Origin of the sequence: Alcaligenes faecalis, from assembly GCF_002443155.1 — a bacterium.
GTDB lineage: Bacteria > Pseudomonadota > Gammaproteobacteria > Burkholderiales > Burkholderiaceae_B > Alcaligenes > Alcaligenes faecalis.
In genome coordinates this window covers 1,207,479-1,264,553 of sequence record NZ_CP023667.1, presented here as the reverse complement: position 1 = coordinate 1,264,553, position 57,075 = coordinate 1,207,479, and the positions used below count along the sequence as shown (strand labels likewise).

The 57,075-nt window shown below is 57.2% G+C and carries 52 protein-coding genes and 1 tRNA gene (1 of these 53 cut by a window edge); 28 read left to right on the top strand and 25 right to left on the bottom strand.

Annotation, left to right across the window (positions count from 1 at the left end; all coding sequences use genetic code 11):
* Window positions 1–886, bottom strand: the 5' portion of a protein-coding gene (gene argG, locus CPY64_RS05820) for an argininosuccinate synthase (RefSeq protein ID WP_035268236.1). The gene continues 449 nt to the left of window position 1, outside the view; the window shows 886 of its 1,335 coding nt (coding positions 1–886); its start codon is at window positions 884–886; its stop codon lies beyond the left edge, outside the window.
* Window positions 887–1,063: 177 nt separating this feature from the next.
* On the opposite strand from argG, the gene CPY64_RS05815 reads away from it, so the two are divergent.
* The 4 genes from CPY64_RS05815 to CPY64_RS05800 all read left to right on the top strand — a co-directional run bounded on the left by CPY64_RS05815 (window position 1,064) and on the right by CPY64_RS05800 (window position 3,139).
* Window positions 1,064–1,654 carry a peroxidase-related enzyme gene (locus CPY64_RS05815; RefSeq protein ID WP_042487962.1) on the top strand — a complete coding sequence of 197 codons (591 nt, stop codon included), beginning with the start codon at window positions 1,064–1,066 and terminating at the stop codon, window positions 1,652–1,654.
* Between the two features lie 2 nt (window positions 1,655–1,656).
* Window positions 1,657–2,046, top strand: a complete 390-nt coding sequence (locus tag CPY64_RS05810) for a YbaN family protein (RefSeq protein WP_042487965.1) — start codon at window positions 1,657–1,659, stop codon at window positions 2,044–2,046.
* Window positions 2,047–2,093: 47 nt separating this feature from the next.
* Complete coding sequence (locus tag CPY64_RS05805; protein ID WP_042487968.1) at window positions 2,094–2,507, top strand: NUDIX hydrolase; 414 nt, start codon at window positions 2,094–2,096, stop codon at window positions 2,505–2,507.
* 158 nt (window positions 2,508–2,665) lie between these two features.
* The gene (locus CPY64_RS05800) at window positions 2,666–3,139 is read left to right on the top strand and encodes a hypothetical protein (protein ID WP_009455589.1); all 474 of its coding nucleotides are present in this window, start codon (window positions 2,666–2,668) and stop codon (window positions 3,137–3,139) included.
* On the opposite strand, the gene metC is transcribed toward CPY64_RS05800, so the two are convergent.
* Window positions 3,119–4,342, bottom strand: coding sequence for a cystathionine beta-lyase (metC, locus tag CPY64_RS05795; protein WP_042487971.1), 1,224 nt, complete (start codon window positions 4,340–4,342; stop codon window positions 3,119–3,121). The two genes, CPY64_RS05800 and metC, sit on opposite strands and share 21 nt — an antisense overlap.
* Window positions 4,343–4,488: 146 nt before the next feature.
* On the opposite strand from metC, the gene CPY64_RS05790 reads away from it, so the two are divergent.
* The gene (locus CPY64_RS05790) at window positions 4,489–4,950 is read left to right on the top strand and encodes an Lrp/AsnC family transcriptional regulator (protein ID WP_009455584.1); all 462 of its coding nucleotides are present in this window, start codon (window positions 4,489–4,491) and stop codon (window positions 4,948–4,950) included.
* A gap of 18 nt (window positions 4,951–4,968) precedes the next feature.
* On the opposite strand, the gene CPY64_RS05785 is transcribed toward CPY64_RS05790, so the two are convergent.
* Window positions 4,969–5,838 (bottom strand): MOSC domain-containing protein, encoded by an 870-nt coding sequence (locus CPY64_RS05785; protein ID WP_042487975.1) that lies wholly within the window; start codon window positions 5,836–5,838, stop codon window positions 4,969–4,971.
* Window positions 5,839–6,389: 551 nt separating this feature from the next.
* On the opposite strand from CPY64_RS05785, the gene CPY64_RS05780 reads away from it, so the two are divergent.
* From CPY64_RS05780 to CPY64_RS05765, 4 genes are all read left to right on the top strand, one after another.
* Entirely contained in the window at window positions 6,390–6,656 is a 267-nt protein-coding gene (locus CPY64_RS05780; protein WP_042487977.1) for a hypothetical protein, read from the top strand.
* 180 nt (window positions 6,657–6,836) lie between these two features.
* Window positions 6,837–8,285, top strand: coding sequence for a GGDEF domain-containing protein (locus CPY64_RS05775; protein WP_080723832.1), 1,449 nt, complete (start codon window positions 6,837–6,839; stop codon window positions 8,283–8,285).
* Between the two features lie 313 nt (window positions 8,286–8,598).
* Window positions 8,599–9,285: a 3'-5' exonuclease gene (locus tag CPY64_RS05770; protein ID WP_226791336.1), complete on the top strand. Its 687-nt coding sequence runs from the start codon at window positions 8,599–8,601 to the stop codon at window positions 9,283–9,285.
* Between the two features lie 87 nt (window positions 9,286–9,372).
* On the top strand, window positions 9,373–9,639 hold the full coding sequence (locus CPY64_RS05765; protein WP_223254016.1) for a DUF3892 domain-containing protein: 267 nt from the start codon (window positions 9,373–9,375) through the stop codon (window positions 9,637–9,639).
* Between the two features lie 87 nt (window positions 9,640–9,726).
* On the opposite strand, the gene CPY64_RS05760 is transcribed toward CPY64_RS05765, so the two are convergent.
* Window positions 9,727–10,878: an ABC transporter substrate-binding protein gene (locus tag CPY64_RS05760; protein ID WP_042487986.1), complete on the bottom strand. Its 1,152-nt coding sequence runs from the start codon at window positions 10,876–10,878 to the stop codon at window positions 9,727–9,729.
* Window positions 10,879–11,088: 210 nt separating this feature from the next.
* Here CPY64_RS05760 and CPY64_RS05755 point away from each other — a divergent pair, with 210 nt between their 5' ends.
* Both CPY64_RS05755 and CPY64_RS05750 read left to right on the top strand, forming a co-directional pair.
* Entirely contained in the window at window positions 11,089–11,796 is a 708-nt protein-coding gene (locus tag CPY64_RS05755) for a tellurite resistance TerB family protein (RefSeq protein ID WP_042487989.1), read from the top strand.
* A 108-nt stretch (window positions 11,797–11,904) separates the two neighbouring features.
* Complete coding sequence (locus tag CPY64_RS05750; RefSeq protein WP_042487993.1) at window positions 11,905–12,720, top strand: META and DUF4377 domain-containing protein; 816 nt, start codon at window positions 11,905–11,907, stop codon at window positions 12,718–12,720.
* A 440-nt stretch (window positions 12,721–13,160) separates the two neighbouring features.
* Here the strand turns inward: CPY64_RS05750 and CPY64_RS05745 are convergent, their stop codons facing one another.
* A complete protein-coding gene (locus CPY64_RS05745) occupies window positions 13,161–13,505 on the bottom strand; it encodes a DMT family protein (protein ID WP_021446759.1) in 345 nt (114 codons plus the stop codon).
* A gap of 118 nt (window positions 13,506–13,623) precedes the next feature.
* On the bottom strand, window positions 13,624–13,989 hold the full coding sequence (locus tag CPY64_RS05740; RefSeq protein WP_042487996.1) for a YgiW/YdeI family stress tolerance OB fold protein: 366 nt from the start codon (window positions 13,987–13,989) through the stop codon (window positions 13,624–13,626).
* A gap of 277 nt (window positions 13,990–14,266) precedes the next feature.
* Between CPY64_RS05740 and CPY64_RS05735 the strand changes: the two genes are divergently transcribed.
* Window positions 14,267–14,797, top strand: a complete 531-nt coding sequence (locus tag CPY64_RS05735) for a P-loop NTPase family protein (protein ID WP_042487999.1) — start codon at window positions 14,267–14,269, stop codon at window positions 14,795–14,797.
* 124 nt (window positions 14,798–14,921) lie between these two features.
* Here CPY64_RS05735 and CPY64_RS05730 read toward each other — a convergent pair whose 3' ends face one another.
* A complete protein-coding gene (locus CPY64_RS05730) occupies window positions 14,922–15,188 on the bottom strand; it encodes a hypothetical protein (RefSeq protein ID WP_042488002.1) in 267 nt (88 codons plus the stop codon).
* Between the two features lie 786 nt (window positions 15,189–15,974).
* Between CPY64_RS05730 and CPY64_RS05715 the strand changes: the two genes are divergently transcribed.
* Window positions 15,975–16,053, top strand: a tRNA-Ile gene (locus CPY64_RS05715).
* Between the two features lie 184 nt (window positions 16,054–16,237).
* On the opposite strand, the gene CPY64_RS05710 is transcribed toward CPY64_RS05715, so the two are convergent.
* The gene (locus tag CPY64_RS05710; protein WP_042489565.1) at window positions 16,238–17,428 is read right to left on the bottom strand and encodes an ISL3 family transposase; all 1,191 of its coding nucleotides are present in this window, start codon (window positions 17,426–17,428) and stop codon (window positions 16,238–16,240) included.
* Between the two features lie 312 nt (window positions 17,429–17,740).
* On the opposite strand from CPY64_RS05710, the gene CPY64_RS05705 reads away from it, so the two are divergent.
* From CPY64_RS05705 to nhaA, 8 genes are all read left to right on the top strand, one after another.
* Window positions 17,741–18,580 (top strand): MFS transporter, encoded by an 840-nt coding sequence (locus CPY64_RS05705; protein WP_232623233.1) that lies wholly within the window; start codon window positions 17,741–17,743, stop codon window positions 18,578–18,580.
* 175 nt (window positions 18,581–18,755) lie between these two features.
* Window positions 18,756–19,514, top strand: a complete 759-nt coding sequence (gene loiP / locus CPY64_RS05700) for a metalloprotease LoiP (protein WP_042488904.1) — start codon at window positions 18,756–18,758, stop codon at window positions 19,512–19,514.
* Window positions 19,515–19,850: 336 nt separating this feature from the next.
* On the top strand, window positions 19,851–20,252 hold the full coding sequence (locus tag CPY64_RS05695) for a YchJ family protein (RefSeq protein WP_042488906.1): 402 nt from the start codon (window positions 19,851–19,853) through the stop codon (window positions 20,250–20,252).
* Window positions 20,249–20,719: a GNAT family N-acetyltransferase gene (locus CPY64_RS05690; RefSeq protein WP_042488910.1), complete on the top strand. Its 471-nt coding sequence runs from the start codon at window positions 20,249–20,251 to the stop codon at window positions 20,717–20,719. Before CPY64_RS05695 ends, CPY64_RS05690 begins: the two co-directional genes overlap by 4 nt.
* Window positions 20,720–20,755: 36 nt before the next feature.
* Window positions 20,756–21,274, top strand: a complete 519-nt coding sequence (locus tag CPY64_RS05685) for a DedA family protein (RefSeq protein WP_042488913.1) — start codon at window positions 20,756–20,758, stop codon at window positions 21,272–21,274.
* Between the two features lie 6 nt (window positions 21,275–21,280).
* Window positions 21,281–21,625 carry a DMT family transporter gene (locus CPY64_RS05680; protein ID WP_042488916.1) on the top strand — a complete coding sequence of 115 codons (345 nt, stop codon included), beginning with the start codon at window positions 21,281–21,283 and terminating at the stop codon, window positions 21,623–21,625.
* A gap of 15 nt (window positions 21,626–21,640) precedes the next feature.
* Complete coding sequence (dtd, locus tag CPY64_RS05675; RefSeq protein ID WP_042488918.1) at window positions 21,641–22,099, top strand: D-aminoacyl-tRNA deacylase; 459 nt, start codon at window positions 21,641–21,643, stop codon at window positions 22,097–22,099.
* A 118-nt stretch (window positions 22,100–22,217) separates the two neighbouring features.
* A complete protein-coding gene (gene nhaA / locus CPY64_RS05670) occupies window positions 22,218–23,582 on the top strand; it encodes a Na+/H+ antiporter NhaA (RefSeq protein WP_042488921.1) in 1,365 nt (454 codons plus the stop codon).
* A gap of 64 nt (window positions 23,583–23,646) precedes the next feature.
* On the opposite strand, the gene cnbZ is transcribed toward nhaA, so the two are convergent.
* A complete protein-coding gene (cnbZ, locus tag CPY64_RS05665; RefSeq protein WP_042488924.1) occupies window positions 23,647–24,408 on the bottom strand; it encodes a 2-amino-5-chloromuconate deaminase CnbZ in 762 nt (253 codons plus the stop codon).
* A gap of 483 nt (window positions 24,409–24,891) precedes the next feature.
* On the opposite strand from cnbZ, the gene mgtE reads away from it, so the two are divergent.
* From mgtE to CPY64_RS05645, 4 genes are all read left to right on the top strand, one after another.
* Window positions 24,892–26,232, top strand: a complete 1,341-nt coding sequence (mgtE, locus tag CPY64_RS05660) for a magnesium transporter (protein WP_042488927.1) — start codon at window positions 24,892–24,894, stop codon at window positions 26,230–26,232.
* 162 nt (window positions 26,233–26,394) lie between these two features.
* A complete protein-coding gene (locus CPY64_RS05655; RefSeq protein WP_052363040.1) occupies window positions 26,395–29,361 on the top strand; it encodes an MHYT domain-containing protein in 2,967 nt (988 codons plus the stop codon).
* The gene (locus CPY64_RS05650; protein ID WP_042488930.1) at window positions 29,354–30,370 is read left to right on the top strand and encodes an HD-GYP domain-containing protein; all 1,017 of its coding nucleotides are present in this window, start codon (window positions 29,354–29,356) and stop codon (window positions 30,368–30,370) included. The genes CPY64_RS05655 and CPY64_RS05650 overlap by 8 nt, the downstream gene beginning before the upstream one ends.
* A gap of 74 nt (window positions 30,371–30,444) precedes the next feature.
* Entirely contained in the window at window positions 30,445–31,008 is a 564-nt protein-coding gene (locus tag CPY64_RS05645) for a helix-turn-helix domain-containing protein (RefSeq protein ID WP_223254014.1), read from the top strand.
* A 9-nt stretch (window positions 31,009–31,017) separates the two neighbouring features.
* Here the strand turns inward: CPY64_RS05645 and CPY64_RS05640 are convergent, their stop codons facing one another.
* The 11 genes from CPY64_RS05640 to CPY64_RS05590 all read right to left on the bottom strand — a co-directional run bounded on the left by CPY64_RS05640 (window position 31,018) and on the right by CPY64_RS05590 (window position 45,495).
* Complete coding sequence (locus CPY64_RS05640) at window positions 31,018–31,434, bottom strand: hypothetical protein (RefSeq protein ID WP_042488935.1); 417 nt, start codon at window positions 31,432–31,434, stop codon at window positions 31,018–31,020.
* Window positions 31,435–31,446: 12 nt separating this feature from the next.
* Complete coding sequence (locus CPY64_RS05635; protein WP_240513939.1) at window positions 31,447–32,562, bottom strand: aminotransferase class V-fold PLP-dependent enzyme; 1,116 nt, start codon at window positions 32,560–32,562, stop codon at window positions 31,447–31,449.
* A 15-nt stretch (window positions 32,563–32,577) separates the two neighbouring features.
* Entirely contained in the window at window positions 32,578–33,876 is a 1,299-nt protein-coding gene (locus CPY64_RS05630) for an MFS transporter (RefSeq protein WP_042488942.1), read from the bottom strand.
* 99 nt (window positions 33,877–33,975) lie between these two features.
* Window positions 33,976–36,375, bottom strand: a complete 2,400-nt coding sequence (locus CPY64_RS05625; RefSeq protein ID WP_080723851.1) for a mechanosensitive ion channel domain-containing protein — start codon at window positions 36,373–36,375, stop codon at window positions 33,976–33,978.
* A 43-nt stretch (window positions 36,376–36,418) separates the two neighbouring features.
* The gene (locus tag CPY64_RS05620; RefSeq protein ID WP_042488949.1) at window positions 36,419–38,860 is read right to left on the bottom strand and encodes a DUF3772 domain-containing protein; all 2,442 of its coding nucleotides are present in this window, start codon (window positions 38,858–38,860) and stop codon (window positions 36,419–36,421) included.
* Between the two features lie 310 nt (window positions 38,861–39,170).
* Window positions 39,171–40,763: a phytoene desaturase family protein gene (locus CPY64_RS05615; RefSeq protein WP_042488951.1), complete on the bottom strand. Its 1,593-nt coding sequence runs from the start codon at window positions 40,761–40,763 to the stop codon at window positions 39,171–39,173.
* A 104-nt stretch (window positions 40,764–40,867) separates the two neighbouring features.
* Window positions 40,868–41,695 carry an SDR family oxidoreductase gene (locus tag CPY64_RS05610; protein WP_042488955.1) on the bottom strand — a complete coding sequence of 276 codons (828 nt, stop codon included), beginning with the start codon at window positions 41,693–41,695 and terminating at the stop codon, window positions 40,868–40,870.
* Between the two features lie 9 nt (window positions 41,696–41,704).
* Window positions 41,705–42,313, bottom strand: a complete 609-nt coding sequence (locus CPY64_RS05605) for a cysteine hydrolase family protein (protein WP_042488957.1) — start codon at window positions 42,311–42,313, stop codon at window positions 41,705–41,707.
* Window positions 42,313–42,849 (bottom strand): aromatic-ring-hydroxylating dioxygenase subunit beta, encoded by a 537-nt coding sequence (locus CPY64_RS05600; RefSeq protein ID WP_042488959.1) that lies wholly within the window; start codon window positions 42,847–42,849, stop codon window positions 42,313–42,315. Before CPY64_RS05600 ends, CPY64_RS05605 begins: the two co-directional genes overlap by 1 nt.
* Before the next feature lie 32 nt (window positions 42,850–42,881).
* The gene (locus CPY64_RS05595) at window positions 42,882–44,273 is read right to left on the bottom strand and encodes an aromatic ring-hydroxylating dioxygenase subunit alpha (RefSeq protein ID WP_042488962.1); all 1,392 of its coding nucleotides are present in this window, start codon (window positions 44,271–44,273) and stop codon (window positions 42,882–42,884) included.
* A 40-nt stretch (window positions 44,274–44,313) separates the two neighbouring features.
* Entirely contained in the window at window positions 44,314–45,495 is a 1,182-nt protein-coding gene (locus CPY64_RS05590) for an ABC transporter substrate-binding protein (RefSeq protein ID WP_042488965.1), read from the bottom strand.
* A 303-nt stretch (window positions 45,496–45,798) separates the two neighbouring features.
* Here CPY64_RS05590 and CPY64_RS05585 point away from each other — a divergent pair, with 303 nt between their 5' ends.
* Entirely contained in the window at window positions 45,799–46,785 is a 987-nt protein-coding gene (locus CPY64_RS05585; protein ID WP_042488968.1) for an AraC-like ligand-binding domain-containing protein, read from the top strand.
* Here CPY64_RS05585 and CPY64_RS05580 read toward each other — a convergent pair.
* Complete coding sequence (locus CPY64_RS05580; protein ID WP_042488971.1) at window positions 46,782–47,942, bottom strand: 2-methylaconitate cis-trans isomerase PrpF family protein; 1,161 nt, start codon at window positions 47,940–47,942, stop codon at window positions 46,782–46,784. The genes CPY64_RS05585 and CPY64_RS05580 overlap by 4 nt on opposite strands.
* A gap of 4 nt (window positions 47,943–47,946) precedes the next feature.
* The gene (locus CPY64_RS05575; protein ID WP_042488974.1) at window positions 47,947–48,957 is read right to left on the bottom strand and encodes a GntR family transcriptional regulator; all 1,011 of its coding nucleotides are present in this window, start codon (window positions 48,955–48,957) and stop codon (window positions 47,947–47,949) included.
* A 169-nt stretch (window positions 48,958–49,126) separates the two neighbouring features.
* On the opposite strand from CPY64_RS05575, the gene acnA reads away from it, so the two are divergent.
* Window positions 49,127–51,781: an aconitate hydratase AcnA gene (acnA, locus tag CPY64_RS05570; protein ID WP_042488977.1), complete on the top strand. Its 2,655-nt coding sequence runs from the start codon at window positions 49,127–49,129 to the stop codon at window positions 51,779–51,781.
* Window positions 51,782–51,815: 34 nt separating this feature from the next.
* On the opposite strand, the gene CPY64_RS05565 is transcribed toward acnA, so the two are convergent.
* From CPY64_RS05565 to CPY64_RS05555, 3 genes are all read right to left on the bottom strand, one after another.
* Window positions 51,816–52,346 carry a CinA family protein gene (locus tag CPY64_RS05565; protein ID WP_042488980.1) on the bottom strand — a complete coding sequence of 177 codons (531 nt, stop codon included), beginning with the start codon at window positions 52,344–52,346 and terminating at the stop codon, window positions 51,816–51,818.
* A 127-nt stretch (window positions 52,347–52,473) separates the two neighbouring features.
* Window positions 52,474–52,938, bottom strand: coding sequence for a MarR family winged helix-turn-helix transcriptional regulator (locus CPY64_RS05560; protein ID WP_042488983.1), 465 nt, complete (start codon window positions 52,936–52,938; stop codon window positions 52,474–52,476).
* Window positions 52,938–54,851 (bottom strand): FUSC family protein, encoded by a 1,914-nt coding sequence (locus tag CPY64_RS05555; protein ID WP_042488986.1) that lies wholly within the window; start codon window positions 54,849–54,851, stop codon window positions 52,938–52,940. Before CPY64_RS05555 ends, CPY64_RS05560 begins: the two co-directional genes overlap by 1 nt.
* Before the next feature lie 373 nt (window positions 54,852–55,224).
* On the opposite strand from CPY64_RS05555, the gene CPY64_RS05550 reads away from it, so the two are divergent.
* Window positions 55,225–56,931 carry an FMN-binding glutamate synthase family protein gene (locus tag CPY64_RS05550; RefSeq protein ID WP_042488989.1) on the top strand — a complete coding sequence of 569 codons (1,707 nt, stop codon included), beginning with the start codon at window positions 55,225–55,227 and terminating at the stop codon, window positions 56,929–56,931.
* Window positions 56,932–57,075 lie beyond the last annotated feature (144 nt).

Below are 57,075 nucleotides of genomic sequence, written 5' to 3'. Positions count from 1 at the left end.
CAGGGGCTTCGTAAATGCCACGGCTCTTGGCTTCGATGATGCGGTTTTCGATCTGGTCGCTCATGCCCAGACCATGACGGCCACCGATGCGGTTGGCTTCCAGCATCAGTTCCACAGGGTCGGAAAATTCCACGCCGTTCAGGGCAACAGGCTGGCCTTCTTCAAAGCGCACACGCACTTCTTCAGCGGCCACGGCCACATCGTCACGCCAGAAAGCGACGCCCATGATGGGTTTGACGATATTGATACCAGCGTTCAGGTATTCCAGATCCTTGGCTTCGTGCGTGGCACCCAGCATGTTGGAGTCGGTGGAGTAGGCTTTTTCGGCCGACATCTTGTAGTCGAAGCCGTTTTCCTGCATGTACTCGGACATCTCGGCACGGCCACCCAGCTCATCAATGAAAGTCTGGTCCAGCCAAGGCTTGTAGATCTTCAGTTCGGGGTTGGTCAACAAACCGTAGCGGTAGAAACGCTCGATATCATTGCCCTTGTAGGTGCTACCGTCGCCCCAGATATGGACGTCGTCTTCTTTCATGGCAGCAACCAGCATGGTGCCGGTGACAGCGCGGCCAATAGGCGTGGTGTTGAAGTAAGTGACACCGCCGGTGGTGATGTGAAAGGCGTTGCACTGCAAAGCGGCAATCCCTTCAGCCACCAGTTGCTGACGGCAGTCCACCAGACGGGCCAGCGTGGCACCGTATTCCTTGGCCTTGCGGGGGATCGCATCGTAATCGGGTTCGTCAGGCTGACCCAGGTTCGCGGTGTATGCGTAAGGGATCGCGCCCTTGTTGCGCATCCACAAAAGTGCAGCGCTGGTGTCCAGGCCACCGGAAAAGGCAATGCCGACCTTCTGGCCGACTGGAAGAGATTCAAGGATGGTTGTCATTATCGCGTCAGTAGTGGTGTGCAAGTACAGTTCCGCCCGTAAGACTCTATAGCAGAGCCGTGCCCGCGGCAGGATCAATATGTCATTATATCGTCTTGACCGACCCTGGACACCTTTGCGTAGCTGGATTTAATTACCCGATGAACTAGAACGTCCATTTTTACCTGGAGACAAGCCATGCCCGAGACACAAGCTCAACCCGCTATCAGCCGTTATCCCGTCCCTACCCTGGCCGAAATACCCGAGGATATTCGCAGCCGTATTGAAGCCGTGCAGGAAAAATCCGGTTTTATTCCGAATGTGTTTCTGGCTCTGGCACACCGCCCTGACGAATTTCGCGCCTTTTTTGCCTATCACGACGCGCTGATGGAAAAGCCCAGTGGTTTGAGCCATGCAGACCGGGAAATGATTGTGGTGGCCACCTCTGCCGCCAACCAATGTCATTACTGCGTGATCGCCCACGGTGCCATCTTGCGCATCCGCGCCAAGAATCCGCTGGTGGCTGACCAGGTGGCTGTGAACTGGCGCAAGGCCGATATCCCAGCGCGACAGAAAGCCATGCTGACCTTCGCCATGAAAGTCTCGCAAAACGCCCAGGAGATTGAAGACGCGGACTTCCAGGCCCTGCACGAGCACGGCTTCAGCGACGAGGACGCCTGGGATATTGCCGGTATCAGTGCCTTTTTTGGTCTGAGCAACCGCATGGCCAACTTCATGTCCATGCGCTGCAATGACGAGTTCTACATGCTGGGACGCGTTCCCCGCTAAGCATGATGCGTTACGCCCTGATGTTTGCCGGGTGGATATGTGTAGCGCTGGCTGTTGCCGGCGCTATTTTGCCCTTGCTGCCTACCACGCCTTTTGTTCTGCTGGCCGCCTGGTGTTTCTCCCGCAGCTCTCCCCGCTTTCATCAATGGCTGCTGGATCAGCGCCATCTGGGTCCCTATTTACGCAACTGGGAAAACGGCCAGGGGCTGACCCGCCAGGCCAAACGCCGGGCGCTGATCATGCTGTGGTTGTCGCTGGCCGCCTCGGCCTGGCTGACCAGCCACTTGGGCTGGTACCGACTGGGCTTGTTAATTCCGGGCTTTTTCGCCACCCGATATTTGCTGCGCGCCAAAACCCTGGATGACACCCCATCAGAGCCTGTGCAAAAATAGCCTGCTTGAACCGATCCTGGCTTGACCCCTTTTAGCTTGAAAACCCCATGTCCCATCCTGTCATCTTGCTGGCTGCCGCCTACATCACCAACTCTGAAGGCCAGATTCTTCTGGTCCGCAAACGTGGCAGCGCCTATTACATGCAGGCAGGTGGCAAGCTGGAAGCAGGTGAAACGCCCCTGCAAGCCCTGCAGCGTGAACTGGACGAAGAACTGGGCCTGAAGGCGGAAGAAACGGCCCATGCGCACTACGAAGCGTATTTTGAAAGTCCGGCCGCCAATGAACCTGGCCACATGGTTCATGCCCATGTGTTTACCTTGACGGTCGATCGCGACATTCAGGCTGCCGCCGAGCTGGAAGAGGCACGCTGGGTCAGCCCACAGGAAATCCGTTCGCTGACGCTGGCCCCCTTGCTGGCCAATCACATTCTGCCGCGCCTGTGTACACAGGCCGCTACCTAAGGTTCAAGCTGCAGCAGACTTGCTGCTGTCTTGTGCCGCCCAAACCACGAACCGCCTATTTTTTGGCATAATGTCGCCCTTGAGTCCCCTCTTGCGGGGACGCAGCTATTTGCCCGACTAGCCCGCGATGGCGGGCTTTCTTTATTGAGCGCTAATTTATGTCCTCTTTGCCCTGTCAAGGCGCAATCGTCACCTTTACCCTGCAGCAGTTGCGTGCCGCCACGCAAGCCGGGGGGATTTTAGGTGTGTCCATCAAAGGACAAGGCAATCATTTTTTTGTGCAAGTGGCCACGCGTGCCGGTCAGGCCGTGCTGGTTACCGCCCGCAGCAAAGATCCGCGCAGTTTCAAAAGCCCCTTGCAGGCCATGGTTCTGCTCAAGCAAGTGGGCATCGTCACAGGCCAGTTTGATCTGACCCAGTACTCGCCCGACCAGCATGAAACAGCCCCGCGCAGCCGTCGTCGCCCGGCCAAACCCAGCAAACTGGGACTGCGCTGGAACCGGATTGCAGAAAGCATCTCCAGCCCCGCTCAACCTTCTTTGGATGATCCCAGCCTGGACATCAGTGAGGAACAGACGCGTCGCCTGATCGCCAGGCAGGAAAACCAGCAGTTAAGCCTGCTGGGCAACTAGGCGCAACCCACTTGTATTTCTGGACGTATTAAGCGCATAAGCCGCGTCCAGAGCCTGCGCCAGATCCTGCTGCAAGTGCTGGGGCTCCTCCAACCCCACATGCAGACGCAACAACTGCCCCTCCCCGAACAAGGTTCGCCCATTGCGCTTGGGCATATCCATGGGCAAAGCCAGGCTCTCGAACCCACCCCAGGACAGACCGATGCCAAACAGGCGCAAGGTCTTGAAAAAGCGGGATAACTGCGCTTCGCTCAACGGTTCCAGAACGACGCCGAACAAGCCGGTAGAGCCGGTGAAGTCCCGCTTCCAGATCACGTGACCCGGATGCGACTCCAAGGCTGGGTGCAAAACCTGCTGCACCTTCGGGTGTTTCTCCAGAAAACGGGCAATCTGCAAGGCGCTGGCTTGATGCTGACGCAAACGCACACCCAAGGTGCGCATGCCGCGCAGGGCCAGAAAGGCATCATCCGGCCCGGCAGTCTGACCAAAATCATGCGCAGCCCGGCGCAACAAAGGCCAGGCGCGCTCGTTCGCCGTGGCAACTCCCAGCAAGGCATCGGAATGCCCTGTCAAATACTTGGTGGCGGCCTGAATAGAGACATCCACCCCATGTTCAAACGGCTTAAAAAACAAGGGAGTAGCCCAGGTGTTGTCCAGGAGCACATACGCCCCCACCGCATGCGCGCAGCACGCTATCGCCGGAATATCCTGAATCTCGAAGGTGGCCGAGCCGGGCGACTCCACATACACCACCTTGGTATTAGGACGAATCAGGCTGGCTATGCCCTCACCCAAAGACGGCTCATAGAACTGCACCTGAATACCCATGCGGCTGGCCAACACCTGCTGGGCAAACGCGCGCACCGGCCCATAAACCGAATCCGGTATCAGCAAATGATCCCCGACCTCCAACATGCCCAACAAGGCATGGGTACACGCGGCCAATCCGGACGGAAACAGGCTGGCCTGAAACCCGCCTTCCAACTCGGCCACGGCCTGCGTCAGGGTTTGCAAGGTAGGGTTGGTGAAGCGGCCATAAGAGGCATAGGGATTGTCAGGCTCCTTGCGCTGCGCCCATTGCTCCAGATTGTCGGCCAGGATCGTGGAGCCACGACAAACGGGCACATTCACAAAGCCGGCGGACACGCTGGTGTCCCGGCCCAAATGTGTCAAACGGGTATTTTGGTAATCGCAGTCCTGCATGCTGTTTTCCTGATCATGATCGCTAGAGATGAATGGAAACAGTCTACGCAAGGGACCAGGGGCAATTATTGCGTTTTTACGCTATGGCAGGCAGAATCAAGAGAATAAAAAACCACAATCAACAAGATTATTGGGAAATTATTTCCATGCTGGATAAATTCGACAAACACATTCTGGAGATTCTCCAAAACGATGCCACCTTGGCCATCCAGGAAATTGCCGATCGGGTGGGTTTGTCCAGCACACCCTGCTGGCGACGCATACAGCGCCTGGAACAAGAAGGTTATATAGAGAAGCGGGTGGCGTTGCTCAGTTCGGAAAAGCTGAACGTCGGTGTGACGGTGTTTGTAGCCATCAAGACCAATCAGCATAACAAGCAGTGGTACAGCCAGTTTTCGGCCGTCGTGGAAGCGATTCCGCAAATTGTGGAGTTCTATCGCATGAGCGGCGATACCGATTACTTGCTGCGGGTGGTGGTGCCCGACATCAAGAGCTTTGACCGAGTCTACCAGCGCCTTATCTCGGAAATAGAGCTGACGGATGTCAGCTCCAGTTTCGCCATGGAGCAGATCAAGTTCACGACCCGCCTGCCTCTGGATTACGCCTGATACAAAGTTACTTAAGGCTTAAAAGCTGTATTCCACGTCCAGCGTCTGGCCGATGGTCAACATCTGGGGTTTGGATTCAACCAGCATGGCCTGCATGCCAAACAAGGTACCTTGCGGAAACTGGCGGCTTTGCGCCAAGGCCAGGCCAGGCTGCGTCCCCACATCTGCCGTTCGCTGATTCACGTTGGGCATGGGGCAACGGGTGCAGGCGCGGATGAAGGCAAAGCTCAAACCCTCGCTGCTCAGGCCCAGTACATAGTCTTCTTCATAAGCGGGCAAGCCCTCAAAGACCACGTTGGCACGGAACCGATCCATGGGCACGGCTTGTTCGCCAGACTGCTGCACCAGACGGTTCAGCTCCTCCAGAGACGCCTCGTTGGTAAACAGAAAAGGCAAGGCATCCGCAAAACCAAAACCATTGAGCTGGTCGCCAATCTGACGCCAGCCCTGAGACTTTTCTTCCCAGGGGCGCACACGTTCAGTCAGTACATACCGACGGGCACGACTATGGTTACGTAATACTCGGCAAGGCGTCTGTAAAAAGTCGCTGAACCATTGTGCGACCTGATCCCCCTCGTCCCGACCCAGGGTGTCCGAGCTCCAGATGCGCACAGACACGGCGACGTTATCGCCTGCCGGAGCATCCAGAGACCAGGACAAAGGCTCCATACCGGGCGCCTGAACCGTAATCTGCCCGTCCTGCACCAAGGGCTGGATCAGGGCCATGCGCGGCCAGCGGCGCTGCGTCATGAACACGCCCTGCTGATCAACCACGACCCACTCGCGGTCATAGGCCAGGCCCGCAACGCTGACCTCCACGCCCTGCGGGTGCGCCTGGGCGGCACAGGATTTGATGGGATGAGTGAACAGGCCGGTGATGGTAATCATGAGTCGCAATAGCAAAAGGCAAGATAAGGGATTTATTCTAAAACAGCCTGGCCGCCAGCCCGCCCCTGCTTTGGCGACAGATTGCAAACAAGTGGGTCAGAAACATCGGCCCTGGAAAATTATTCCATGGCAACGCTTGACAAGATCGCAAAACCATGAGTTAATAGTCGATTGATTGCACCAACACATCCATTACATTAAGCACGTGCGATCAACATTTTTTTGAATGCACCCATGTAAACAAGGCCCCTTTGGCCTTCTGGCATGTCCCCAAACATGCGGGTATTCATTCACCACGGCGACGACAGCCACATCCAGACTTATTTTTTGCATCGTAGCGGACTCGCTCCGTCCATGTGCTTGGCAAACGAATAAGGCGCTGTCCATGCTGCCACAGAGCGCGTGTGCCTGAGGTTTTTACCGTTCAGTCAGCGATGTTCTACATTGAAATAGCAATGGCCTGGGCTTCTGTGTGAAGTCCGGTCCATCATGGTGTCATCAAATCTCAATAAAAAAACGATGTAATGACGCCACACGATAAGGAAAAAAATATGAAAAATATCTATCCAACCGGTTTGATCTCGCGCCCTGAGCATATTGCCTTGAACAAAACCGATATTCGCATTGGCGATACTGTTTACCTGCAACCTAAAAACGGCCCTCGTATGGCCGGTACCGTGATCTTCAGCTCGCCTGTACACGGCTGCACCACCTATACTGCCGATGCTCAGAATCAGGACGCCAACGTGCGTTTCCGCTTCCGCCTGCAGGACGTGCATCATGTGGCCCCACGCCACGCCATGCCCGCGCTGAACTGAAGCTTTGCCACCTAATTGATACGGGGCGCGCAATGCAGCCCCCGTATTAATTTCATTTAATAATAGTTAATTACAATTTGTAATGGGCATTCCTGCTTTCATCCTAAAATAGTGGCGGCTTAAAACTTATCCGACGCTGTAAAGCGTCCACGTTGAGCGTGCGCTCCTATGGCAACGGATATGAAACCAAAGCAGGCTTTCTGCTTGCGCCCGCCGCGGCGCTCTTCCTATCTCTCCCGTTTTTTTCTGTTCAGCCTGGTCCTGCTTTTGACCCTGCTGGGTACCAAGCTGCGCCATTACGACGCGCTAACCATTTTCTGGCCTGCCGAAGCTGTGCTTCTAGGCCTGTTTATCCGCCGTCCTGACTGGGCCAGCCAAAAACTGAACTGGCTGATCATTACACTGGCCTACTTCTGTGCCGAGCTGCTGGCCCATAACCCGCTGTCCATTGCCCTGCTCCTGACCGTGGCCAACGTCAGCGGCGTCAGTCTGGCGTATTGGCTGATCACCCGCAATCCTTTGCTGGACCTGTCCCTGCGTCGCCCTCAAGCCATGCTGACGCTGGCAGCCTACTACGGACTGGCCTGTGTGTTATCGGCCTTGCTGGGCGGTTTTGCCCTTTATCTGCATACCAGTCAAGATCTGCCCCTGGCCATCCTGTCCTGGGTGCTGACCGGCTTGATCTCCTATACGGCCATCCTGCCCGTTATCCTGACCGCCCCCGCCCGCCCGTGGCGCCGCTTTCTGGAATACTGGAACGAGCCGCACCTGATGAGTCTGTCCCAGCTGGCGCCCGCGCTGTCCTTGTTCCTGACCAGCTTGCTGAGCCTGCTGATTGATGGGCCGGGCTCTCTGGCCTTCCCCGTCCTGCCTTTATTGTGGTGCGCCCTGAGCTACTCGCTCTTTTCCACCACCTTGTTGACTCTGTTCTACGTGCTCTGGACGCTGTTTGCCTTGAGCCAGCCCATGTACTTCCTGCCCAGCCAGCTCCATACCTCGCTGGATCTGCTGTCGCTGCGCATCGGCATTGCCTCCATTGCTCTGGCTTCAATCACCAGTGCCAGCCTGATGTCGGCCCGCAATCTGGCAGTTGAAAAGCTGCAGCGGCTTGCCCACCACGATGCCCTGACCGGCCTGCTCAACAAACAGGCTTTTTATCAGCAAAGCCAGGCCATACTGACTCAATGCCGTCTGAAACAAGTTCCCGTCAGTGTCATCGTTCTGGACATAGATCACTTCAAACCCATTAACGACACCCACGGCCACCATGTCGGTGACCTGGCCTTGAGTGCCATCACCCAGCGTATTTCACTGGCCTTGCGCGATACCGATGTATGTGGCCGACTGGGCGGCGAGGAATTTGGAATTTTATTGCCTGATTGCAGTGCGCAGCAGGCCCATGCTGTCGCTGAGCGAGTCCGTAAAAGCGTTTCCCTGCTGCCCTTTTCCCTGGACAACGAGCAGCAACTGACCATGACTGCCAGCTTGGGGGTTGCCACTCTGGAACCCTCCACCCTGGATCTGCACGCCTTGCTGCGCCAGGCCGATACGGCCTTGTACGAGGCAAAACGCGCGGGCCGGGACCAAAGTTATTCCTATCATTTCCCTACGCCCAAGACAGGGACTTGACGCTATCCGTAAGCAAACCGATACTGATGTTTCAATACGAAACAAAACATCAGGGAGTGCTGATATGGCGCCAGTTTATGGCTCGCCTTTGTGCCAGGCATGTTTGACCTTGCCACAGGGTATAAGTACTAGCCAAGCGCATGCCGATTTGCGTTTACTGGGACAACACCCGCCCTCTGCCGACGGCGCCCACGAAACCCAGTACCGCTGCCTGAGCTGCCAGACTCACTGGCTGCTGCGCACCAATCGCTGGGGCGTTCCCGAGGGGTTTCGCCTCAAGCCCGTATAGGCAAAGGCAGGCACATGCACTACCATGACAGCTTTGCCTGTTAGCGATTCCCGTATGTCTGCCCTGCTGTTTGATACTGAAACCACCGGCACTGCCAAACCTCAAGTCATCGAGGCGGCCTGGTTGCGTTTGAGCGACCCGGTCTTCTTGCTGGTCAATGAAGAATTTGAGCAACGCTACCGACCTGATGAAGCCAATACGCTGGGCGCCTTGGCCACGCATCACATCTATGACGAAGAGCTGCAGGACTGCCCCTCGCATACCGAATTCCAGTTGCCCGCCGATACCCAATACATCATTGGCCACAATGTGGACTATGACTGGGGCGTGGCCGGCTCGCCCAATATCAAGCGTATCTGCACCCTGGCCCTGTCACGCCACTTGATCCCAGGCCTGGACAGCTACAGCCAGTCCGCCCTGATTTATCACATTGACCGCGCCAACGCGCGCGAGCGCCTGCGCAATGCACACAGCGCGCTGGCCGACGTACGCAATTGCCTGTCACTGCTGCAGTATCTGCTGGGACTGAAGCAAAACATCAACACCTGGGAACAGCTGTGGCAGTTGTCCGAGCACGCCCGCATTCCCACCGTTTTGCATTTTGGCAAACACAAGGGCATGGCCATTGCCGATGTGCCACAGGACTACAAGAACTGGCTGCTGCGCCAGCCGGACCTGGACCCCTATCTGATCAAGGCTTTGAAGGTCTAAACCTCAAGGTTCGTAAAATCCCTAATGGCTGTCCGCCACCTTATGCTCAATGATGAAGGTCCCAACAAGAACTTCATGAGGTGGCAAATGATCGAGGTTGCATACGTCACGAAAGATATGCGTCGGGACCCTTACGAACGAATTACCCATCTTGGAGGTGCAGGCTGGCAACGCTCTCAACCGGATGTTGTCCAGCAAATTGAGCAGGGCCAGGAAGATTACTACATTCTTCTGGATGGCATTCCCGCCAAACTGATCGTGGCGCTCAGCCGTTTTGGTGCCAAGTACCTGAAAACTGAGCTTGAAGTTGAAGAGCCTCATATTTTGCTCAGCCTTCCCAGCCAGGCTGCCTGAACCGCCCGGCCTTCCCTCCACTCCCTGCCAGGGACCACAAAAAACGCGGCTTGAAGCCGCGTTTTTCATGCCTGCCTTAAAGCCCGCTTAGGGCTTGAGCAAGTGCCACTGGCCATTACGCACGGTAATCAATTCACGACCGCGCTCGTCAAAACCGCTATGGTCCTCGGGCGACATGGTGTAAACACCTTGGGTCGCCACCAGATCACGAGTTTGCTCCAGAGCGTCACGCAAAGCCGAACGGAACTCGGGTGTGCCCGGCTTGGCCTTGCTGGCCGCCTCAGGAATGGCCTTTTCCAGCAACAGGCCTGCGTCATAGACGTTGGCGCCAAAGGTGGCAGGAGCCTGGCCATAACGCTCGGTGTAGCGCTGGATGTAATCCTGAGCGATCGGCTTGGCAGGGTTGCTGTCTTCAATTTCCGGCAAAACCAGCATCAGGCTGGCGGCCAGAATAGTACCTTCAACCTGCTCGCCCCCCAGACTCAAGAAGGCGGGCAAGGCGGCACCGTGCGTTTGATAGATTTGCCCTTTGTAACCTTGCTTAACCAAAGTCACTTGCGGCAAGACGGCAGCAGCGCCTGTACCGGCCACCAGAACCACGTCCGGTTTGGCGGCGTAAATCTTCAGAGCCTGACCCGTTACCGATGTATCCGAACGCACATAGCGTTCCGTGGCCACAATCTTGATATTGTTCGCGTCCGCCAGCTCCTTGAACACGCTCAACCAGCTCTCGCCGTAGGCATCGTTAAAGCCCAGGAAACCGGCCGTTTTCACACCGTTGTCGACCATATGCTTGACCAGGGCCTGAGCAATAATGTCGTCGTTCTGGGTAGTTTTAAAGATCCATTTCTTTTGCTCGGTCATGGGCAGCACGACGGACGCCGCGCCCACCGGCGCCAGTACGGGTGTACCCGAGTCAGCCGCAAACTGGATCAAACTCATGGCGTTGGGCGAGCCGGTAGGCCCGATCAAGGCATCGATCTTGTCCTCGGAAATCATTTTCTTGAACAGCGTTACTGTCTGGTTCGGATCACTGGCGTCGTCCATGGAGACGTATTCAACCGTCAGATCTCCGACCTTGGTCGGCAAGAGGGGCACCGTATTGCGCTGTGGCAAGCCAACCACCGCGGTTGGCCCGGTGGCCGAGGCGATCACACCAATTTTGACTTGTGATTGGGCCGGTGTGGCCAAGGCAGCCAGAACAACGGACAAAGCAAAAGCAGTTCGAGTCAATTTCATAATATGCAGAGCTGATTAAGCCCTTCCCCCCTTGATATCAGCGCAGCCGCGCCTATATGGATTGATCTGGACATAAGATACCAAATTCCCCATGCCACACACGCCTTTTCAGGCGATTTTCTCCGGCAGGTCTGCTTACAATTGTACGCGGGCGCGCCCAATAAAGTAGTTTATAACGAAGCTACTGTTTACCCTTGATAGAGCGAATCCATGTCACTTCAGCAAATGTTGCAACAAATTCTGCAAAGCGGCCAAAGCGCACTGAAACAAGGCCAAGGTCAGTTGAACACTTCCGGCCTGGGTAAAAAAATCAGTGAACAAGCAGGCGGTTTTGGCGGCGGGGCCGTGGTAGGCGGCGTTCTGGGCGTTCTGCTGGGCAACAAGAAATTCCGCAAAATGGGAGGCTCCATGGCCGCCTATGGTGGAGCCGCTGCCCTGGGCGCCTTGGCCATCAAGGTCTACCAAAACTGGCAGGAACAAAATGCGGGCCAACAAGCGGCCCCCACTCCAGTGCAAGCCGTTCCACCCGCCCCATTGCCTTTGGCCGCCAGCAGCCAGGCCGACACTCACGCCATGGTCATCCTGGCCGCTCTGGTCTCTGCCGCCAAGGCTGATGGCCACATCGGCGATGCCGAACGTGAACTGATCGACGCCGAGATCAATAAAATGGCTGCCCCTGAACAGGCACGGCACTGGTTGTCCCAGGAGCTGCTCAAGCCTGTTGATCCACAAGCCGTCGCCCAACTGGCGCAAACACCCGAGATGGCCGCCGAAATCTACTTGACCAGCGTACTTGCCATTGACGAGCAAAGCTATATGGAACGTGCCTACCTGGATGAGCTGGCACGTTTACTATCCTTGCCAGATTCTTTGCGTAAAAGTCTGGATAATCAAGTACAGGCTTTACAGCAAGCGTAAATCTGCAGCGGGGCCATTCCACGAGAATGCCCTGGCTCTGATTGCTTTTCTTTTCACCTCTGGGCTAAACCCTCGAAACAGCCCTTTGACTCATCAAGGAAACCACCCATGAAAAACACCCTCAAGTTGACGATTGGTTCACTGGCCTTAATGGGTTTGGCCGCTTGTGCGGCTCCTGGCAACAACAGCAACACAACTTCCGAGCGCCAGATGGATAAAGAAATTTCCCTGCAGGCTTATCACTGGCGTCTGTTTGCCACGACCGGCAAAGACGGCCAGCCAGCCCCCGCCATTCCAGGCGCTGGCGGCGAGCAAGTCACCCTGAATTTCACCGATACCATGATGTCGGTCGACAATCTGTGTAACGTCCTGGGGAGTGGCTACACCGTCAAGGGCTCCAAAATCACCTTCACCTCGCCTGTCAGCACCATGAAAATGTGCTCGGACCCCGAGTTGATGCGCAACGAACAAGCCGTGGGCAAACTCTTGCCTACCGCAACGGACTGGAGCATGGCCAAGGCTGATTCCTCTCCGGACAATCCAGCTCCTGTCCTGACCCTGAACTTCAAGGATGGAAGTAAATGGCGCCTGAAGGGTGAGCCTACCGCCACTACCCGTTACGGCAGCGAACCAACGCGCGTATTCCTGGAAGTGGCTGCTCAGCGCGAAGCGTGTTCGCACCCGATGATGCCCAACTACCAGTGCCTGAAAGTACGTGAAATCCAGTACAACGACTCCGGCCTCAAAACCCACACGGGCGAATGGATGTACTACTACGGTGACATCGAGGGTTACACCCACACACCAGGGGTTCGTAACGTGCTGCGTATCAACCGCTACGAGCTGAAGAACGTGCCTGCAGACGCTTCGTCCAAGGCCGATGTACTGGACATGGTGGTGGAGTCTGAGCAAGTCGGCAACTAAGCCAGGCGACAAGCTCGTCTAAGCACTATCTATAATGACGGCCTGATCAAACGCCCCCAAGGCTGGTGTTCTTTCCGGCCTTGGGGGTATTTGTTTCAGGGATGTTTTTTATCTGATTCAGGCAGCAAGCCCCCCTGTTTCAGATAAGTAAAACTCCATAAGAAACAGCAGGTTCGAAGCCACAAATAGTTACTCACTGCTATGCTTTGAACCTAGTCAGCAGGCCTGCCCATCCGTAGTATGGAAATACCGGATAACATTTTTCACCTCCCTATTTATCCGGCTTCAGGCCTTGCGACATGCGAGGCTTTTTTTTTGTGCCTGCACATGCTCTCAAGACAAAAAATAGCCCGGCGGATCGCATTGACGTCACACCGGGCTTTTTAATTCCTGTCGCAGGCACTAGCGCTTGAACGAAAGAAACCGTGATGAGGCTGACCTTATTTCAGCGGCCCATAAAATATAAAAAATGCACCGGCCCCAATCAGCGTAAAGCCAAGCAGATGGTTAAGCGTAAAGCTCTCTTTCAGATACAGCACCGAGAACACCACAAACACCAGCAAGGTAATGACTTCCTGCATGGTCTTTAACTGTGCAGCACTGTAGACGGTATGCCCCAAACGATTGGCCGGCACCGCCAGACAATACTCCACCAGGGCGATCCCCCAGCTGATCAGCACGACTTTCAGCAAAGGGCTATTGGGATACTTCAGGTGCCCATACCAGGCAATGGTCATGAACACATTGGAGACGACCAACATCAAGATGGGGAGGATCTTAGCCATTCTGGACACGGGGATAAAAAGCGGCCTGCGCCGCGACCCGGCCAGTGTAGCGTCACATTGGATCAACGCCTATGGGGATAATCAGGCAGCAGAAAGGCGGGGTATCAAGCGAGTTGCCTCACTCCACAATCTTCAGGAAGTCCACCTCGATTTCGGGGGCCCGTTTAAGACTGGTATCCACCTCGCCAATCAGCTCCACCTTGGTTTTCTCATCCAAAGTCTGACCCGCAAAATGCTTGGCTTTGATCTCCGCCACGATCTCGCCGGTGCCATCAGAAAACAAAAACTTGTCGTGCGCGGTTTGACGCAGAAGATGTCCCTGAATCCGTACATCCTGATCATCGACCGGGTTCTTTAAAATCTCCGCGACTGTGATCTGAGCAATCTCTGAAGGCCCCGTATATTGGGCATGGGCGGGAAACGACAATACAGCCGAAGACAAAGCCAGCGCCACGGCCGAGCGCAACTTGAGGTAACTGGACATAAAGACTCCCTTTGTTCATGGCTTGAAGCTCCACCATAACAGCAGATATCATCAGTGTCCTTATGAAAGCCGCGCTGTGGGGCTCGCCTTGTTACCAGACGCGACATCGTGACGCGCGTTTACTATCCACGGCTGCCGCCATCACGATGAACCCATTGCGGCACCTCGCAGCCAAGATCTGGCCTGCCCGACCATGGTGAGGCAGTGATAGACTCACTTCGCCCCTGCCCCGTCTCCACCACCTGCTTCCTCAACAAACCAGCACTACACCTGCTCCATGCCCCTTCTTGAGAAACTAGGCCCTCGCATCTGCATTCTTGGCCCGTCCAATAGCGGGAAATCCACCCTGGCTGACGCTATCGAACACAAACTGGCCATCCCGGCCGTGCATCTGGATCAGCTCTACCACCTGCCCCACACTAACTGGGTTCCCCGCCCCGAAGCAGACTTTATCGCGCTGCATCAGGCCGCTATAGCACAGGAGCAATGGGTGATGGAAGGCAACTACACACGTCACTTGGCCCCACGCCTGGAGCGCGCTACCGGCTTTATCGTGCTAGAGGTCTCCACCGCTACCAGCCTGCTGCGCTACTTTCGACGCACCCTGTTTGAGCGCAACCGTCGGGGTGCCCTGGAAGGGGGTAAAGACAGCGTGAAATGGCAAATGATCCGCCACATTGCCATCGTCACTCCGCCCAACCGCCATAAGTACCTAAGCATTTTTGACGCAAGCACCTTGCCTAAAGTCAGACTAGGCAGCCCCCGCGAACTGAAGCAGTTTTATCAGTGTGAAGGCTTGGAACGATGAGAAATTAAAGGCACTCATCATAACTTCAAGGGAACACAGTGGTCTGTGCTCAACATAGTTACTACGCTATATCATCTATGCTTTGAGAATAAATCGGCTGCTTAAAACAATCTGCCCCCCTTCCTTAACGCTTATTCATTTCCTGATTGACCGTCTCCATCCAGGCCTGATCGCAAGGTACAGGCTGTACCGGGTGCTGACCATACAAACGGATATGGACCACGTTGCACCACTCCTGCGAGCCGTAGTCGGGACCGTGCCCTTGCCCATCAGAAACAGCCAACTGGCGATCCACCTTTTCCAGCCACGCTTCGCTGCCCACTGTCTCGGGGGGTGCCGTAGTTTGGCAAGCGGCTAGCAATAAGGCGGGAACAAGCATTAAGATTCGCATGACAACATCCAAAACAAAATTTCAGCTATAGCAGAGCATAAAAAACTATTATTTTTCAATGCTCTTTTTATGGCAAGACCATCAGGGGCTCCAGCTCATCCCTGACATGCGAGACAACAATGAAATGCTTGTTACTGTGCCTGATCATGGCATTGCTTCCTCTCAGTATTCAGGCAAGAAACACCCCCTGCTCAGGCAAGAAAGGCGGTATTTCCCATTGCGAGGGGGAGGTTTTTGTATGCCGTGACGGTTCTGCCAGTGGCAGCAAGCGATCTTGCCCCGCCTACACCGGCACAGCGGGACGAAGTTCGCAGCCTGCTCCCCAAGCGCTGCGCTCTGGTAGCGCTTGCTCCTGCTCCAGTGGCACCTATTGCACGGGCCCACGCGGAGGACGTTATTGTGAAACCAGCACAGGTAGCAAACGCTATCAACGCAAATAAGAATGCCGCCTGAAGGGCTTGCTTAGCAATTGCCCTTTTTAGCCTGTCCGGGTGGACAGTGACGCTGGCCATATCCACCGTGCCCGTCTGGATCCACAATGACCGAACCCCTGGGAGTATGGACGGCACAGGCGGACAGAACAGCCGTCATGGTCAAAGCCAAAATAAGTGTTTTCATCATTATTCTCTGGGTTTTAGACGCGCTTATTGTGCTCCAAGGACACACAACAAGGTGCTACCAATCGCGAGCAAATACGGTTCGCTTCCCGCAGGCCCCAATCTCTTGCTCCGAGCGCCGCGTCGCTAGGCATAAACACGGACTTTATGTAATAATTGCGGACTTGTTGCCCCTCTAGCTCATGCTTGGTTAGAGCAGCGGACTCATAATCCGTTGGTGCCGTGTTCGACTCACGGGGGGGGCACCATCCATTTCAAGCTGCACCTGTATCTCAAAGCCGCACAATCTGCGGCTTTTATTCATTCAGGGATAACCGAAGCTCTGCCTCGAAACCCGATCGCCTGGTTTAACCACGTCGGTGTGTTCTGGCGTGGTCATCACGTTCAGAGGAAAAAGAGGGCTCTACCCCATAAGCGGGGGATGCGCATTCACTAGACACGGTTGATCACACCGCTCCACCCGCACTGAGCCAAGACTCTCATGCGGTAATTCTCAAAGTTCCTGAACCCATACGCACGGCGTGAGAGCATTTCCATCTTGGTGTGGAAGCCTTCAGTAATGCCGTTGGACTTGGTGAATCGCCACATCCTGACGATGGGTTCGAGCCATGATTTTAATGTGGCGGCCAGCGCCCTGGCCGGGCTCTGCTCAAACTGCTCAATCAACGCCAGGAATTGGGGCATCATCTTTTGAGCCCTCTTTCTTTTCAAGCTCTTCATCACCAAGAATCCATTTAACTGCTGCTTGGCGAAGTACAGCGCCCGCAGCACCGGCTCCTGAGCCAAGTACTGATGCAGATTCTCCTTCTGCATGGCGGTCAGCTTCCAATGGTGACGGCGCATCAGGCTGAGCAACCCCCGGTTCTTGCGACCCTGGGGGTCATACTGCTGCCACAGCTTCAGGAAGTGCTGGTTCACCAGGCGCACGACATGGAAACGGTCAGCCACGATGATGGCATTGGGGAAGTACTGCTGAGCGATCCGGCGATACGTCTCGGACAGATCCATCACGATCACCCGCACATTCTCCTTACCCGGCAAGCGTTTCAAATAGCTGCGCAAACTCGCCTCTGAGCGGCCCAACACGACATCGAATACTTTGTGATTCTTCAGGTCGACCAGCGTGGTGGCGTAACCGCGTTTGCGAGTGAAGAAGTGTTCATCAATCCCAAGCACCTGCGGGCAGCTGCGCCCAGAGAGCTCCGACACGCGTCGCTTGATGAACGACTGATACCAGCGCTCCACCGTCGCACTACCGACGCGGTGCGTATGGGTCAGCTTGCGCTGACTCACGCCACCCTCGTGGGCCTCAAAGACCTCCAACCGATACGTCTCGGTCGAACGTAGCCGGGGCAGAATCCCGGCGAAACGGTGGCGAAAATACCGGTTGCAGTCGGTGCAGTGGTACTTGGGAACGCGCAGGTGCAGCACGACCAGCTTATTGCCCTGTCGCGTGTGCTTGAGCGTGCGTTGATGAGTCGCCTTGATGCGCACTTGGTTGCCTGCGCAATGCAAGCAGGCGGGCCGCTTACGCGGCCGCGCCCATACATGAATATCCTTTGTTCGTTTGACAGCCTGGACCACCAGCCCAGGGATCCCTAGGATAGAATCGATTGGGGACATCGGCATTGCTTCCGTTAGACAGGTTCTTCGCAAAAACAAGTCTAGCGAATGTCGATCGTCCCCCTTTTATGATGTAGAGCCATATCATTGTCGGCCTGGTACTCGAGGTGGCATCCGGCTTGCACGTCTCCGTGGCCCTCGCTGGCCAGTTAACAGCAGTTTTTTCCCTGAGCTTTGCCTTGATGGCCCCCTGCGTACCTTTATTGGGGCATCAGATACGCCCTCGTCCCCTGTACTTGAGTGCCTTGGCGCTGTTCGTCTTTGGCAATGTCCTGGCCGCCCTTCACGCTGTTGTTTCTGGCAAGAATGATCATGGCGTGCGCCAGTGCCGTGGTCTGTGTACTTGCCACTACCCTCATCACAAAACTGGTTCCCGCTTCGTTGCGAGGCCGTGCCATCGGCCTTATTTTTATGGGAATCAGCGGCTCACTCGTACTGGGGGTGCCAATAGGCATGATGCTGGGCCAATGGAGCGGCTGGCGCAGCGTATTTAGCATGCTGGCCGCTGTCGCAACTGTGGTTCTGCTGCTGTCCTGGCGCTATATCCCGACAAGCGAACCAGACACAAAGATGCAACTTTCATACCGTCGGCATTTGGCCAATAGGCGTTTGCTGGCCGCCCAAGGCGTATCTGTATTAATGATCGCGGGCCACTTTGCACTATTTGCGTACCTGCTGCCTTATTTACTGGATGTTGAAGCGCTAACGCCAGAAGGATCCGCCTACGCCTTCGGCATAATGGGCCTGGCGGGTGTCCTGGGGGGCTATGCAGGTGGGCGTCTAGCGGATCGTTTACCTGCAGCCCTCGCCTTGAAGCTTGTCCCGACTCTTTATCTCGGGGCCCTGCTCTCCTTGCCTTTCTTGCTGAATCATCTGCTTTGGCTGGGCAGCCTCATGTTGCTCCTCTGGTGCTGTATCAGCTGGATGATTTCTCCGGTTGTACAAAGCTTTTTGATACGTACTGACAGCGAGTCCTCCCAGGCCGGCATCAGTCTGAATTTCTCTGCCATGCATATTGGTGTAGGACTGGGAACCGCCTTTGGGGGATTCGTATTGAATCGGTTTTCTGTGGCGTCCCTGCCAGTCGCAGCGGCCTTTCTGGCAGCACTGTCCGTGCTGTTGGCCTTTATTGCTGCTCGTCCATCTCGCTGAATCCCACCCGCTCCCTGCCCTTAAAAGCAGCCAAAATCGCTTATCGTGCCGCCCAACGTCTTTTATATAACCGTAAGTACATAAACAACAATTGTTAAAGATTGTTTTATATGGGAATCCTTCGCTGCCTAGTCATTAAAATCGCTTCTCTTTTTATAAGTAGAAGGGGAAGTTCATGACTTTTCGTATGGGTGCATTGGCCGCTATGCTGGCCGTCGCTGGCCTGACGGCAGGCTGCCAGACAATGGATGTGGGTGGCATGGTGGGTGCGGGCAGCAAGGCTGTCCAGGCGTTCAATTTGTCCGATCAGGAAGTGATTGCCCTGTCTGATCAATCTTGCAAGCAGATGGACGCTGAAAACAAAGTGGCCAGCGCCAACAGCAAGTACAACAAGCGCCTGCAACGTGTCGTTAAACCTTTGACGAAACAGTTGAACGGTCAAACACCAAACTTCAAGGTTTACCAGACTCAGGAAGTGAACGCCTGGGCCATGGCCAACGGTTGTATCCGTGTTTACGCCGGTCTGATGGACAAGATGAACGACGACGAACTGCGCGGCGTGATCGGTCACGAAATGGGCCACGTTGAACTGGGCCACAGCAAGAAAGCCATGCAAACCGCCTACGGTCTGTCCGCTGCCCGTGACGCGGCTGCCGCTACCGGTAACGGCGTGGTTGCTCAACTGAACTCCAGCCAATTGGGCGAGCTGTCCGAAGCCTTCCTGAACGCTCAGTTCTCGCAGTCGCAAGAGTCCGACGCTGACGATTATTCCTTTGAACTGCTGACCGAGCGCAAACTCAAGACCCAAGGTCTGGTCTCTGCCTTTGAAAAACTGGCTGCCCTGGATGGTGGTGAAAGCAGCGTGATGAGCTCGCACCCCGGCTCCAAGGAACGCGCCCAGCGCATGCAACAGCGCATCGACGCGGCCAAATAAGCCCAGTCGACGTAGCAAGCAGCATGCCTGTAACCCGTCCGCTTTTGCGGGCGGGTTTTTTTATGATGCACGCCTGCCCAAACTGTCAGAGATGGCGAATCATGGAAGGAGCCGCTGACCTCACGACAAACATCGGTTCGGAACTTTTTGGTTCTCGGGAGAACCAATCACCCAGCATCCGTACCCGTACTAGCTCGAACGCCCCAAACTGAATCACAATCCAGGCACGGCAAGACATAGCCTGAAAGCAGTTACTTTTCGTCGCGGGGGGCGCCATAAACCAGTACCTGCTTTCAGGTATGCTTGTGCCATTCTTTGGTCTTGGCAGCTACGCTCTTGAAAAAGTCTTCCTCTTCAAAAAACTCCTGCCCCTGCGGCAGTTCCAATACCTACGAAGCCTGTTGTGGCCCTTGGCACCAAGGCCCTCACTACTTGCAAGCCCCCGATGCCGCCACCTTGATGCGTTCACGTTACAGTGCTTTTGTACGGGACGATCTGGACTACCTGCTGGCCACTTGGCATAGCTCCACTCGCCCCCATTCACTGGAACCTAATCCGCAGGGTTTGCAATGGCTGGGCCTGGACCTGCGGCGTCATGAGCGTGTTTCCGACACGGAAGCCATTGTGGAGTTTGTGGCTCGCAACCGCTTGAATGGCCGGGCAAATCGTCTGCATGAAGTCAGCCGTTTTGTCCTTGAGCAAGGCCAATGGTTTTATGTGGACGGGGATTTTTCATGAGCCAGCCCAGCAAGCCAGAACAAGTGGAGCAGATCCATGGCTCCAGCCTGCCCATGGCTTTGCTTCTGGAAGCAGACCCCAGCATTCGTCTGATTGAAGGCTACCGGGACACGCCTCACGCCTGGTGCATCAAGGATCAGGGTGAAATTGTGGCAGCGGCTATTTTGCAGCGCAGAAATGCTCGGGATTGGGAGCTGATGAACATTGCCGTTCAGCCCTCCCATCAAGGTCATGGGCTGGGTGCCACGCTGCTGTCTGCCGTGATTGATTATGTGCGCCAGCAAGGCGGGCAGACCTTGTACGTTGCTACCGGCACCATTGGCTACCCAATTTTTTTCTATCAACGCGCCGGCTTTCGGGTGGTCGCTGTTGAATCGGATTATTTCCTGCACCATTACGACGAGGCCCTGTTTGAGGACGGTTTGCAGCACAAGGACCGTCTGATTCTAAGCCTTGCCCTGAACTAAAGGACAGCGCATCGCTGTCCCTTCCTTCTGGTTGATATGCTGAGCACTTTAAGCAATTTTGCAGAACAAGCCACGGCGCTGATCAGCGCGCATCCTCAATGGGTCGCTCCCGCCGTGTTTGCGCTGTGCCTGGTTGAATCCCTGCCCTTTTTAGCCCTCATCATTCCCGGCACCGCCATCCTGCTGTCCGTTGGGGCCCTGGTGGGCGCCGGCGAAATGGATTTATTGCCTGTCTGGCTGGCCGTCACCTTGGGTGCTGGCATTGGCAATGCCATTTCCTTTTTTCTGGGCCAGCGCTACGGGGGCAACCTGTTCCACTTTGAGTGGGCGCGCAAGCGTTTGCACCTGTATGCGAAAGCACAGGCGTTTTTTGCGCGTTGGGGATGGTTTAGTATTGTGGCCTGTCGTTTTGTGGGGCCTTTGCGCTCGACAGTCCCCTTGATTGCCGGCACCTGTGCCATGTCGCCCCTCAGCTTTCATATATCATCCTGGGCTTCGGCCGCCTTATGGGCCAGCGTTCTGCTGCTTCCCGGCTGGTTCAGTTTTCAACCCTGATTTTCCATGACCCCTGTCAGCCTCGCCTACCTGCATTTATTCATCGCGATTATCTTCGAGATCATCGCCACCAGCCTGCTGCAGCGCTCTGAGCAGTTCACCCAAGTAGTACCCAGTGCGTTTACCGTGCTCTTTTATGCGGGCGCGTTTTATTTCCTGTCGCTTAGCCTGCGCGTCATGCCGGTCGGGGTGGCCTATGCCATCTGGAGTGGCGTGGGTATTGTGCTGATTTCGCTGATCGGCTGGGTCGTCTTCAAGCAGAAACTGGACTTGGCCGCCATGATTGGCATTGGCTTTATTGTGGTGGGCGTGCTGATTGTGAACCTGTTTTCCAAAGCCGTCGGCCATTAATTCGGATAAGTAAACATGATTGCCCTGATTCAACGCGTACGCCAGGCTCAAGTCGATATCGACAAGCAGACCGTTGCAAAAATTGGTGCTGGCATGGCCGTTCTGGTCTGTGCCGAACACGGCGATACCAGCGAGCAAGCCTCACGTTTGCTGGACAAATTATTGGCTCTGCGCATTTTCTCGGACGAGCAGGGCAAGATGAATCTGAACCTGTTGCAAGCCGGCGGCCAGCTCTTGCTGGTCAGCCAATTTACCTTGGCTGCCGACACACGCAAGGGTAACCGTCCCGGTTTTAGCCGTGCGGCGCCCCCTGCTATCAGCCAACCCTTGTTTGATGAACTGGTTTCCATGGCCCGTACCCGCCTGCCTGACACACAGTGCGGTGTGTTTGGCGCCGATATGCAATTGAGTCTGACCAACGATGGTCCAGTCACCATTCCCTTGCACATCGCTCCGGACACCAACCCAAGCTGACGTTTGCCTTAAAGAAACTCCATCCCTATAATTGCGCAGGGTGTTTTGCTGGCATGGTGCAGCAAGGCAGGTTAATTACATACGCAAGGTCGGGCCGCCTTGTGGAGATTTGCCGACCATGTCCCACCCTTCCCCCGGTGCGCCCTTGCCGCGTGCCCATGTTCTGACCCGCCAGCTTCAAGCTCAATTGCAGCGCCTTTTGCATATCGAAGCCTTGGGCGGGGTCGTTTTGCTGCTGGCTGCAGCCGTGGCCCTGATCTGGGCCAACTCTTCGTTTTCTGATAGCTACTCAGCCCTCTGGCATACCCAGGTCACCCTGGAGCTGGGCTCCTGGCGTTTCTCGCAAGATCTGCATTTTTGGGTCAACGACATTTTGATGACCCTGTTTTTCCTGGTTGTCGGCATGGAGATTCGCCGCGAGATTCACGATGGCGCCCTGTCCGACTGGCGCTCGGCCATGCTGCCTATCTGTGCAGCGCTGTCCGCCATTACCTTGCCTGCACTGATCTACGCGGCCATGAACCCAGACCCGAAAGTGCTGATGGGTTGGGCCATTCCTACCGCCACCGATATTGCCTTTGCCGTCGGCGTACTGGCTTTGCTGGGCCGCTCACTGCCTCCCAGCTTACGGGTATTCTTGCTGGCGCTGGCCATTATTGACGACCTGGTCGCCATCCTGATCATCGCCTTCTTTTACTCCGGCGGTCTGGACTACAGCGCTTTCCTGATTGCAGGTGTTGGGATTGTGGCGGTTCTGGGCCTGCAAAAAATGGGCATTGGCTCGGCCTGGGCCTATGTCGTTCCCGGCGCGATCTTGTGGTTTGGCCTGCTGAAAACAGGTGCCCACCCCACCCTGGCCGGTGTGGTCCTGGGCATGATGAGTCCTGTGCGCGCCCTGCCTCTGCCGCGCAAGGCCCGTCACCTGAATCTGGAACTGGCGACCAAGCTGGAAGGTCAGCACGACACCCAGGAAATCATGCACACCTTGCAGAAGATGCAGCTGGCCCAACGTGAAATCCTGCCGCCGGTTCAGCGTATTCCTGCACTGTTGCATCCTTGGGTGGCGTTCATCATCATGCCGGTGTTTGCCCTGGCCAATGCCGGGGTCAGCCTCAATGGCCTGGACCTGAATGCTGCTGGCGCACAAAGCGCACTGTTTGGCGTGGCCATTGCCCTGATTGTGGGCAAGCCCTTGGGCGTCCTGCTGGGCACCTGGTTGCCCGTGCGCCTGGGTCTGTGCACCCTGCCTGCCGGCATGGACTGGGCAGGCGTCACCCTGATTGGTTTGCTGGCCGGTATCGGCTTTACCATGTCCATCTTTGTGGCCAACCTGGCCTTTGCCGAGCCGGTTCTGCTGGACGCGGCCAAGCTGGGCGTTCTGTGCGGCTCGTTGGCGTCCGCGGTACTGGGCCTGGCATGGGGTCTGATGGTGCGTCGTCGCTATCAGCAGTCTGCCAGCCAGGCAGCGTATAGCCAGGCATAAGCAACCAGACATAAAAAAACAGGCCCACATTGATGTGGGCCTGTTTTTTTGGGGGACTGATCAATTAATCAATGGTCAGCACACGCTCGTTCAGGATGCGGCGGCAATCCATTTCATATTCCAGATCCTTGACCGGGGGACGCGCCAGGTGCCAGCCCAGGCCATGGCTGATCGCACCACGATTGGCCAGCTCGCTGGCCATGAAGGGGTGCAGATTGTGCACGGTGTAGGCATGGGTTGCGGTGGTATCAGCCCACTCGTGGCCCAGCACTTCCAGACGACGCTCCATTTCACCCAGAACCCACTGAGCTTTCTTCAGCAAGCCCTCAGGCGATACGTCCTGATAAGCCACAATGCTCTCTATATAGTCATCGGGCGTTTCGGGTACTTCGCAGCTGCCCGCAATCACAAAGGTCGCTTCCTCAATATCGGTTTCCACCGTGTAGCTGAAGGCGTAAAAGCTGGGCTCGGCAGGCGCGCCTACCAAAGGCGACACATTGCTGCGCGCGACCGGATTGTGTTTGCCTTTGATCAGGCCCCATTCTTTCAGCGTTTCCAGGTACAGCTCATTGAATTTGTTGAAATCGCTGTCGCTGACTGGCTCAGGGGAGCGCAGCTCGCAAGCGCACAAAGCCGTCAACGGACGCTCTTCCGCTTCCAGCACGGCCTGAATCAGGTCAAAGCCTTCTTTCAGTGGCACGGGGGCAGAAAACACGACCCGGCAGATCTCGTAACCGGGCTGAGCGGCCACCCCGCCCGAAAAGCGGTTCACGCCGGTCGGAATGAAGCGGTAGTTGCCTTTGTCAAAATTAATCGCATTGCTCATGGTTGTTCCTGATCGTGTAGTGGGCACTGGCCCGCCTGGGTCGAATCGCCGTTATGCGGCAAAGCGGGCACTATAGCACCCTCTGAACCGTCTCAAGTTCGATGCAAGGGCGCAACCCCCACCTTAACAGCACAAATCATTTGTTTGCGCATCATTGCAATCGCTTTGACTTCCCGTCCAGACCTCCCTACGATGGCGATATTCTTCATCATGCTGATTTTCAGCTTGGTATTGCACTGAGCGGTTCTATGGGCAAATCATGGATCGATTCACAGACATACTTAGACCACAGCATCAGCAATTTTCCAGACAAAATGCAGCGGCCTGGCGTTTCCTGCGCCCGGCCTGGGCAGCACGTATTCGCAAAGAAAGCTATCCTAGCGAGTTTCATGCGAACTGAGCCGGTTCGCTTTACGGTCTGTTGACCCGGAGCCAGCCTCCCGAATTCAAGACCCTGTACCTGCACGCCCACTGGAGTATTGCATGTCCACGCATCCATCAACTGAGCTACTTGGCCCCCAAACCCCGATTGCCGATATTGTTCTGGCCCTGAATCAGCTGGAGCAAGGCCCCGCGCTGCTCGCTGCCCAGGAACTGGATAACGAACGTTTGCAGGCCTTGCTGGAAGTACCGGAGCTGCGTTGGGCCAGTGCGCTGTTGACAGAGCTGACACGTCCCGAGCGCCTGCCAGTCCTGGAGCAACTGGCCGAAGACCGAATGGCCGACTTGCTGCAAGACCTGGACCATGAAGATCAGGAGCAGATTCTTGGCCGCCTGACCCAGCGCACCCGCACCTCCATCATGCGTCTGATGCACTATCCGGCAGACACAGCCGGCGGCATCATGACTACCGAGTTTCTGCAAGTGCCCATGAGCTGGAATGTGGCACAAACCTTGCAGCACATTCGGGAAGTGGAAAGTACCCGCGAAACGGTCTATGCCATCTATGTGGTCAACGACAAGCAACAACTGCAATTTGTGGTGCCTTTGCGCAAGCTGGTGTGCGCCGACCCGCAAGCGGCCCTGACCGAGTTGTGGAGTGGCGACAGCCCCATTGCCGTGCAGGCCCTGACGGACAAGGAGGCCGTGGCCCAACTGATACGCCGCCACGACTTTCTGGCCATTCCAGTGGTGGACGAGGCCAATGCCATCATCGGCATTGTGACGGTAGACGACGTGATCGACGCCCTGATGGACGAGGCCGCCGAAGACATGAACCGCTTCGGGGGTGCCGAACATATTGGCAAACCCTATCTGCAAGCGGGCTTTAGCACCATGATTCGCAAACGGGGAGGCTGGCTGGCCATTCTGTTCCTGGGTGAAATGCTGACCGCCAGTGCCATGCAGTACTACGAAATACAGCTGGAAAAGGCCGTCGTCCTGGCCATGTTCATTCCCTTGATCATGAGCTCCGGCGGTAACTCCGGCTCGCAGGCCACTTCCTTGCTGATTCGCGGTCTGGCCCTGGGTGAAGTCCGGGTGCGCGACTGGTGGCGTGTCCTGCTGCGCGAACTGCCTGTGGGCCTGGTGCTGGGCACCATGTTGGGGGCGATCGGCTTTGTCCGTATTGAAATCTGGCAGCACCTGGGCCTGTACGACTACGGCGAACATTCCTTGCTGATTGCCTTCACCATCTGGCTGGCCCTGGTCGGGATTGTGACCTTTGGTTCCTGCATCGGCTCCATGCTGCCCTTTATCTTGCAACGCGTCGGTTTCGACCCGGCCAGCGCCTCGGCGCCCTTGGTGGCGACTCTGGTGGACGTGCTCGGTTTGGTCATTTATTTCTCCGTCGCCGCGCTGCTCTTGACCGGAACGCTGCTCTAGCCATGAATATTTTTGTTCAATCCATACAAAAAACTGCACAGTAAGAGACAAACTCGGTAACCTATCCGAATTTCACCGTTACATTCCCTCTGGCAGGCAGGGGGAGCCTGACACATTTCGTCTAACTTGGCCCCCTATAGGCCGTTTCGGACATAAGCACCTATGCGGATACTCGACCAGTTCTTCATCAGTGCGGACCAGATGGCTCCCTTTTTGGTTGGCAGCTATAACAGTGGTCTGGTCATCCTGTCGCTACTGGTTGCCATCTTCTCCTCGGGCATGGCCCTGCACACGGCCCATATTGCCCGCATGGCGGACTTGCGCCTGCATCGCCAGATTGCTATCTGCACGGGTGCCATTGCTCTGGGCGGCGGCATCTGGACCATGCACTTTATTGGCATGCTGGCCTTTGAACTCTGTACCAGCGTCCACTACGACCCGGCCATCACCATGCTGTCGGTTCTGCCCAGCGTGGGCGCATCCTGGGTGGCGCTGCAAATCCTCTCGCAAGCTCGTGTCCAGCGCTCGCACCTGATTGTGGGCGGCATTTTGGTGGGCCTGGGCATAGGCACCATGCATTACAGCGGCATGGCGGCCATGCGGATGGCACCGATGCTGCGCTACGAGCCTTTTACCTTCTTCTTGTCGATTGTGCTGGCGGTGGTACTGGCAACCGTGGCCCTGTGGATACGCTTTCGCCTGCATCGCACTCGCCTGACCTTGCTGCAACGCGTGGTGATCAGCGGCATTGTGCTGGGCCTGACCATCTCCGGCATGCACTACACCGGCATGGCCGCCGCCCGTTTCATAGGCCAGACCACTCCGCCCGATGACATGATCGTCTTCAACAGCACCTTTGCGTCCATGGTGCTGTCTACCTTCACCATTACCGTAACGGTGCTGGTTACCGCTGCCAATGGTCTGCTGCGCTATCGCCAGCTGTTTCTGAAGATGGAAGAGAGCGAATCACATAACCGTGCCATTGTGGATACAGCGATTGACGGCATCATCACCATCAACAGCCACGGGACCATTCTGGACTTCAACCATTCGGCAGAACGCCTGTTTGGCTGGAAAGCCGGTGAAGTGCTGGGCCGCAATGTGAACATGCTGATGCCCGAGCCGGATCGCTCGCGCCACGACAGTTATCTGTCCAATTACCTGCGTAGCAATGACCCCAAGATTATTGGTGTAGGTCGGGACGTGACCGGACTGCGTAAAGATGGCAGTTTGATGCCGATGCGCTTGGCGGTTGGCAAGGTTCGCCAACCAGGCGACCCGCTATTTGTGGGTTTTGTCACCGATATGAGCCGCTACAACGCGCTGACCCAGTCCCTGCGTCAAAGCGCCGAAAAAGCGGAACAGGCGGCCCAGGCCAAAAGTGCCTTCCTGGCCAATATGAGCCACGAAATCCGCACCCCATTGAACGCGATTATCGGCTTTAGCGACTTGATGCTGAACGACCAGCTCAATGCGCAACAGAACAAGCACCTGGCCATCATCAACCAGTCCGCCCGCTCCTTGCTGGCCTTGCTGAACGATATTCTGGACACCACCAAGCTGGAACGAGGCTCGGTGGAGCTGGAACAGGTCGATTTTTCCTTGATTGAACTGTGCGAGCAGGTCATGGCCTCGCTGCGTTTGGCCGCCGACGCCAAGAACCTGGAATTCCGTCTGAATTATGCGCCCAATCTGCACCCCTTTTACAAAGGCGATCCGCTGCGTATTCAGCAAGTGCTGAACAATCTGATCGGCAATGCCATCAAATTCACACAAAGCGGTGCAGTGCGCGTAGAGGTGAACCCGGAACCCGGACGCAATGCCGTTTCCATCCGTGTCACCGATACCGGCATCGGCATGACGCCCGATCAGCTGCGCCATGTATTTACCCCCTTTACCCAGGCCGACGTGTCCATCAGCCGCCGTTTCGGTGGGACGGGGCTGGGCGTGTCCATTGCGCGCCAGCTGGTCGACTTGATGGGCGGTACGCTGGAAGTTCAAAGCACCCTGGGCGTAGGCAGTGTGTTCGAGGTCCGCATTCCACTGGAGCCCGGTAAAGAGCCCAGCCTGAACCCGGACGATCCTCATCTTCCGCAACTGCCTCCTTTGCGTATTCTGGTGGCTGATGACGTCAGCCTGAATCAGGAACTGTTGACCCTGGCACTGGAGCAGCACGGGCATTCGGTGATTGCTACCGATAATGGCCACAAAGTGTTGGAGCTGCTGTCCGAGGAAGACTTTGACGTGGCCTTGCTGGATGTGCATATGCCCGAGCTGGACGGCCTGGAAACCGCCCGCCGCTGGCGCGAGCAGGAACGCCGCGAAGCACGCCTTCCCTTGCCCCTGATTGCACTGACCGCCAGCGTCATGGAATCCGATCGCCGCGCCGCACAGGAAGCCGGCATGAACGGCTTTGCCACCAAACCGCTGGACCTGCCCTCTTTGCTGCAGGAAATTGCCCTGGTCATGGGGTTAAGCCCCGCTGACTCTACGGAGCACAACGTTGAGCCGCAAGAGAGCAGCCTGATCGATTGGGACATGGGCCTGAGTCTGTGGGGCTCGGAGGTCCGTCTGCGTCGCGCCCTGCTCAGTTTCCTGTCAGACCTGCATACCCGTTACCCGCTTGACGAAATCAAGCAGCCCTCACCGAACTGGGAAATTGTGCTGGGCAGCCTGCACGGTATTCGCGGCACCTCCGGCAATCTGGGCCTGCCACAAGTCTCTGCCCTGAGTGCCGAGCTGGAAGACAAAATTCGGCATGGTCAGACTCGCCAGATGCGTGGCCGTATTGAGCAGCTACAGGACATGTTCAGCCGCATTGCCCACGAGTTAAGCCATCATGGCGCCCCCACGCCCTATTCGAACCCGCAAAACATCGTGGTACACACCCCCGACGTGGCCTTGAACTACCTCCATATCCTGCATAACAGTGTCTTGCTCAACGAGCTTGATGAACCGGCCTTGCAGGTGGTTTGCCAGTACCTGGAAAGCACAGGGCAAACGGATACCCTGAATAATCTCAATAAAACTATAGACGTATTCGACTTTGCTCAGGCCAGTATCATCCTGTCCGCGCTGATCAAAGACCTGAATGCCAGCTTGGCCAAGGATACGCCACGTCATGAATGAATTTACCGCGCCACGCGCTACCCTCTTGCTCATCGATGACGAGCCGGCCAACCTTCAAATTCTGCGTCATACCCTGCAACAGGACTACCGCTTGCTCTTTGCCAAAGATGGCGTCAAGGCGCTGGAGCTGGCGCAACGGGATCTGCCCGACTTGATCCTGCTGGACATCATGATGCCGCAAATGTCGGGCTACGAAGTCTGTCGAGCCTTGAAGGCAGACATCAAGACCCGGCATATTCCTATCGTCTTTGTGACGGCGCTCTCGCAACCACATGACGAGCAAATGGGCCTGGACATGGGGGCGGTGGATTACATCTCCAAGCCCTTCAATCCGGCGATTCTGAAGGCGCGCATCCGCAACCATCTGTCTTTGGTGCAAATGCAGGAACTGCGCGATAGCCGCCTGCAAATTATTCGATGCCTGGGTACGGCCGCCGAATACAAGGACAACGAGGTTGGCCGCCACGTTATCCGTATGAGCCACTACACCCGCATTCTGGCGCACTGGCTGGGCTACTCCAGTGAAGCGGCCGACGAGTTGCTGCATGCTGCACCCATGCACGATATCGGCAAAATCGGTATCCCCGACTCCATCCTGCAAAAACCCGGCAAGCTGACAGCCCAAGAGTGGAAAATCATGCGTACGCACACCTTGATTGGCGCCCGCATTATTGGCCAGCACTCCCATGGCCTGCTGAAACTGGCGCGCACAATTGCACTGTATCACCACGAAAAATGGGATGGCAGCGGTTATCCCTACGGCTTGAAGGGCGAGGAAATCCCCCTGCCCGCCCGCATTGTGGCCGTGGCCGATGTCTTTGACGCCCTCGCCAGTGACCGGCCCTACAAGAAAGCCTGGAGTGTGGAACGCTGTATCAGCTATCTGCGCGAGCAATCCGGCCTGCACTTTGATCCGCAACTGGTGGCCCTGCTGGACAAATGCTTGCCCGAAATGCTGCATATCAAGGAAAAATGGGCGGACGATCCGCATACGCTGGCCAAGGCATAGACAGGCCCCAAGCTCATCCGCAACTCTGCTGTCAGACTGGCCGTTCGCCCTCAGCCCGGCAGGCCTGTCTTACAATGACGGCTTTATCATCTCCTGCCCGATCCTACATGGCCGCTTTGCGTATTCGCCAAGTCCGACTTCATAAAAAACTGTCTTTGCGCAAGCTCGCCGAGCTGGCCGAGGTCTCCCCGGGCCTGATCAGCCAGGTAGAGCGCGGCTTGACCCAGCCCAGTCTGGACACCTTGCGCCAGATCGCGCGTGCGCTGGATACGCCTTTGTTTTCCTTGCTGGATGACAATGTGGAACAAGTGGCGGTGGTGCGCCAGAACGAGCGCATGAGCATTCAATCCGCCTCGGGCGTGCAGTATCAGCGGGTATCGCCCGGCTTTGGCAGTATCGAAATGCTGGCGGGCTTTTTGCCGCCGGGCGGAAGCTCGGTCGGGCAGCGCTGGAGCCACCCTGCCGAGGAATGTGTGCTGGTGACCGAAGGCCAGCTACTGGTCGATGTGGGGGATGATCAGCACTGCTTGCAAACGGGCGACAGCTGTTATTTCAACTCCAGCCTGCCCCATGCCTATCGCAATCCTTACGACAAGGATGTGCGTTTTATTGTGGCGATCACCCCGCCCAGCTATTAAGCGCCAGAACTAGGCCGCGCTGTGCAGCTGGGCCTGGATCAGATCCAGCTCGGTTTCATGGCAACGCTGCAAACGCAGCCAGCGGTTTTCATCCATGTCTGCACCGCGTGTCGCCAGCATGATCAAAATGCAGGAATCCTGATCCAGCGGCTGCACCATGGCGCTGATGCGTGGCGTGCGTTGCGTGGCGCTGCCGACCCAGTAGCGAATCAGCCCTTGCTCGGCCAGAATCTCCACGCTGACATGGGTCTGGCCACCGTCAAACAAGGACGTGCCCACGACCAGGCCCGGCTCCACCGTTTGCGTATCAAAGCAGCCCAGGGACCAGCGTCCCAGAGCATCCAGATCCGCCATATAGTCCATCACGACCTTGGCCGGTCGTTCGATACGGCGGCTGGCTTGATGCGCCCAAGTTTGGCTATCCATCCCTGTTTCTCCTTACCAACCGGCTTGTAAGGTGTCGCACAGGCGCAGCACATCCTGCTCGGTGCAGACATTGCCGGGCGACAAGCGCAAAACGCCATCACGCTGGTCACAATACAGCTCCTGCTCGCGCAACTGATCCACCATGGCCTGCGCACGCTGGGCACTGCTGGCACGCAACATGATGCTGCCGCCGCGCTCATTCTCGGCCAAGGGCGTCAGCACGGGCCAATTGGCCTTGTCTGCACGATCCAGCAAGATAGCCGTCAATGCCCGGTTTTGTTCCAGCAATTTTTCCACGCCGGTTTCCAGCACAAAACGCATGCCAGGCAAGGACGCGATACTGCCCAAAATAGCCGGTGTGCCATGGTCAAAACGACGTGCGCCTTCGGCATAGCTGAACTGGTCCAGATTCCAGTTAAAGGGATCTTCCTGGCTGAACCAGCCACGGAACTCGGGTTCGCACTGCTCGATCAGATCCGCACGCACGTGCAAAAGGCTGGCTCCCGACACGCCGCAGGCCCACTTCAAGGACGCCGACAAGGTAAAGGCCACGCCTTCATGCACGGTAAACGGCACCAGACCGGCCGCTTGCGTCAAATCCAGCGCCATCAGGCTGCCATGCTCCGTCGCACACTGCGCCATACGATCGACATCCACCCGGTGCGAGGATGTCGAGCTGACCCAGGTCACCAGGGCCAGGCCCACGTTGTCGTCCCAGGCATTGATGAAATCGTCATCCGTCACATAGGACAGGCCCGCGCTCAAGGGCACGGTACGCAGGGTGAAACCCAGACGCAGGGCCAGCTTTTGCAGCAGAAAATGCAGGCTGGGGAAGCAATCAGCGGCGACCAGCAAGGTACGCCCTTTGAGCACATGCGCAGGCAAGGAACCCAGAATGCTGTAGAGGCCACCAGTGACGTTTTCGCTAAGCGCAATATCCTTGGAGTCCGCGCCAATCAGGCTGGCCCAGGCATCCATGAACGCCTGCTTCTGACCCAAGGCGTAGCCCCACTGGCCATCATCCTGAGCCGACCAGACCTGGCTGAACTGATCCAGTTCGGCACGCATGGCGGCTTCCTTGCCCTCGAACATGCCAATGGAGTGATAAAGAAAATATCCGGACATCATTCACTTCCTTGAAAATCAATCGGCCAACTGACGGCCAGAGGTTTCCTGCACCGTGCTCAGGGCGGCAATCCCGATCAGCGCCACGACCATCACATAGAAGGCGGGTGCCATGCTGGAACCGGTCAGGCCCGTCAGCCAGGACGCCACGAACGGCGCCGTCGCTCCACCCAGAATGGTGGCGATGTTAAAGCCCAGCGACACGCCGCTATAGCGCACTCGCGTAGGGAACAATTCGGCATACAAGGGATAGCCCACGGCCTGGACCACGATGAAGGGCAAAATGGACACGGCTACGGCAATGACCGCCAGCGGGAAACTGCCCCAGGAGGCAACCCACATGGTCAAGGGCACTAGCACCAGATAGCCCAGCAAGCCAATCGTCAACAAAGGCTTGCGACCGAAGCGGTCAGACAGGCCGCCGGCAAAAGGCATGATGAAGGCCGAGCACAAGGTGACCAGGGAAATCAGCCAGAACACCGCAGTGCCGTCGTATTTCAGGGTGTGGATCAAGTGGGTACTCAGGTAGACCACGCCCACGTAACCTGCCGCATTCTGGGCAAAACCAATGGCAATGACCTGCAAGAGGGGGCGGCGGTAATCACGCACAATCAAGGACAAGGGCGAATGCTCGGGGTGATGGCTTTTGAGCATTTCCTTGAAGCGCGGCGAATCCTCAATGCGCGAACGGGCCCAGACGCACAGAATGATCAAGGGAATGGACAGCAAAAAGGGAATGCGCCAGCCCCAATCCAGCATGGCTTCCTTGCCCACCAATGCCGTCACCAAACCAGCTACTCCCGTGGCCAGGGACAAGCCCAAAGTGGCCGCTGCCGGATTGAATGCACCAAAAAAACCGCGCTTGCCGGGGGGCGAGCATTCCGCCACATACGTGGCCGCGCCGGTAATTTCACCCCCGGCAAAAAAGCCCTGCAGCAAACGGCACAGCAAGAGCAAGGCCGGCGCAGCCAGGCCCAGGGTAGCGTAGGTGGGCAGCATGCCCATTAATGCACTGGCCACCCCGATGCCCACAATGGTGAACATCAAGGCAGCGGTACGACCATGCTTGTCACCGAACCAGCCAAAGAAGATCCCGCCCAAGGGCCGGGCCAGAAAGGCGCCGCCAAACACGGCCAGCGTGGACAGCAAGGCCGCATTTTCATTACCGGCGTGGAAAAACAGCACGCTCAGCGTGACCGCCAGGACGCCGTACAACTGAAAATCGTAGTACTCGATCATGGTGCCTAAACCAGCAGCACTGGCAGCACGCCAGGGCGATACGGGTGCTTCGCCCTGAGAGGACTGTTTCTTGCTCATGTCTCATCCATCCTGATGCGCATCACGCGCTTTTTCTGTTTAGTGTGGCTAAACAAATTATACGGATGAATATTTCAGCTTTCAATCACTGGGAAAACCCTAAAGGTCTTCGTCCTCGGCCCTGTCCTTGTCCATGGCTTCCTGCACCCAGCGTTGCGCCGGATGCAAGCTGATGCCCTGCTGACGCAGACGGCGCAAGATATCCAGCATCAGGTTGCTGCGCACCCGGCGGTGCACCCGCATGCTGTTGATGAAACAACGCGTACTGAACGCGACCCCATCACCAAAAATCCCGTCACACGACAGGATGGGGGCAGGCTCGTCCAGAATTTCCGGCTCGGACAGCACAGCGTCGCGCAGAATCTGCATGACTGCATCCGCGTCCACATCCAGCGGGAACAACAAGCGAGACTCAATCGCCCCCAGAGAGGTGGGCGTGTAGGTCAGGTTGCGTACCTGCCGCCCCATCATCTGGGCGTTGGGAACCATCACCATCGTGCGATCAAACCGCTCCACATACGTCGCCCGCAAACGGATCTGGCGCACATTGCCTTCGCTGCCCTCCACTTCCACCCAGTCCCCGACTTTGACGGGGCGCTCCACCATCAGCATCAGGCCAGAAGCAATGTTCTGCACAATACCCCGCAAACCAAAGCCCAGGCCCACCGTCAAAGCGGTAAAGATCCAGGTGACTGACTCAATCGGTACACCCAGCATGGACAGACAAATCACCAGCAGAACGAAGTAAGCGACATAGCCCACCATGCCCACGATGGCATTTTGCAGGCCGGGCTCCAGTGTGGTGTTGGGCATGTAGTTCTGACGCAGCCAGACACGCAAAAAGTGGATCAGCACGGCGCCTACCAGCATCACGCCCAAGGCAATCAACCACAAATCCAGGCGCCACTGCACCGCACCCAGACGCAAGGCCTCACGCGATACATCCAGCCCCGACTCCAGCAGCTGTTTCGGTTCACTTAACCAGTCGCCACTAATCAGCCAAACGGCCAAACCCAGCACCGTCATGCGGGCAATGGCAAAGAACACCACAATGAACTGGCTTTGCACTCGAATCGGTGCAGCCACGGGGTCCCGGCTGCGGTTTTGCAAATACGTCAGCAAGGAGTCCGACACATCCTGCAGCCAAACCATGCCCACATAGGTAAGCAGACCAAACACCAAAGGCATAGTTATGAAATGCGACATCAAATCATCGGACAAACCCTGCCAGCCGCCAACGAACAGTCCCAGCACCAGCATATAGATAAGGACAGCGCCCTTGAAAGCCAGTCGCGCCCAGCCCCGCGCCGTTTTGGCTCCCCCCTGCCCCACTGCATCAGTCTTGCCAAACAGCTCGCCCCGCAAGACCCACAAGCCATAGCCATACAGCAGCAAATACAGCACGCTGCTGACACCATCAATCAGAGACTGAAATGCATCCGACATGCCCAGTGAGGCCTGGAAAAAAACGTCGGTAATATCGGCAAACGCAATCAGAAAAAAGGCAGGCGCAAAGTAACGCAGCCCGCGCTGGGCCTGATCCGAGATGGGGATCAAGCGCCAGGTGGCCCGAGGCTGCATCACAATGCCTTTGATACAAGCGAACGCCACGGCGGCAATAACGGCCGATATTTTCAGATGGGCCAGCAAATCCAGCTGCAAGGCTTGCAGGTCTGGCCGGTCAAACAGCAACTCGACCACCAGGTCGGCCACGATCCAGCTGAGCACAAACCACAGCAGGAAATTGGCAATCGTCAGACTGGAGCGGCGCAGGCGTCCCGCCGGCAAATAACGACTGACCCACACCGGCATGACGCGGAACAAACAGCTCGTCAGAATCAGGACCGCCGCCGCCATCCACAATGAGGCGCTACTTTGCTGCCAACTGCTGGTTTGCCAGGTGTGACGCCACTGTTGCGCGAAGTCGGACAGCCTTTGCCGATCTGCCGGCCAGGCCTCTTTCAGTTCGGGCAGACTTTCAAACAACACCAAAGAGGAATTGCGTTGCCAGCGTTTGGCGTACTCGTAACGCTTGGTCGCCTCTCGCAATAACTGACGGGTCTGCTGCGTTTCCAGCTGCACCAGGCGCGCTACGCGCAAATCCGCACGCAAGGCAGCATCGGCTCGCCGCAACTGCATGCGCTCGTTATGAAGTGTGGCCTGGTCGGCCTCGTCCCCGGCGTCCTCGCCCAGTTCTTGCAAGCGGGCTCGCACCAGTCGGCTACGGCGTTCCAGCGACTGTACCACCCGGCTAGACAACTCCTGCGCTTGCAGCAGCTTTTGATCCTGCTCGTAAGCACGCTCCGGCCGTATCGAGATCTGGTTGCCTTCCAGCCGGAACTGCATCAGGCGAATTTCATCCTGAGTCCGCTGTAGATCCCGCATCATTTGACGCTCTTGCTCTACCTCGGACAAGGCTTGTGCCTGTGCTCCCGTCCAGCCCCCCATCAGGCTCAGGCACACGAGCAAGACCTGCACACATAGTCTTAGCGGCTTCATAGCTTCTGTCTCCCTGGGCCCTGCCTGTTGTTTTTATCTGGGTTTACTCATTCAACAAGGGGTTATTGCTTTCCGTCTGGCTGGTGACCGGCGTGGTGGGCAGCACCGTCATGGTTTGCGTGTGGTGCAGGGCCAGACCTTCTTTTCGCAACTCATCCAGAATATCGAACATCAGGACACTGCGTACCCGGCTGCCAATTCGTGGCGAGGCCACATAGCAGGTCGCCGTAAACTGCAAGCCGTTGGCATCAAAACCGTCCAACGTCACATCAGGCGCCGGATCGGCCAATACATCGCTGTAGTTCTGCATCACATCCAGCATGATAGAACGCACCCGTTTAGCGTCGGTGTCGATAGGCATATTGATCTTGACCTTCACCACCCCCAAGGGGTTGCTCAAGGTCACATTGCGCACGGTTTTGGTAATGAATTCGGAGTTCGGCACGATCAGGGTAGAACGGTCAAACATCTCGATTTCCGTGGCACGGGCATTGATCTTGCGCACATTGCCCTCCACCCCGTTCAGGCTGACCCAGTCTCCAATCTTGATGGGACGTTCGGCCAACAGAATCAGCCCCGATACAAAGTTCTGCACCACCGCTTGCAAGCCAAAACCGATACCCACGGACAAGGCGGAAATCACCCAGGCCATGCGTTCCAGCCCAATACCCAAAGACGAAATCGCCGTGGCCACCACAATGAAGTAGCCCACATAGCTGAACAGGTTTGCGGTAGATACGCGCATACCGGGATCGATACGCGTAGCGGGCAAAAGCTGGTTGGCAACCCAGCGCTGCAAGGCTTTGACGAACAAAATGCCCAGCACCAGAATCAGCACCGCCACCAGGACGGAGCTCGGTTTTAGCTGCACCTGCCCTAAAGAAAAGCCCTTGACCAAAAAGCCCAAACGACGCTGCAGCCACTGCGTGGGGTCTTCCCCAAAGGGAAGCAGGACCAGGGTAATCGCCGTGATAATCAGGCACAGACGCAGCGCCCCGGACAACACAATCACAATCTGGCTGCTGCCGCGCAATTGCGTGCTGGTCCACTCATTGGCGGCCCGTTTTTCCTTGAACTGCAGCAGCAGGCTTTGGCCAATATCGGCAATCAATGCAACCAGCACATAGCAGGTGCAAATCACCAGACTCAGCCACAGCATCTCCTGCACAATCAGGCTGCTTAGCGCGATATAACCCAGCAAGAAGGCAATCATGCCCAGCACAATCACCACACCCAGGGTGATGGGAATCGCGCGCAACCAGGTTGCCCCTTGCTGGACGGGAACGGTTTTCTGGAGGTCCTCGCCACCTTCCGGCGCCGGTGTCTTTTCACGCCCCTGACTTAAATTCCAGGCGGCAATCGCAATAAAAATGCTCAGGGTCAGCGTGTTGAAGCTGTTAACCAGCAAAGTCGTGCTTAGCGTGGCGTTGATCAATCCCAGCAATTGCTGCGACATCCAGGTCAAGGCCACCATGATGCCCAGCGCAAGCGGCAACCAGGCCAGCTTCAGGGCCACCGTGCTGGGGATAGGCGGCAAGCGCCAGCTAGGACGCTGTGCCGACAAGAGCACACGTCCCATTCCCGTGACAAAACCACCCAGGTACAAGGCAAAGACGGATTTGGACACAAAGCTGGCCAGATCCGGGGCCAGATTGCCGTTCCAGTAAAACAGCCCTGCTGCCACCGAGGCCAACAAACCGGGCGTCAGACTGTAGAGCACAATCAAGGCTGTTGCATAAAAAGAGCGTCGCAAGCGCGAGGGCTTGGTATGACTGATGGTAAAGCGCTCCAGCCCCCGCACCGCCCAGACCGACAGGCCCAGCAACGCCAAGGCCAAAGCACTTGCCGACCACAGCACATAGGCGGGCAAATCCGTGACACGTTGGGCCAGATCCTTGCGCATGCGTTCCACCCGCGCCAGATCACCGGGCAAGTCACGCGACACATTGCGCCAGAAACGCGGCGTCAAGACCGATTGCGACTGCCGACCCAGCTCTGCCTGAAAAATCACACGGCGCTGCTTGGACACCTGATCCAGACCTTGCGTGGTTTCCACCCCGATCAAACGGGCCAGCTTGATCATGCCGTCCAGCTCGGTCACCGACTGCTGCAACTGCGCACGCTGGCGGGCAATGTCCTCGGACTCCCCAGCCGGATCGTCTACCGGCCCCAACTGACTCAAGCGTGCCGTCACACTGAGCAACTCCGGCTCCAGACGCACACTCGTTTCCTGCGCCTGCTCTTGCGCCAGCAACAACTGATTGCGCAGGGCCACCAGATCCGAATCACTTAAACCGTCATTTTTCTGCAAACGCTCCTGCACGGTTTGCAAGGTGTCCCGCAATTCATTCAGGGATTCACTGGCCTGCGCAGGCGTCCAGGCTCCTGTCTCGGCCGTCGCAGGGACAGTCGTTACGGCCAGCACCACAGCCAGCAGCCACAAGGGCAAAAAAGCACACAGGCGCGAACGGCGAAAAGCGTGCATCAGAAAAACTCCGGCTAAACAATAAGGCCCCACGCATGAAACCGGCAGGGCAGCAGAAAACATGCACAGAATACCGAACTATTGTCTGCTTGGCGCATGAGCTATTGGCGAGATAGCAGTTTTTTTAGGCGATAAACGCTTCTGAACTGAGCGCTGGTCCGTTTTCAGCTCCTTGGCTAGCTGTCACACAGGATCAAATCCTCTTTCAAGTGAATACGAAGTAGCAAAAAAAACCGGCCAGAGCAGGTGCACAACACCTATCCTGGCCGGTTTTCTGCCTGCAAGTATCAAGCCTCAGGCGCAAGAGTGCTTAACGAATCTGCTCCGCCACCATGAATCCGGACGCTCCCGCCAAGCCGGGGCCGGGGTGAGTAGACGCACCGATGTGATAGACGTTCTTGTACGGTGTGGCGTGGGACCGGGCACCGTTACTGGCGGCGAAGGGGCGCATCCAGAAGAACTGGTCGGGGGAGCAAATGCCCGAGTACGGGTCGCCGCCCACCAAGTTGCAGTTGATGGATTCCAGGTCCGCCGGTGACAGTACCTTCTGGCCCACGATTTGCTGACGCAAACCGGGCATGACGCCTTCCAGTTGATCGATGATGCGTTCGGCCACGGCCTTGCTGACTTCTTCAGTCCATTTGCCGTCGGCAGGAACATCAATCTTGCCGGCGGCATCGCCGCGTAGTTTGGACGGCATGTCCTGCATCTGCATCCACAGAATCCATTTGCCTTCCGGCGCACGGCTGGGGTCCAAAGAGCAAGGCTGGCCGATAGCCACGGTGAACTTGGCGGGGATCAGGCCATTATTGGCTTGAGCCACACTCATGCTGACGTCTTCCAAGCTGTCGGACAAGTGCAGCAACGGTACTTTCAGCAGCTCCTGATCACTCCAGTTAGGCATGCTGTCCAGCGCCAGATGAATTTGCATATCACCACGGCCGAAGCGGTAGGCATTGGCTTGCTCACGTACCTGGGCGGGCGCGCCCGGCAACAGACGACCATAGAGCTGTGGCGGCGTGACGTTGCACACGACATGGCTGGCTTCGTAGACTTGGCCACCGGCACGCACGCCACGGGCTTTTTGTCCTTCCAGCACAATTTCTTCTACTTCGGTGTTCAGTTGAATACGGCCACCGGCCTTTTCAATAATGGCGCATAGCGCACGCACCAGATTCTGGCCACCGCCTTTCACCACAGGCATGCCACCGGCCACCACGGCGGCAAAGGTCAGCTTGCCGATCAAGGCCGAGCAGGCATCGTCAGGGCCCAGGCCCGAGTGCAAGACCCAGGGGGCCATCATGCCGCGCACGCGGTCATCTTTCAGTTCACGGTCTGCCCAGCGGCGGAAGGACTCCAGGGACTCACGTCCGTACTGAACCATGCCGTCCATGCGACGCTTGCGCCATTGCGAGAACAGCAGACCCAACAAGCCACGGCTATAAGGCTCGGTGCCCAGCAAGCCAAAGGTCAGGCCTGCATCGCGCTCGAACAATTGGCTGCACATGGCCCCGAAGGCATCGCCATCGCCGGCTTGCAGAGCATTGATACGTTGAATCGAATCGCCCACATCGTGACGCAGGGCCATGCCCTTGCCATCGCTGCCCACCACGCCGGTGGTATAGCCGTTTTCCAGAAACTCCACGCCCTGCGCGGCCAGATCGTCTTTCAGACGAGCGTAGGCAGCACCGGAAGTGAACAAGGGATACCAGGACGACAGCAGCTCATGAGTAAAACCGGGGAACAGCTCCTCGGTACGGATACACCCACCCGCACGGTCGTTACGTTCCAGTACCAAGACCTGTTTACCCTTTTGCGCCAGCAAGGCGGCACATACCAGGGAGTTGATGCCACTGCCCACCACAATGACGGCATACGATTTTTTATTTGTTGAGTCTGTCATCCCACACCTTTTTTAAATTGCCCTGAACGGGGTCAGGGCTTGTGAACCCGCAGCAAGAAACAGGTGTTCACAAGCCCTGGACCTCTTTTACCGCACTTTTTGATTTATGAGCCAGACGACTGCGCCTGCCAGCGTTCAAACCAGTGACGGGGCGACTTGCCCTGCTCTGGCCCGAGCACGGAAAAGCCACCGTCCACGGGTAGATCAATCCCTGTCATCCAGGAAGCCGCGCCCGACACGGCAAACAAGACCACCTGAGCCACTTCTTCGCCGGAACCGACTCGGCCCAAAGGATGAACCTGCGCTCCCACCTGATTGGCCAGCTCACGCGAACCACCGCTCATGCGTTCGACGGACGGCGACCAGGTCCAGGCGGGCGAAACCGTCAGCACCCGAATCCCCGAAGGCGCCAATTCCACGGCCAAGCTTTTGGTGAACTGCAAAATGGCTGCTTTGGAAGCCGGGTACAGCGCACGCCCGGCCACGCCGAATTTGCCGCCCGTACTGCCCATATTGATGATGACCCCGCCCTGCCCCATATGCGGCGTGGCTTTCTGGGCCAGAATCGCGCTGGAGATCAAGTTCACATCCAGTGTCTGATGCCACAGCTCCCGGCTGGAGGCCAGACCTTCGTCCCCATAGGAACAGGCATTGTTCACCACAATGTCGATGCGGCCGGTTTGTGCCAGGGCGGCCTGCACGCAGGCATCCAGCTGCGCATCATCACAAATATTGGCGGCCATGAACTGGGCCTTGCCCACGGCCTGCAAACGCGCCTCGGTACGCTGGCCTTCTTCCTGGCTGCGACCCACAATCAGCACCCACGCACCGGCGGCACACAAAGCCAGGGCGATATCCGCCCCCAGCCCTTGCGTAGACCCGGTCACGATGGCGACCTTACCCTGTAAATTCACCTTCATGTCCTGCTGCATGTGCTTCTCCTACTGTGCTTGTGGCGCGCCAAAGACGGCTGCCCAATCTTCATCCCGATCAATATGAGCAATCAGGCTCATGCTGGCCAGGGAGGCTTCATGCGTGGCGGGCGGTGCGCCGCAGGCGCTGGCCACCACAGCCACTTCATAGCCCATATCCACCGCATGGCGCACCGTGCTTTCCACCACGGAATGGGTGGCGACACCGGCAATCACCAGACGCTCCACGCCCAAACGACGCACCACCGGCTCCAGCGCGGAACCGAAGAACGCATTGATGCGCGTGTGATGGACTTCAAACTCGTTGGGCAAGGGAGCCAGCCCGTCAAAGAACTGGGCTCCCCAACTGCCGGTCTGCATGGCACCGATTCGTTTCACATTGTGCAGAATCGGCGCATTGCACAGCAGATCGGCGTAATCTGGCCGATAGCCCACCCGCACATGCACAATGGGCACGCCCTGTGCGCGGGCCTGCGCCAGCAAACGGCCTGCAGCCTCAATCAGGGCCTGACGCTGGGGGCTGTTGGCCTCTACCCCCACACGGATCAGGCCATCGGCGTGCAGGACATCGTTTTGATAATGCAGGGCCAGCAAGGCTGTGTGATGGGCTGCCGACATTAGATGTACACCTGAATCGCGCCGTGAACCGCGTCACGATCCACCAGGTTCACCTGCTTCATGCGCAGTTTCCAGCCACCGCCCTCCTGGGCTTGCAGCTTGTGAATCAGGCTGCCGACACGGTAGACCGGATCTTTACCGCGCCATTCCATGGAATGGAAGCTGGAGCGCACCACCAGATAACCTTCCGGATCGGTGCCGTCGATCATCACATTGCCCAGCACGCGGCAGGACTGGGTAATCGGCTGCTGGGACCAGTTACGGTGGTTTTCCAGACGACGAATACGCAGTTCACGCAGCAGCTTGTTTTCCCAGCACAGGGAAATGTGCTCGTAAGGGCTTTCCTGGTCGTAGCTATGAGGAATCCAGTACATGCCCTCCTCGGTCCACAGATCCAGCCATGCTTGCCAACGGCGCTCGTCCAGCAGACGAGCTTCGTGGTAGATGAACTGCTCCACTTCGCGGATGGCTTCCAGGCTCAGCGTCACAGGTGTGACCTGATCCACGCTGACGTCAAAATCAATATCAAACAACATAAGAATTCTCCTTGGCTCGGACAGCAGCCCGCTTAAGCCTGTGTTGCTGGGGCGATAGGCTCACCAGAAGCCGAACGCACCGTGGCTTTACCACTGTCTTCCGACTGCGCCGGCGCGTCGTACAGGCTGGTGGTCATGAAATGCTTCCAGGCGCGGAACTGGTTGCGCATGGGCAGTTCACTGGTGCCGTTGGTGGCCACCATGCCGCCTTCGATAGGCTTGTCGGTGCCGTCGTAGCGGTGCATGCTGATCCATTCGCCGCCCTTGGTCTTGTTGCCTTCCTGGCAACGGCCATAGACTTCAATGTCGTCCGGCATCACGTTGGACGAAGGTGAGTTGATCAGGTTGGCGTACATCAGGCCACGCTTGTAAATATCGTCTGGTGCGCCCTTCAGGCGGAACAGCTGAATTTCCACGTGGGTGCGGTCCACCGCGACAGGGCGAATCACACGAAACTGCTGGAACACGGTGTGTGGCGAGCCACTGCCGTAAATAATGCTGTTGTGACGGTTCTCGCCCAGAATGTTCAGGGCTTTTTCTTCACCGTAGGCTTCTTTCAAGGTTTCGTAGTGCGCCTTGGTGATCGGATCGGTTTCGATGGCGCCGGGATTGAAAATGCCTTCCATGTAGCCATGGCCGTTATCAAAGGCGTACAGGTCCAGCTTTTCCCAGAAACCGTAAGGCTCGCCGTTACCGTCCATGATGTGCAGTTCCAGCGGCATGGAGCCGTAGTCTTCGGCCTGCTCGCGGGCAGCCACGTAGGACGACTCGTGCGTCACGTTGGCGTGCATGGTGTCGTGCAGGTTCTCGTAGAACACTTTCCAGTTGGAAGGCTGCCAGACTTTGAAGCTGCCACCGGCCACTTCCACTTCACCCACGGGCGAGCGATCGCACAGATTGTCGATGGAAGTGATGATGGGGCCCAAAAACTCTTTCAGATCCGGGCCGTGGGCGCTTTGACAGGCGAACACAAAACCACGGTAGCTTTCCACACGAGCCACACGGCGCATGGAGAAGTCCGGGTGCTTGGGATCAAAGCAGGTGTTTTCCAGGCCGTTTTTCATCGGCGCGGCCAGGTGCTGACCGTCCAGCTTGAAGGTCCAGGCGTGGTAAGGGCAACGGAAAAACTTGCCGGCATTGCCACAGCCATCAGCCACCACTTTCGCGCCCTTGTGCGGGCAGCGGTTGTACAGCACGTACACCTTCTTGTCGCTGCCGCGCACCATGATGACGTCCTGGCCGCCCAACAAGGTGGTGTGGTAGTCGCCGGGATTAGGCACCTGGCTGTCGTGGCCGATGTAGATCCAGGCACGGCCATAAATGCGCTCCATCTCCAGACGGAAGATCTCAGGGTCGGTATAGACCGATTTATGTACGCTGTCTCCCCGCACCAGTGCGGACAGCTGTTCGTTGCTATAGCTCATCATTACCTCCTTGCTGCCGGATGCTTGACGCACCCCCTCTTTATGACTTTTCCATCTTGCACTGCGGTGCAAAATGATCCTGGAACTGCTCGAATACGGTGGACACAATCTTGTTGCTCATCTGGCCCTTTTCATTCGAGGCCACTTCGCGCATGTAGTAGGTCTGCACCGGATACTGGTTGTTGTTAAAGGCAAAGGCGCCGCGTACGGATTCGAACGGTGCACTGCGCAAGGCTTTACGCAAGGCTTCGCGGTCGGTGGCGGCTTTGGGGTCCGCCTTCAAGGCACCGTCCAGCAACAAGGCGGCGTCGTAGCCCTGGGAGGCATACATGGAAGGCAGGCGTCCGTAGGTCTTTTCAAAATCCGCCACAAAGCGCTTGTTGACCGGGTTATCCAGATCCGGCGACCACTGGGCGGCGTTGGCCATGCCCTTCATGGATTCACCAATCGCGGCGATCGTGTCCTGGTCGGCTGAGAAACCCGGGGTGTACACCGCCAGTTGCGAGGACAGGCCCGAGTTGATCAGTTGCTTGATAAAGGACACGCCCATGCCACCGGGCAGGAAGAAAAACACTGCATCCGCACCGGAAGCCCGCATTTGGGCCAGTTCGGCGGCGTAGTCCATCTGGCCGACCTTCACATAAACTTCATCGGCAATCTCGCCCTTGAACAGGCGCTTGAAGCCTTCAATGGATTCACGACCACCGGGATAGTTGGGGGCGATCAGATAGACTTTCTTGTGCGCCTGATCGGTCACATACTTGCCCATGGCGGCGGGAATATCCTCGTTCTGCCAGGACACGCTGAAGAAATTGGGGTGGCAACGCTCGCCCGCGTAATCGGCCGGGCCGGTGTTGGCGGAAATGTAGACCGTGTCACTGTTCAAAATCGTCGGCATCACGGGCAGCAGCACATTGGAAAAGGCCATGCCGGTAATCACATCGACCTTGTCGCGCTTGACCAGACGGTCCACGGCCTGACGGCCTTCCATCGGTTTTTGCTGATCGTCCAGCACCGTCAGGGCGACATCCACCCCGCCGAGCTTGCCGCCCGAGTGGTTCAGACCCAGCTCGAAACCATCACGGATTTCTGCGCCAATGGCCGCGCCGGGGCCGGACAAGGTGGTCAGCAAACCGACCTTGAATACTTCCTGACTGGATGCCGGGCTACAGGCCAGGGCCAAAGCCAGCGTGCTCATACAGAACGCCACTTGTTTTTTCATGTTTGTCTCCGTCCTCTGTCTTTCAAAAAACTGGACTTCAGTTCTGCCTGGGCCCCCCCAATACGCTAGAAGCTGTGTATCCCTCACGCCTGTGGTTTGTGCGGCGCTTGTCCTGCCGGCCAGAGAAGACGGGCCCAAGGGACTACGTGAATACAGCAATTCCCAGTCGTATCCCAATCTGCTAAGGTGCCGGGACAGGACTACTGTTTTAGGTTTGAAATACATTAGACCGGCGCAGAATGGGCGGCTATCCAGATACGGCAAGCCTTATCCCTAACCGGCAAAAATTTGGAGACACACATCATGCAAGCGTGGTTTATGTCAGGGCTGGCCCCCTTGCAACACAGTGCGCCGCGCTTTGAATCGCGCTGCCCGGATCAGACACGCAGCGAGACGGCCGGTTTTCTAACCGAGCACCGCCTGACCTGGAATGATGGCCCGGTCGATGCGTCCCTGCGCTATGCCAGCAGCCACAGCTTTTCCTTTGTCTTGCTGAAATATGGCGCGGCGGTGCAGGTCTCGCCGGGGATTCTGGAAGACTTTCTGCTGTTTCAGGTGCCTATACAGGGACGATCCTGTATTCGGGTTGGTCGGGAGTACGTCCAGGCCAACCCTAAAATTGCCAGCGTGATCTCCCCTTCCCTCCAGGTTGAACTGGATTGGGAACAGGGCTGTGAACAGTTTTTGGTGAAGATTCCGCGCCACCGGCTGGAAGAAGTGGCCCGTCAAACCTTGGGCCTGAGCCTGGACAGGCCGATTGAGTTTGCCGCGGGCATGTCTCTGGATTCGCCGCACGGCTGTGCCTGGCAGCACCAGATTGGCAGCTTGCTGGCTTATGGCGGGCATTTGCCGCCGGAAATGGATCAGTGGTCGCGTCAGGCCGAGGACAATCTTTTGCTGCATCTGTTTCATACCCAGCCGGGTAACTACAGCCAACAATTGCAGCAAAGCGTGCGCCCGGCCAGTTCGCGCCGGGTACAAAGAGCCGAGGATTTCATGCGGGCCAGTCTGGACGAAGCCCTGACGCTGGAGCAGATTGCCTCCGCCGCCTGTGCCAGTGTGCGCAGCCTGACCTTGGCCTTTCGCACCGAACGGGGGCTGAGCCCCATGCAGTTTTTAAAGCAGATTCGTCTGGAAGCGGCCCAGCAAGCCATACGCACCGCCACACCCGGCACCCAGGTCAGCGAGATTGCCTTGCGTTGCGGTTTCAACCATTTCGGCCGCTTCTGTGCAGACTACAAGTCCCGCTTCGGGCGTTCGCCCTCGCAGGACTTGCGTATCGTCGATTAGTCTTTCAAGGCCTTGCCGGGAACCCAGACACGGCCATCAAACAGACGGCGAGCGGTACGGTAGAAGGAGCCGGCCTTGGCAAACCACTGGCCGTCTTTCTTTTCCACTTCCGCACCTACTGTCAGTACGCCGGACGGCATGCCCAGACGCAGCGGGCCTTGGGGGGCAACCGAGTCGGACAGGCATTGCGAAGGCAGGCTGCCCGTCAAACGAGCAGCCACGGCGGTACACAGCGAGATGGTCAAGGGCAAGGCGCGGTGCGGCTGGCCATTGGAAATCACGCGGGCAACCAGATCAATCTCTTTGGCAGGAACCACGTCGCCGGACAAGGTGGGATTGTCCTGGGCGGACGACACGATGCAGACAAAGGGCACGATGCGAATCTGACGTGCCGCTTCCACATCGGGAGCAATGCCCATGCGCACCGAGGCCTGTACACGAATCGCGTCCAGACGCTCCAGTACTTCAGGGTGGGCTTCCAGCCAGTCGGGCAACTCCAGACCGGTCAGACCTACATCGGCCGCACGGACAAACACTGCTGCGTTGGCCGCGTCCACCAGCGACACTTCGATACGGCCTACGCCGGGCACATCCAGCCATTCGGTCAATTCACCGCTAGGCAGCAACGAGCCGGTAGAGGCACCGCCCGGTTCCACAAAGTCCAGACGGATAGGCGAACCTGTGCCACCTACGCCGGGAATGGACAGATCGCCGTCATAACGGGGCTGGCCATCTTCCACCGTGAAATGGGCGTGGATGATCTTGTTGGTATTGGTGTTCAGGATGCGTACACACGCTTCGCCATCCTCAACCTTGACCATGCCCTGCTCTACCGCATAAGGGCCCACAGCAGAACTCATATTGCCGCAGTTGCCGCGGTAATCCACCTTCTCTTCCTTGATCGCCACTTGCGCAAAGGTGTAGTCCACATCGGCGTCCGGATGGCTGGACGGGCCGATAATACAAACCTTGGACAAGGAGGAAACACCACCGCCCATACCGTCCAGTTGGCGACCGTAAGGGTCCGGCGTACCCATGGCGGCGGAAAACAGAGGCGTCCAGTCGTCGCGCTCGGCAGGCAGGTCTGCAATATTCAGCATCAAGGCTTTGCTGGTGCCACCACGCATGAACACGGCGGGAAGGGATTTTTGCTTCATCACGTTATTCCTGGTTCTTGGCTTGCGCCATTAAAGAAAATTGCGCCGTCTCCTCCATGGGTTCGGCGTGAGAGACAATCGGTTCGCTAAAAGAAGAGTCTGATCGGATCGTGCGCTGCTGTTGTCGTTCCAACTGCTGCACTTTCTCCTCGCTGGCATTGCCCAGATGGCGAGCCAGCAAGACGGAGGCCTGGGCGCGTTCGCCCTTTTCCAGCAAGTCCAGAATCGCCAAATGCTCCAGACATTGGCGACGAATACGTTCCCGATCCAGCGTTTCCTGATATTCCAGCAAGCGTCGCAACTGGTTTTGACGTGTCACGGTCTGGGCAATAAAGCGATTGCCGGACAAGGACGCCAAGGCTTCGTGGAAGGTGGCATTGGCCTGATACATCTCGGCATGTCCGGCGTGACGCCAGCCACCGTCGGCCAAGGCTTGCTGTTGCAGCCGCACACGACGCAGGACAGTGGAGTCAATCGCAAAGCCGGGCAGCAGCATGGCAGCGGGTTCCAGCATCTGACGCAAGGTATAGCTTTCTTCGCAGGCCTGGGGGCCGTCAATCATGGGCAGAAAAGACCAGCCCTTGCTGGCGCGTTGCTCCATCCAGCCCTCATTGGCGGCACGCGCCAGAATGCGGCGCACACGCTCGCGCGTCAGGCCGTATCGACGCATGGCGTCGTTTTCCGACAAGGTGTCGCCCCAAATGCCCGAGAGCTTGTCGCGGGCCAGTTGCAAGTAGATCTGGTCGTCCTGGCTGGTGCCCAGCTCTTCTTCGATCACACCAAGCTGGTCGGCCCCTTTCAACAGATACAGGCCGCGCCGGGGCGGCTGCGCGCCCACAATGCCTTTTTCCGCCAGATAGGCCAGCGCCCCCCGTATGGGCGAGCGCGACGCACCCAGCGCTTCGGCCAGCGATTGTTCCGTCAAATGATGCCCGGCCTGCAAATGCCCTGCCCGCACGTAGTCCAGCAGGCGATGCGCCAAGGTGACATGCAAAGAATTAGATTGGCTTTTCATGCCGACATTCCTAAAAATCGAAGCGATCCCGGATCGTTTTATTGTATTATATACAAACAAAATACAATTTAATTGTTTTATCAAGGCTCCAGACGCATAATTTTATTGATTATTCTTGCTCAGGTTGGCCCTGCTTTCCTGGCTTCTTATTACGGATGAATCGTTTGCCATGTCTCAGTCTCTTGCCCTAGAAACGCTGTCCCTGAACGGACGTTCCGTACGTTACGTTCCTATCGCCGACATCCCCGGTATTGAAAAGCTGCCGTACTCGCTGCGCGTTCTGCTGGAAAACCTCTGTCGTCAGAAGGCCGTGCGTCACGCCGACGTGGATCAGGAAATTGATTCCCTGCTCCAGCGCAAAGTGGGCGACGGCATCACCTTCTACCCTGCCCGCGTATTTGGTCAGGACATTCTGGGTTTGGTGATGTTGCTGGACATGGCGGCCTTGCGCGAAGGCGTACAAGCAGCCGGTGGTGACGCCAGCCGCGTGCGCCCCCAAGTCCCTATTGACGTCATTATTGACCACTCCCTGCAAGTGGACAGCTGGGCCAACCCCAAGGCGGCCGACGTCAACCTGGCACGCGAATACCAACGTAACGGCGAGCGCTTTGCCTTCCTGCGCTGGTGTTCCAGCAACTTTGATGGCGTGAAAGTCGTGCCGCCCGGCAAAGGCATCATGCACCAATTGCACATCGAGCACATTGGTCAGGTTGTCTGGACCGAAGAAGGCCAGGACGTGGCTCTGGTCTACCCCGACAGCTGTGTGGGCACCGACAGCCACACGCCTATGGTTAACGGCCTGGGCATTCTGGGCTGGGGTGTGGGTGGTATTGAAGCCGAAGCCGTGATGGTGGGTCTGCCCGTAGCCATCGCCCTGCCTGCCGTGGTGGGTATCGAGCTGACCGGCAAGATGAATGACGGCGTACTGCCTACTGACCTGGTACTGGTCATCACGCAAAAACTGCGCGAACTGGGCGTGGTCGGCAAGTTTGTAGAGTTCTTCGGCCCCAGCGTGGACGAGCTGTCTCTGGGCGACCGCGGCATGATCGCCAATATGGCACCGGAGTACGGCGCCACCGCCGTGTTCTTCCCCATTGACGACGCCGCCCTGCACTACATGCACATGACAGGCCGTCCGCAAGAGCAGATTGATCTGGTCGAGCAATACAGCAAGGTTCAAAAGCTGTGGCGCGATCCGGCCGCTCCCGCTCCTGTTTACGACACCGTGCTGAAACTGGATCTGAGCAGCATCAAGCCTAGCCTGGCTGGCCCCAGCAATCCTGAAGATCACCTGGATCTGGATACCGCTGCCCAGTCCTTCCCCGCCCATCACCAGAAAATTGCTGGCCGTCCTTACGACCCGCAGCGTGCCGTACCCGTGGAAGGCGAGGACTTCGCTCTGAATGATGGCGATGTGGTCATTGCTGCCATTACCTCCTGTACCAATACCGCCAACCCCGCCAATATGATGGCCGCCGGTCTGCTGGCTCGCAACGCCGTGGCTCGTGGCCTGCGCAGCAAGCCCTGGGTCAAGACCTCGCTGGTACCGGGTAGCCAAGTAACCGCCGACGTGCTGGAACGCGCCCAACTGCAAGATGACCTGGACGTGCTGGGTTTCAACATTGCCGGTTTTGGCTGCACCACGTGTAACGGTGGTTCGGGACCGCTGCCTGCCAATATCGTCAATGCGATTGAATCGGAAAAGCTGATTGCTACTGCCGTGCTGTCGGGCAACCGCAACTTTGAAGGCCGTATTCACGCCAACGTACGCGCTGCTTACCTGGCATCGCCCGCTCTGGTCGTGGCCTACGCCCTGGCCGGCAACCTGAATGTGGACCTGACCCGCGACCCGCTGGGCAAAGACCAGGACGGTAAAGACGTCTACCTGAGCGACATCTGGCCCAAATCTGCCGAAGTGCAAGAAGCCATCCACGGCGCTTACGACCGCGACCTGTTCATCGAGCGCTACGCCGAGCTGTACGACGGTGGCGAGCCTTGGGACGCCCTGGCCCGCGAAAGCAATGGCGGCCACTACCCATGGGAAGCAGACAGCACCTACATTCGCAAACCGCCCTATTTTGACGGCTTGCAGCGCGAACCGGCTCCCGTCGCCAACCTGCGCGGCATGCGTCCGCTGGCAATTCTGGGGGACTCCATCACCACCGACCACATCTCGCCATCGGGTTCGATCAGCCTGGGCACACCGGCCGCTGACTTCCTGCTGTCCAAGGGTGTGGAGCAAAAAGACTTCAACAACTACACCACGCGTCGTGCCAACCACGAAGTGGTCAAACGTGCGACCTTCGCCAACATTCGTCTGCGCAACAAGATTGTTCCCGGCGTGGAAGGCGGTGTCACCAAGGTGATGCCCGAAGGCGAAGTCATGCGTATTTTCGAAGCGGCCCAGACCTATCAGGAGCGTCAGGTTCCCTTGCTGGTGATTGCTGGCAAGAATTACGGTTGCGGGTCTTCCCGCGACTCCGCCGCCAAGGGGCCTGCTTTGCTGGGTGTGAAGGCCGTGGTCGCAGAAGGCTTCGAGCGTATTCACCGCACCAACCTGGTCGGTATGGGTGTGCTGCCCCTGCAGTTCCAGGACGGCACCAACGCCGACACCCTGGGGCTGGACGGCACCGAAACCTTTGATGTGAAGGGCCTGGAAGAAAACCTGGGTGTGCGTTCACAAGCCGAACTGATCGTCCACCGTCTGGATGGCAGCACCCAGTCCGTGCCGGTGATTGTGCGTCTGGATACGGTTGAGGATATGGAGTACTGGCGTCATGGCGGTATCCTGCCACGCGTCTGGCGCAAGTACCTGGAGAACTAAGCCTTTGCAGGCTTAGCTCATCCAGCTAGCGGTATCAAACGCCAGGGTTCACGCCCTGGCGTTCTTGTTTGGCCAGTCGCAACCAATGCTCGATGCGCCCCAAGGCGTAGCGTGCGCTTTGCTGCCGGATTTGATCGCGGTTACCGTCAAAAACAATGGTTTCGGTATAAATCACCAAAGGATCAAACCTGTCTTGAGGCTTGAACAGCCACGCGAAACATTGTGTTCCGGCGGGAATCTGTGGCTCGGCAATATCATCGGCCACGCCGGTGTTGGCAATAATCAGATTGGCAGGAGTCAATTCAGCCGCGCCCTTGGCCATGGCTCTGGCCACTGCCTCGCTGCATAAATTGTTTGCCGACAACACGCTTTGGTCCACGCCCAGGCAGCGATACTTGGCCTGCGGTGAATACGTCACAAAAGCACAATCGAGCACAGCGGCCGCCCCTTTCTGATCGGCCAGAGTGGAAGCAATCAAACCCGCCGTACATGACTCGGCCGTTGCCAGCGTCAGTTTGGCTTCGCTCATGGTTTTGACCAGGCTAGCCAGATCCACATCGTTCATGACAGACCCTCCTTATCAAGCAAACAAGGACGGTTTATTCAAACATAAAGAAAAACGACAGGAAACCAGCTTCAGGGTTCTCTCACCATCTGGAACATGCGCTTACGTATTAAGGAGCCAGCACGGTTCAGTCCCCGAACAGGCTGGACATATCTGTTGCCTCCAGCCCCAGATTGCTGGCCAACTGATCAAAACAGCGCAAGGCGGCTTCTATATCTTCGTCTGGAATCCCTTCAAACAAGGGAGCACGAGACTGGCGCAGCAGCTCCAGCAATCGTTCGTGAAAGTCGCGCCCTTTGTCGGTCAGGCACAAAAGGCGTGCACGCTTGTCCTGCTCGTCAGGCAGGCGCGCCAGCAGACCGCCGGACTCCAGTTGATCGATCAGGCGCACCAGCGTTGGTCCCTCCAGCCGCATCATGCGTGCCAGTTGTCCTTGCCGTATCGGTTCGCCCAATTGAGCCAGATAGCGGATAGGCAAAATGGTGGCCTCGGACACTCCGTAACGCACCAGGGTCTGATCCAATTCACGACGGTAAAGGCGCGCCAGCACAATCATGGACAAGCCAAACCGTTCATAAAGTTGGTGATTCATCAGGAGGTCTCCACAGCACGAGGCATAGCATTAGGCGGGTAAGCATAAACCAGAATCGGTGTCGCTCCCTGCAAGGACTGGGCGACATCCATAATCGCCTGCATCAATACCGTATCGGTACACGACTGGCCGATACGCAGCAGTTGCTGGGCCAATTCCACGGGCTGATGCTCGAACCCTTCCAGCAATTCACAGACCAGCACGACACAGGCCTGCTGCTCCGGCCCGCGTTTGGCGAGCCGCTTTAACGCCACCACTGCATGCCCCAGGTTGATCAAGGACAGCAAGCCATGGGGAGTCTGCTCTCCCATCCAGTGCCAGAGGCGCACCCATTGCCGCGCTACTCGCGCACGCCAGACCCGGAACAGGCGTGGACGCGAACGCTTGATCAGGGAATACAGTTCACGCACCACACGCCTTACCAAGGCTTGCCCACGAGGATGAGTACGGCGAGGCAAAAGGAAGAAGGCACTGCACACCACCGCGGAGCCCGCCAGCAAAGGCAAGGACTCCTTCATGATGACGGGCCAACTGACCGCCGCCATCCCGGCCTGACTGGCCAACTGGAAACACATATTCGCGTCCAAGGCCCAGGTCGAGGTAGGACGGTTGGCACGTAACAAACCGCCGATCACCAGAAAAGGAAGCACGGACAGAATGACCTGCCAGTCTTCGACCAGCTGCGGCTGGACGAAGTAGCGATAAAAGCTGGCGACCAGAACACCCACCGCGATCCCGGTAAACATGGTTCGGCTCATCAATTGGGGACGCGGCATGGAACCCAGAATAATGGAGAAGGTACACACCCCAATCGCCATCAACTCCAGCGCGGGGCTGGCCAAAGCGTACGCCACGCCGCCTGCCGTGAATGCGGCCAAGCCACTGATCAGGCCAGTACGGATGGCCAGGGGCCAATCCACCGAGATGGCGGGCGTCGTCAGAACACGGTGCCGTTCAGGCTGCACCCGTTCAGCGAACAAGCCCTGCTCCGCTCTTTGTATTTGTCCCATTGCACGGCGCAAGCGCGCCAGGCTGATCTGTCCTTCTTGCCGCAAGGCTGTCTTGCCCAGCACCCGCAAGCTCAGACCATCCTGCAAACGCTGCGCCTGTTCCTGCAAGTCCTGTACATAATCCGCGACTGGCGACAGGCCCCGCTCCCGTTGCTGGGCAATCAGCGCGCTGGCGGCCAGAAGCTCGATCACAGCGTACAGGAACGCATCCACATAAGGCAGGCGTCGATAAGCATCCAGAGAACCCGCCGCCAGAATACGAGCTTGCGCATCCAGATCCACAATCTCCTGGCGAACACGAGTCCACGAGCTCTGATCCGGCTGCTGATAAGACGGACCCAAAGCATGGGCAGCAATGCGCAAGGCATCCGCCGCCAGGACGCGCACCCGCTGGTAATAAGTCTTGCGCTGACTGCGCGGTGTGGTCCGGGAACAGAGCAAGGTGGTTACCAGTACCCCGATCAAGGTGCACTCCACCCGCGACAAGGCCAGATCCAATGACGCATCCGGAGCCAGCACAGACGGCAAGACCACCACGCCAATCGTAATCCCCGCCAACATGGGCAAGTAGGAAAAGGCGCCCCGAAACACATGGGTCAAGGCCGACGCCACCCCCACCACCAGCGCCATGCCCAGCAATTGCAAATAAGGATTGGGCAAATGCAAGAAGGCCAGCCCCAGCCCTGCTCCCACCAAGGTTCCCAGAATCCGCCACAAAGCCCGTTCGTACACCAGCCCACGGTAGGCTTGAGACAAGACCCACACCGGCATGGCGGCCCAGAAGGGATTATCAACGGATAGCAGAACAGCGATTCCAAAGGATAGCCAGGCAGCCATGGCCATATTCAGACCATGTAAAAGCGCGGGCCGATCCAGCTGGATCCAGGGAGCAAAGGCAAACATAAGAAAAGGGAAACCGAACAGTAGCTAAAGCATGATTATATAGATAGCTTACCTACCTATTCAATTACAGACGGCTGAATGCCCTGTTTCCTGCCGTTTCTATCCAGGCACTCAAGCATGAGCCATGAGGTAAAAACATCCATCTCATGCTGCGGCGCAGCAGTTTCTCCGCACGCCATCCAGCCTTTGATGGCTCAACAATCCACGCTCATTCATCCTTTGGTCAGTCACAAAATTTTTCATTGTTAGTTTTCATAAACTATCGCTGTCCAGGCATGGTCAAACCGTACGGCAGCGTTCTATGATGTTGGCAGCCTGATGGGCAGGTACCCTAAATCCTGCCTCTCACCCCGTTTTCTTGGCAGGAGTCTTTATGCAAAAGTGGCTGACACGCTACACCGCCTTCTACATCATCATTGGCCTGACCGCCCTTTTCTTGCTGCTTTCCTTGTTCAGAAGCGCAAGCTGGCTATGGCTGGCGATACCAGGGCTGGCCCTGTGCATTCAGGGCTTGGTGGACATCACTCAAACTCGTCACGCCATTCGTCGCAACTACCCGGTTATTGGCAATCTGCGCTTCATTTTTGAAGCCATTCGCCCGGAAATTCGCCAGTACTTTCTGGAAGGCGATGAGCAACAACTGCCCTTCTCGCGTGCCGACCGCTCCCTGGTGTACCAGCGCGCCAAACAAGAAATCGACAAGCAGCCTTTTGGTACCCATCAGGAGGTCTATAACAATGGCTACGAGTGGATCAACCACTCCATGACCCCCAAGCACATCAAGGACTCGCAGTTCCGCATTGATGTGGGCGGGCCGGACTGTACCAAGCCTTATTCGCTGTCGGTGCTGAATATTTCAGCCATGAGTTTCGGGGCTCTGTCGGCCAATGCCATTCTGGCCCTGAACAAAGGGGCCAAGATGGGCAATTTTGCTCATGACACAGGCGAAGGCGGTATCAGCACCTATCACCTGCGCCACGGTGGCGATCTGATCTGGAATATTGGCTCGGGTTATTTTGGGTGCCGCGATGAGCACGGCAACTTCTCGCCCGAACGCTTTGCCGAGCGCGCTACCCAGGATCACGTCAAGATGATTGAAATCAAGCTGTCGCAAGGGGCCAAACCCGGCCACGGCGGCATCTTGCCCGGCACCAAGGTTTCGCCTGAAATTGCCCTGGCGCGCGGTGTGCCAGAAGGCGTGGACTGCAACTCGCCAGCGAGCCATAGTGCTTTCCACTCCCCTGTAGAACTGCTGGAATTTGTGGCCAGGCTACGTACCTTGTCCGGTGGCAAACCCGTGGGCTTCAAGCTCTGTATCGGGCACCCCTGGGAATGGTTTGCCATTGCCAAAGCCATGCTGAAAACAGGCATTACACCGGACTTTATTGTGGTCGATGGTGCTGAAGGTGGTACAGGTGCCTCCCCCGTGGAATTCATTGACCACGTCGGCACCCCCTTGCGCGAGGCGTTGCGCCTGGTTCATAACACGCTGGTGGGTATCGGTTTGCGCGAGCAAATCCGTCTGGGCGCCTCGGGCAAGATCATCAGCGCGTTTGATATGGCTCGCATCATGGCCCTGGGTGCCGACTGGTGCAATAGCGCACGCGGCTTCATGTTTGCCGTTGGCTGCATTCAGGCTCAAGCCTGTCATACCGACAAATGCCCGACCGGCGTGGCAACACAAGATCCGCAACGTCAAAAAGCCCTGGTGGTGGATGACAAATCCCTGCGCGTGGCCAGTTTCCACGGCAATACGCTCAAGGCACTGGCTGAATTGCTGGGCGCCGCTGGCCTGGAACACCCGGACCAGCTACGCCCTCACCATATTGCCCGTCGCATCAGCAACGGCGAAGTGCGCGTGATGTCGGCCCTGTTCCCGGATCTGAAAAAAGGCGAGCTCTTGCGCGGCCACTATCGTCAAACGATTTTCCGCGTGGGCTGGCCCATGGCCAACCCCGACTCCTTTGAACCGGCCTACAGCCTGAGCAAAGCCTTGTCGCACTTGAATGATGAAGCTGATCCTGAAGATATCGTGAAAAAACAGGATGCAGCTGACAGCGCAGGCCAAGCCCTGGCTTAACGCTGCAAGCGGCAGTCTCCCTAGTGGGACTGCCGCCGCGTCCCTACCCCCGCATCCATTTCCCCGTAAACTTCAACGCCCGACGGCCGACTCCAGCTGCTGTCATCGGAACGGTTCGGGCTTGAGCACGCCGCCAGTCCCAAG

Coding starts and splice junctions, on each gene's coding strand:
- CPY64_RS05640 (WP_042488935.1), bottom strand. CDS start 31,434: ATGGATAGCCAAACTTGGGCGCATCAAGCCAGCCGCCGTATCGAACGA.
- CPY64_RS05735 (WP_042487999.1), top strand. CDS start 14,267: ATGCCCCTTCTTGAGAAACTAGGCCCTCGCATCTGCATTCTTGGCCCG.
- CPY64_RS05740 (WP_042487996.1), bottom strand. CDS start 13,989: ATGTCCAGTTACCTCAAGTTGCGCTCGGCCGTGGCGCTGGCTTTGTCT.
- CPY64_RS05765 (WP_223254016.1), top strand. CDS start 9,373: ATGATCGAGGTTGCATACGTCACGAAAGATATGCGTCGGGACCCTTAC.
- loiP (WP_042488904.1), top strand. CDS start 18,756: ATGACTTTTCGTATGGGTGCATTGGCCGCTATGCTGGCCGTCGCTGGC.
- CPY64_RS05650 (WP_042488930.1), top strand. CDS start 29,354: ATGAATGAATTTACCGCGCCACGCGCTACCCTCTTGCTCATCGATGAC.
- CPY64_RS05690 (WP_042488910.1), top strand. CDS start 20,249: ATGAGCCAGCCCAGCAAGCCAGAACAAGTGGAGCAGATCCATGGCTCC.
- CPY64_RS05625 (WP_080723851.1), bottom strand. CDS start 36,375: ATGAAGCCGCTAAGACTATGTGTGCAGGTCTTGCTCGTGTGCCTGAGC.
- CPY64_RS05635 (WP_240513939.1), bottom strand. CDS start 32,562: ATGATGTCCGGATATTTTCTTTATCACTCCATTGGCATGTTCGAGGGC.
- CPY64_RS05550 (WP_042488989.1), top strand. CDS start 55,225: ATGCAAAAGTGGCTGACACGCTACACCGCCTTCTACATCATCATTGGC.
- CPY64_RS05600 (WP_042488959.1), bottom strand. CDS start 42,849: ATGTTGTTTGATATTGATTTTGACGTCAGCGTGGATCAGGTCACACCT.
- CPY64_RS05575 (WP_042488974.1), bottom strand. CDS start 48,957: ATGAAAAGCCAATCTAATTCTTTGCATGTCACCTTGGCGCATCGCCTG.
- CPY64_RS05775 (WP_080723832.1), top strand. CDS start 6,837: ATGAAACCAAAGCAGGCTTTCTGCTTGCGCCCGCCGCGGCGCTCTTCC.
- CPY64_RS05590 (WP_042488965.1), bottom strand. CDS start 45,495: ATGAAAAAACAAGTGGCGTTCTGTATGAGCACGCTGGCTTTGGCCCTG.
- CPY64_RS05580 (WP_042488971.1), bottom strand. CDS start 47,942: ATGAAGCAAAAATCCCTTCCCGCCGTGTTCATGCGTGGTGGCACCAGC.
- CPY64_RS05585 (WP_042488968.1), top strand. CDS start 45,799: ATGCAAGCGTGGTTTATGTCAGGGCTGGCCCCCTTGCAACACAGTGCG.
- CPY64_RS05680 (WP_042488916.1), top strand. CDS start 21,281: ATGACCCCTGTCAGCCTCGCCTACCTGCATTTATTCATCGCGATTATC.
- CPY64_RS05785 (WP_042487975.1), bottom strand. CDS start 5,838: ATGATTACCATCACCGGCCTGTTCACTCATCCCATCAAATCCTGTGCC.
- dtd (WP_042488918.1), top strand. CDS start 21,641: ATGATTGCCCTGATTCAACGCGTACGCCAGGCTCAAGTCGATATCGAC.
- CPY64_RS05755 (WP_042487989.1), top strand. CDS start 11,089: ATGTCACTTCAGCAAATGTTGCAACAAATTCTGCAAAGCGGCCAAAGC.
- CPY64_RS05805 (WP_042487968.1), top strand. CDS start 2,094: ATGTCCCATCCTGTCATCTTGCTGGCTGCCGCCTACATCACCAACTCT.
- CPY64_RS05560 (WP_042488983.1), bottom strand. CDS start 52,938: ATGAATCACCAACTTTATGAACGGTTTGGCTTGTCCATGATTGTGCTG.
- CPY64_RS05800 (WP_009455589.1), top strand. CDS start 2,666: ATGTCCTCTTTGCCCTGTCAAGGCGCAATCGTCACCTTTACCCTGCAG.
- nhaA (WP_042488921.1), top strand. CDS start 22,218: ATGTCCCACCCTTCCCCCGGTGCGCCCTTGCCGCGTGCCCATGTTCTG.
- CPY64_RS05630 (WP_042488942.1), bottom strand. CDS start 33,876: ATGAGCAAGAAACAGTCCTCTCAGGGCGAAGCACCCGTATCGCCCTGG.
- CPY64_RS05790 (WP_009455584.1), top strand. CDS start 4,489: ATGCTGGATAAATTCGACAAACACATTCTGGAGATTCTCCAAAACGAT.
- CPY64_RS05655 (WP_052363040.1), top strand. CDS start 26,395: ATGCGGATACTCGACCAGTTCTTCATCAGTGCGGACCAGATGGCTCCC.
- CPY64_RS05730 (WP_042488002.1), bottom strand. CDS start 15,188: ATGCGAATCTTAATGCTTGTTCCCGCCTTATTGCTAGCCGCTTGCCAA.
- CPY64_RS05610 (WP_042488955.1), bottom strand. CDS start 41,695: ATGCAGCAGGACATGAAGGTGAATTTACAGGGTAAGGTCGCCATCGTG.
- CPY64_RS05620 (WP_042488949.1), bottom strand. CDS start 38,860: ATGCACGCTTTTCGCCGTTCGCGCCTGTGTGCTTTTTTGCCCTTGTGG.
- CPY64_RS05770 (WP_226791336.1), top strand. CDS start 8,599: ATGACAGCTTTGCCTGTTAGCGATTCCCGTATGTCTGCCCTGCTGTTT.
- metC (WP_042487971.1), bottom strand. CDS start 4,342: ATGCAGGACTGCGATTACCAAAATACCCGTTTGACACATTTGGGCCGG.
- acnA (WP_042488977.1), top strand. CDS start 49,127: ATGTCTCAGTCTCTTGCCCTAGAAACGCTGTCCCTGAACGGACGTTCC.
- mgtE (WP_042488927.1), top strand. CDS start 24,892: ATGTCCACGCATCCATCAACTGAGCTACTTGGCCCCCAAACCCCGATT.
- CPY64_RS05780 (WP_042487977.1), top strand. CDS start 6,390: ATGAAAAATATCTATCCAACCGGTTTGATCTCGCGCCCTGAGCATATT.
- CPY64_RS05685 (WP_042488913.1), top strand. CDS start 20,756: ATGCTGAGCACTTTAAGCAATTTTGCAGAACAAGCCACGGCGCTGATC.
- CPY64_RS05710 (WP_042489565.1), bottom strand. CDS start 17,428: ATGTCCCCAATCGATTCTATCCTAGGGATCCCTGGGCTGGTGGTCCAG.
- CPY64_RS05605 (WP_042488957.1), bottom strand. CDS start 42,313: ATGTCGGCAGCCCATCACACAGCCTTGCTGGCCCTGCATTATCAAAAC.
- CPY64_RS05745 (WP_021446759.1), bottom strand. CDS start 13,505: ATGGCTAAGATCCTCCCCATCTTGATGTTGGTCGTCTCCAATGTGTTC.
- CPY64_RS05555 (WP_042488986.1), bottom strand. CDS start 54,851: ATGTTTGCCTTTGCTCCCTGGATCCAGCTGGATCGGCCCGCGCTTTTA.
- CPY64_RS05645 (WP_223254014.1), top strand. CDS start 30,445: ATGACGGCTTTATCATCTCCTGCCCGATCCTACATGGCCGCTTTGCGT.
- CPY64_RS05565 (WP_042488980.1), bottom strand. CDS start 52,346: ATGAACGATGTGGATCTGGCTAGCCTGGTCAAAACCATGAGCGAAGCC.
- CPY64_RS05760 (WP_042487986.1), bottom strand. CDS start 10,878: ATGAAATTGACTCGAACTGCTTTTGCTTTGTCCGTTGTTCTGGCTGCC.
- CPY64_RS05705 (WP_232623233.1), top strand. CDS start 17,741: ATGGCGTGCGCCAGTGCCGTGGTCTGTGTACTTGCCACTACCCTCATC.
- CPY64_RS05615 (WP_042488951.1), bottom strand. CDS start 40,763: ATGACAGACTCAACAAATAAAAAATCGTATGCCGTCATTGTGGTGGGC.
- CPY64_RS05595 (WP_042488962.1), bottom strand. CDS start 44,273: ATGAGCTATAGCAACGAACAGCTGTCCGCACTGGTGCGGGGAGACAGC.
- CPY64_RS05815 (WP_042487962.1), top strand. CDS start 1,064: ATGCCCGAGACACAAGCTCAACCCGCTATCAGCCGTTATCCCGTCCCT.
- CPY64_RS05810 (WP_042487965.1), top strand. CDS start 1,657: ATGATGCGTTACGCCCTGATGTTTGCCGGGTGGATATGTGTAGCGCTG.
- CPY64_RS05750 (WP_042487993.1), top strand. CDS start 11,905: ATGAAAAACACCCTCAAGTTGACGATTGGTTCACTGGCCTTAATGGGT.
- cnbZ (WP_042488924.1), bottom strand. CDS start 24,408: ATGAGCAATGCGATTAATTTTGACAAAGGCAACTACCGCTTCATTCCG.